This window comes from Pedobacter chitinilyticus (genome assembly GCF_003313385.1).
Taxonomy (GTDB): Bacteria; Bacteroidota; Bacteroidia; order Sphingobacteriales; family Sphingobacteriaceae; genus Pedobacter; species Pedobacter chitinilyticus.
Genome location: NZ_QMHN01000001.1, coordinates 1,215,111 through 1,272,781 on the forward strand (window position 1 = coordinate 1,215,111; position 57,671 = coordinate 1,272,781).

Genomic DNA, 57,671 nt, shown 5'->3' on the forward strand with positions numbered 1-57,671 from the left:
TTAATACCAAGAGCCGTAACCACTACTGTATTCAATTCATTAGTAGAAGATTTCATACTAATAGAAACACCTGTTTGCGCATTAGCAAAAGTTCTGCTCACAGCGGCATAACCAATCATGGTAAAATTAACGGTAGTACCCTTAGCAATGGTAATACTGAAATCACCTCTGCTATCCGTTAATCCAAGCACCTTCTTTGTGTTATCGGTAATGCTAACGCCTGGTATACCAGTATTGTCGCCAGCATCAACTATAGTACCTTTTACCGTAATGTTTTGTGAAGAAGTTTGTGCCACTACATTTTGTAACAGTAAAAATTGAAAAAGCAAAACAAGTAGAAATGTAACGCTACTTACATTTCGATACTGCTTCTTCAAAATACCGATTACAGAAAGCTGTGACTGCGGTTTGCTTTCGCATTCCGCGGCATGTAGGCACATGCGAGCCTTTTGAGTAATTGTTTTGTTCATAATTAATTTATATCGGGTTATTTACTAGTTTCAATTATAATTTCCCGATTGCCGCAAAACTAGGCTGCTTTTGTTAATTATATATTAACTAAGCATTAACCTATTTGAAACAATTCGCAATTACAATTTGTATTATTTGATTCAAATATAGAATAATAAACAATAAATAAAAACAAATTGAAACTAAAGAAAAATAATGATTTCTCAAAACAATTTGAAAATTACTCGGATTACACTACTAAAACAGCAACAAATGAATGAACAAAGGCTTAGTCAAAACCAAAAACACAAAATGAAAGAAAAACAAGAAACAATTCGAAAACAAAATAAAAAAGCGCAATATTTCTATTGCGCTCTTATTTTATGGAGATTTAGATAGCTAAACCATGGTAACTGTAATACCTAAGCCTTCTAAATGATTGATCATCTGTTGAGAAATACCCCTATCGGTAATAATATGATCCACATCTTCAAAACCACATATTTTACCAAACCCTCTTTTACCAAACTTAGTTGAATCGGCCAACACGACTACTTTTTGAGAAACCTTGATCATTTGCCTATTCAGATGTGCTTCCATAGCATTGGTGGTTGTAAAACCATGCTCCAAATCAATACCATCTACACCCAAAAACAAAGTACTAAAGTAGAAATCTTGCAAAACCTGTTCTGCATAAGCTCCCATTACAGAAGAAGAGCTCTTTCTTAGCAAGCCGCCCAACTGGATCACTTCCACTTCTGGATTTCGTAAAAATTCAATAGATATATTTAAGGAGGAAGTTACTACTGTTATATTAAGGCCTGCAGGAATATTTTTAGCGAAATACAATAAGGTAGTACCCGAAGCAACCACAATAGAATCATTCTCTTTCAATAACTTAGTCGCAGCAATACCTATTTTGTTTTTCTCGTTCGACTGCATCTTCTCCTTCTCGTTCACTGGACGATCAACCGCATAAGGATTATTCAAGGTTGCGCCACCATGTGTTCTGAAAAGAAGATTTTTATCTTCCAATAATTTTAAATCTTTACGAATAGTAACTGAAGATACTTTTAGCTCTTTACAGAGTTCTACAACATTTATATATTGATCTTGCTGAATACGATTAAGTATAAATTGGTGCCTTTCGGCCAGCGTCATGCTCATAGCGTTTACATTTAATCGCAAGTTAATAATTAATATAAATACCCTTACCATATTTATTGTAGAAAAATATTTTCATCAAAGTTTCTATTATTTCGATTTTGATTACTTATAATTGCTTATTGTTTCGTTTTATTACAATTTAGACATGCAAAGAATACACAAACATAACTTGGTCGATAAATCTGAATGGGATGTAATTATTATAGGCGGAGGCGCAACGGGGCTTGGAACCGCATTAGATGCCGCGAGTAGAGGATTAAAAACCCTATTGGTTGAACAAGCGGACTTTGCAAAAGGAACATCAAGCAGAAGCACCAAGTTAGTTCATGGCGGAGTGAGGTATCTTGCCCAAGGGGATATCGCACTGGTAAAACATGCTTTGAAAGAACGGGGTCTGATGCAAAAAAACGCTGCTCATTTAGTACATAAAGAGGAATTTCTTATACCGTGTTACGATTGGTTCTCCGTAGCCAAGTACCTTATAGGTTTGAAACTATATGATTGGTTAGCGGGACGTTTCAGTTTCGGAACTTCTAAGTTTTTCTCAAAAAGCGAAACCTTACATTTGATGCCAGGCATTAAAGAGCAAGGCTTAAAGGGTTCTATCCGTTATTTTGACGGGCGTTTTGATGATGCAAGACTAGCCATTAACATTGCACAAACTGCAAAAGAGAATGGCGCCACTTTAGTGAACTACATGAAGGTGACTGGCCTACTTAAAAATGGTGGGCAAATTACTGGCATCACAGCTACTGACGCTATTACAAACGAAATCTTCCATTTACATGGCAAAGTGGTGATCAATGCCACAGGAGTATTTGTAGATGAGATTTTACAGATGAGCAATGCCAAAGCCAAGAAAACCGTAAGACCAAGTCAAGGCGTACACATTGTATTGAAGAAAGAATTTCTAAACAGCGATTCGGCTTTGATGATTCCTAAAACTTCTGATGGCAGAGTACTTTTTGCCGTACAATGGCACAACCATTTATTGGTGGGCACTACCGACACACCCTTGGATGAGCACAGTTTGGAACCCAGAGCATTAAAAGAAGAAACAGATTTCATTTTAAATACAGCGGCCAGCTATTTCAAGACCAAACCTATAGAAAACGATATTCTGAGCGTTTTCTCTGGATTACGTCCACTAGCCGCCCCTACTGATAGCAATTCCAACAGCACCAAAGAAATTAGCAGGGATCACAAGCTGATGGTTTCGGCAAAAGGCTTAATCACCATTACAGGTGGCAAATGGACCACCTATCGCCGTATGGCAGAAGAAACGGTCAACTTAGCCATCAAGGAAGCAGGGCTACCTCAAAAAGCTTGTCAAACTACTCAATTGGCGATTCACGGCTGCAATGAAAGTACGGACCACAATTATCTGAATATTTACGGTACCGACAGATCAAATATAGAAGCACTAATCAAAAAAAGACCAGAGCTCGCTCAAAAACTACATCCTGATTTCCCGTATACTTTTGCAGAAATAGTATGGAGTACTAAAAATGAAATGGCCGAAACAGTAGAAGACATTTTAAGTAGACGCTTAAGGGTATTGATTATTGATGCCAAAGCAGCGATAGAAATGAGCGCAACCGTAGCTGCTATCATGGCTAATGAGATCGGTGCCGATAAACAATGGGAAGATGAACAAGTAAAATCTTTTGTTAAATTAGCAGAAGGATATACTTACCAAATAAAAAACAAAAAGGAAAATCCCGTTTTAGCGGAATAGTTTTCCTAAACCAAAATATAAGCTATGAGCAATTACATTTTATCTCTAGACCAAGGGACAACAAGTTCACGTGCCATTGTTTTCGACCACAGTGGCGAAATCATTGCCATAGCCCAAAAGGAATTTACGCAGATATATCCCGAAGCTGGATGGGTAGAGCACAACCCTGGTGAAATTTGGTCTACCCAACTATCCGTAGCTACCGAGGTCATTGCCAAAGCTAATTTAACCGCTGCCGATATCAAGGCCATTGGAATTACCAACCAGCGAGAAACTACTGTGGTTTGGGATAAAACCAATGGAAAACCAGTGTATAATGCCATTGTTTGGCAAGACAGACGAACCTCGGAATACTGTAATTCGATTAAAAAGCAAGGTTTATCTCAAAAGATACAAGAGAAAACGGGATTGATCATCGACTCCTATTTTTCGGCAACCAAGGTAAAATGGGTTTTAGAGCATTTAGAGGGTGCAAGAGAAAAGGCGGAAAAAGGAGAATTAGCTTTCGGCACTGTTGACAGCTGGTTAATTTGGAACTTAACTGCAGGAAAAGTTCACGTAACGGACGTAAGCAATGCTTCACGCACCATGCTTTACAACATTCACTCCTTAACATGGGATAAAGATCTGCTTGAATTATTCGGTATTCCAGGCTCCATGCTACCCGAAGTAAAATCATCGAGCGAAGTGTATGGCACTACCGCAGGGAACATTTTGGCCGCACAAATTCCAATTGCGGGCATTGCAGGTGACCAGCAATCGGCTTTATTTGGACAAATGTGTACGCAACCAGGAATGGTAAAAAACACTTATGGCACAGGCTGTTTCATGCTAATGAACATCGGCAAAACTCCAAAAACTTCTACCAATAACCTATTGACCACCATAGCTTGGCAAATTAACGGCGAAGTGAATTATGCACTTGAAGGTAGCATTTTCATTGCTGGTGCAATTGTACAGTGGTTGAGGGACGAATTAGGCTTGATTGAAAAATCGGCAGATGTAGAGCAGCTTGCTCAAAAAGTTGAAGATACACAAGGGGTTTATATTGTTCCTGCATTTGCTGGACTAGGTGCGCCCTACTGGAACCAAGATGCCAGAGGCACCATCACAGGCATTACTCGTGGCACCAACAAATCGCACATGGCTAGGGCTGCTTTAGAAAGTATCGCGTATCAAACCATGGATGTTTTAAATGCCATGCAGGCAGATGCTGGTACTCCTATCGCGGAATTGAGAGTTGATGGGGGTGCTACCGCCAATAATCTACTAATGCAATTTCAAGCAGATTTACTGAACTGCAAAGTAGTAAGACCAGAAGTAACTGAAGTAACTGCCATTGGCGCTGCTTACCTGGCGGGTTTGGCTACCGGATTTTGGCAAAATATCGAAGAAATCAAATCTCAATGGCAAGTAAACAAAACCTTTGTTGCCAACGCCAATATTGATAATAGCAAACGCATCAGTGGCTGGAAAAAAGCCGTAAGAGCTGCCATTGCAAATACGGAATAATTTTCAGTTGCCATATTTAACTATTAACCAAATAACCAGTTCGCACCATTAATCAATCCTTATGAACATTTACGTTGCAGAATTTATAGGTACAGCCATTATGATTTTATTAGGAAATGGTGTGGTAGCCAACGTGGTACTCAAAGAAACCAAAGGTAACGGCAGTGGCTGGATGGTAATTACCACCGCTTGGGCACTGGCTGTATTTGTAGCAGTAGTTGTTGCTGGCCCTCATAGTGGAGCACACCTTAACCCAGCGGTAACACTAGCCTTGGCCATTACAAATACTTTTGAATGGACTAAAGTACCTTATTATGTACTTGCTCAATTAGGTGGCGCCATTACAGGCTCATTATTGGTATGGCTTTTTTATAAAGACCATTTTGATGTGACCGAAGATAAGGGCTTAAAAGCAGCACCCTTCGCCACAGGCCCAGCCATCGCTAATAAAACTTCTAACCTGTTCTCTGAAATTGTAGGCACTTTTGTTCTTATTTTTGTGATTTTCTACATCACGGGAGGGGAAATGGGCAGCGAAAAAACACCTATTGGGCTTGGCTCTGTTGGCGCATTACCTGTAGCCTTTTTAGTCTGGGTAATTGGTTTAAGCTTAGGCGGAACTACGGGTTACGCCATCAATCCCGCAAGAGATTTAGGACCACGAATTGTACATAGCATTATTCCTATGAAAGGAAAAGGCAATAGCAATTGGGGCTACGCATGGATTCCCATCGTAGGTCCAGTAATAGGCGCTAGCTTAGCGGCATTATTGCACCTGTTCCTAAAAATCAATTAACGTGCTTACGTAATTCTTCAAATAAATCATCTGGATGGAAAGGCTTAGACAAATAACCATTCATCCCCACCGCCAAAACATCATCCAGCACTTGACTATTTACAGTGGCAGTAAGTGCAATGATAGGAACATTCGCTTTGCGATCATCAACTAAACTTCTAATCACTTTAGTGGTTTCGTATCCATCCAATTCAGGCATGTACAAGTCCATTAAAATAAGGTCGTATTCATTAGCAGCAATCATTTCAAGGGCCATTTTTCCATTTTCGGCCACATCTGGATTAATTTCCATCCTATTGAGTGTTTTACGAATGACCAAGATGTTTACCGCATTATCTTCCACCACCAAAACCTTCAATTTTGATAAATTAGCAGACTTGCTTTCCTTAACGGCACTATTTTTCACGTCATCAGCAATATCCTTTCGGTAAGGGAAAACAATATCAAAACTGAACCTTGCCCCATTCCCAATACTACTGTCAATCTGTACCGTCGATTGGTACAGTTCCAGTACTCTCTTCACAATAGGGAGGCCCAATCCAGTACCACCATAATTCCTTGTGGTACTTACAGAAGCCTGCACAAATTCATCAAAAATACCTCGCTGCCTGCTTTCCTCTATCCCAATGCCCGTATCCTCTACTACAAACCTTATCTCAACGCTCTCATCCCTGATTGCCAATTCGCTGCAACTTAATTTCACATACCCCTTCTCGGTAAATTTAACCGCATTATTCAACAGATTTAACAATACTTGTGTAATACGAGTGGGGTCACCAATTAAAGTGAGTGAACGCAATGGATCTGAAACTTCGAAAGAAAAATCAAGCTGCTTTTCTGAGGCCTTCAGCTTTGTTGCTGCGCAGATATTTTCTATTAAATCATACAGGTTAAAAGGCGTACTTTCTAGCTCTACCACATCCGAATCGAGCTTATTGAAATCTAAAATATCGTTGACCAAAGCAAGCAAGTTCTCTGCTGAAAATTTAAGTACCGAAAGGGTTTCTTCTTGATCTTTACGAGGTTCCTGATGCAATAACACGTTAGTCAATCCTATCACCCCATTTAATGGTGTTCTAAGCTCGTGCGACATGGTCGATAAAAATCTCATCCTCACATTAGAAAGCTCCTTAATTTCTTCAATGGTTTTATTTAGCTTCTCATTAGTGTTGTTAAGTTGGTTTTTTGTTTCTGTTAAAGTCGTGATATTCTTGTTAAATACCTTGAAAAAAAAGTAATGCAAAAATGCAATGGCAAAAAAATCGTAGATCAGCACATAAATATAGATAGGTCTAGCAACCACCTGTGGACCAGCGCCTAAAAAGAAATAATCCTTACTAAAAAATGTCGCATCAATTAATACTGGTGCAATATTAATTACCGCATATACCCAACCTACCTTTGAACCATGCATATAAAAACCAAAGGCACAAGCTAACCAAATATACTGTAAAGTAGCTGCGTTAATACCTTGTACATAAATCAAGATATTTGCCCAAACCCCCATCACCGTAATCAAAACCAACACAATATGCGACAATATTCGCCACACATTAAAGGTGTAATGCACATATAAGGCGATGATGGCCAAAATAGAAATGACAATTGCTCTAATCAGTTGGGGAATTTGTCCCGTGTAAGCATAAGCAACGGTTAGTGATAAACCGAAAAAGAAATAGGCCATCACCAGATAAAATAACATTTGCGTACGGGCCTGATTGATTGGATCGCTTTCCCTAGCAGTTATTCTTTCGATGAAATCTCGTATAAGAGGCATAGAGGTAAATTTAGTGTGTTAACCAATTATACGAAGCTTAAATGTAAAATCCATCAAATTATACACTTATTGACAAAAAAATAAATAATCTAGCGGCGCCGCTCTACTATTCGTCCTCGTGAAGATGATGCTTTACTTGTGGGTCGTATATTTCTATCTCACCAAAGCCTTTACGATAAATAAGCCAAGCTATCCATACCATTAAAAGAGCGGTACAGAAAATTGAACCTTCGATACCGAAGGCACCGCCAGAAAGATAAGTTGAACCTATGGGCGTAGCTTTTAATGCGCCAGGCATTTCATTACCACTTACATTGTAACCCAAAAGCACACCCTGCGTAAAATTCCATCCAAAATGGATGCCTATAGCCCATGAAATGTTTTTCCTTTGCAAAGTGTAAATACAAAAAAGCACGCCCGCTAAAAGAATATTAAACAAACCCAAAGCTGTGAAATTTGGATTTCCAAAATGTGCCAAAGCAAACAATATCCCATTAAAAAAAATAGTGAACCATACAGGATATCGCTCTGCAAAAGCAAATAAAGGATAAGCCCTAAACAACATCTCTTCAAAAACAGCAATTAGCAAAAAGTAAACTAAGTACAACAATACTGCTGAAACGGCTATATTTTTCAAACTAAAGCTCACATTACCGTTAAGATAGAGCAACAATGCACAAAGCCCCATAAACACTAAACCAATTACCGAACCTTTTAAGAAACCACTAAGGGCTTTCTCCTTTCTTACAAATATGGCATAGAAATCCAGATAAGGCAAAATTCTGAATATCATCAGAGAAGCGCTAATCACTACGACAACTAAGCTGGCCTGTGCCGAAATATCCGCAAGTAATTGATTTGGCGCTGGAGGCAGCAAATTAAGCTGAACAACTAAACCAAACGGAAGAACACAAACAAAACACAGAAAAATAAATAGCGTAACCCTAAACACCGGGGCTAGGTGATAAAAAATATTATTTCTCATACACAAGTGCTTTCAACAATTCCACAACAGTTTTATCGGTTCTAAAAGTAACATCATCCTGCGTAAGCTCGTTAATTTTCTTCCACCTAAAAGACTGGCTCAGTCCCTCATCAAAATCAAAAACTTTGATTTTAAAATTCAGTTGCAACGGATGAACGGCTTTAACCAAATAATAAACACTAATCACCTGGCTTTCGTTAAAGGAAGACTTTTCGTAAAAATCAGTGGTATAAAAATGATTAATCACCTCTACTTCCGCCTCACATTCTTCCATAAACTCTCGTTTTAACCCATCAATTAGTCCTTCCCCCAATTCCAATCCGCCACCAGGAAATTTGGTAAAATACCGCCCTACTTCAAATTCATCACTCAACAAAACTTCTTGATGTTGGTTAATCAGCAACCCGTAAACTCTAATATTGAAATAGCTCATTTATTGAAAGTGCTTTTGATTCTTAGTAACGTTCTCCATATTCCATTTAATTTCGGCCCTAAAAGCTTCTGCTCTTACTGTGCAGTTTTCCATTTTGCAATAATGACAGCAAGCAGGCAAACACGGATCGGCATGGATAAACAGCTCTGTTTGATGGTTCACAGATTGATTAATAAGCTTATCTATAGCTGATATTTCCTGATGAACGGTGTTCAAATCAAAATAGTATGGCAAGGTTACGTGGCAATCGATATGCAAATCGGCTCCATATTGCTGCGCCCTTAAATTATGTACATCAATCCAACTTGGCTGCCTATTTTCTTGCAACACCTTCACCACCTCTTCCACCAGTTCTATATTGCTTTCATCCATTAATCCGCCTACCGATTTTCGGGTAAGTTTATAGCCACTAAAAACAATATAAATCCCTAAAAGAATGGAAATCACACTATCCAACCATAAAATTTGAGTAAGCTGGATAATGATAATTCCAATCACTAAACCAGCGCTACTTAACGCATCGGTGAGTAAGTGTTTACCATCAGCCTCCAAGGTTAACGACCTGTTCGCCTTTCCAGTGCTCATCAGAAAAAGCCCTACCACAAGATTAATCAAACCAGTAGCCCCAATAATAAGCGCACCGTTATACAAATCACTTACCTCATTTCCATAAAACAAGCTATAAATTGATTTAATCACAATCACTACACCCGCAATGCAAATGAGTACTCCCTCTACAAAAGCTGAAAAAAACTCTACTTTTCCATGTCCATACGGATGATTTTCGTCTTTAGGCAACGTGGCCAAGTAAATGCTATAAAAGGCAAAACCGCTAGCCAAAACATTCACGATACTTTCAGCAGCATCGGTTAAAATAGCGTTGGAATTGGTAATGAAATAAGCTACAAACTTGGCTAGCATCAATAAAATACTGGCACACAGCGATATCAATATGGCTCTTTTATTCGTGGTCAAAGCTAGCTTGTTTTATCTGCCAAAATTACGCTTAAAAAGTCTTAAGTTTACATACAAAAGCATTGTTTCTTTCCTCAATAAGAAAGCAAAAGCATATTCGTAATTAGACAAGCCAAACGCTAAAATCTTTGGGCAGAAATCCTATTGTCAAATTATCAACAAAACCACAAAAACATTAAACAAATGCCATTAAAATACATCTTTTATTAGGGTGTTACAAATAAGGTTTCTATATTTGTTATCTCACAAAAGCATCATGAGTATTTTATCAGACAGAATAAATAATCTTTCAGAATCCGCTACGCTAAAAATGACCAAACTAGGTCGCGAGTTAGCTGCAAAAGGCGTAAACGTAATTAGTTTAAGTGTAGGCGAACCAGATTTTAACACGCCAGACCACGTTAAAGAAGCTGCAAAAAAAGCATTGGACGAAAATTATACTCGTTACTCACCAGTACCGGGCTATCCAGATTTGCGCCAAGCTATTGTAAATAAACTAAAAACTGAGAACAACCTCGATTACGACATTTCTCAAATTGTAGTTTCTACAGGAGCTAAGCAATCTTTATCGAACGTTATTTTAACCTTAATTAACCCTGGCGACGAAGTAATTATCCCTACACCGTACTGGGTTTCTTACTCTGAAATGGTAACCCTTGCCGAAGGAAAATCTGTTTTCATTAACACTTCCATTGAAAGTGATTTCAAAATCACCCCCGAGCAATTAGAAGCGGCCATTACTCCAAAAAGTAAGTTGTTCATGTTCTCTTCGCCAAACAACCCAACAGGTACCGTTTACAGCAAAGATGAACTCGCAGCGCTAGCTAAAGTATTCGAAAAATACCCTAACATCTACATCCTTTCAGATGAGATTTACGAACATATCAACTTTGTAGACAAACACGAATCGATTGCTCAATTTCCAAGCATTAAAGACCGTGTAATTATCGTAAATGGCTTCTCTAAAGCATTTGCAATGACAGGATGGCGTTTAGGCTACATTGCTGCAAACAAAGAAATTGCTGCTGCAAATGATAAACTACAAGGCCAAACTACTTCGGGCACCTGCTCTATTGCACAACGTGCCGGTATCGTAGCTTACGAGCAAGGTTTAGATACCGTTAACGAGATGAAGAAAGCTTTCGAACGTCGTCGCCAGTTGGTGTACGATTTGTTGAAAGAAATTCCGGGAGTAAAAACCAACCTACCAGAAGGTGCATTCTATTTCTTCCCAGAAATCAGCTCGTTTTTTGGCAAAAAAGATGCAGAAGGCAACGTAATCAAAAACTCTAGCGACTTGGCGCTTTACCTATTAAACGTTGGCCATGTGGCTACCGTAGGTGGTGATAGTTTCGGAAACGACAACTACATCCGCTTGTCTTACGCCGCTTCAGACGAAAGTTTGGTAGAAGCTTTAAGAAGAATCAAAGAAGCACTAGGTAAATTAAGCTAGTCGAATTTCTCATAAAATAACAGAAGAGTCTTGGTGAACGCCAAGGCTCTTTTTTGTTAGAAAAGCAATAGCACCACTCCTAGCTCCCCAAAGTCGGGCTATTCGCTTCAAGTCCTCATTACGCTACGCTACATTCCGGGCTTTACACTGCTATCCCGTTTAATTAACAACCGTCTGGGCAACAAACAAAATGTTCAGCAACATAGTCCTATAATTTTTATTTAACTTTATAAAAGCCAAAACCATACCCAGCATGAAGCAACTCACTGTTTTGTTTTTAATCTTGTTTGCTTTCACAAGCTGCAATTATTCTCAATCAAAAGAAAATAATAAAAGCACTGAGCAAAAAGCTTTTAAAAACATCACAAAGTTTGACACGACCACCAAAACGATCCATATTTACGTGGCCTTGTGCGACAATAAATACCAAGGGATAGTACCTGTCCCTGCAAAAATTGGCAACGGACAAGACCTAAATAGCAACTTATACTGGGGCTGTAGCTTCGGAATACGTACTTACTTTAAGAAAAGCAAAGAATGGGATTTGATCAAATCTCAAAAGCTAGATTCGGTTAGACTAGAGAGGTTAGTGTTCAAACACAAACAAAAAAACTACTATCTCGTTGCTGACGCCTACGACGGACGTTATATTAAACAATGCACAAAAGATTTCCTAAAAAGCAGTGCAGGACAAACAAGAGACACTATAAATATTAATAAAACTACCATTGGAATATCAGGAAATGCCAAACTAATCTCCTATATTGGACATGACGGCCTCATGGATTTCCAATTACCCGATAGTTACCAAAATACCGACAATATTAAAAGAGACGTAATTATTTTAGCTTGTTATAGCAAGAAATATTTCGCTCCTCATTTAAGATCAGCCAATGTTAACCCACTAGTTTGGACCACAGGATTAATGTGCCCAGAAGCCTATACCATACATGATGCCATTACAGGCTATCTAAAAAAGGAAAACAATTCACAAATTAGAACAAGAGCAGCTTTAGCCTATTCCAAATATCAAAAATGTAGTGAAGGCGCCGCTAAAAATCTATTAGTAACAAACTGGTAAATACTAACTCCTTATTGCCTCTACAGGATCTAATCTCGATGCTGCGTACGCTGGCCAAAAACCAGAGATGATCCCAATAATCACAGAAACCCCAATGCCCAGAACAATATTGCTCATATAAAGAATCACTTCCAAATCGGCCAAATGCGTGATGACGACTGTGAGCAAATAGACGAGTGCTAAACCGCATAAACCACCCATCAAACAAAGCACCACCGATTCGAAAATAAACTGTAAAAGGATAAAGTAGTTTTTAGCACCCAACGACTTTTGAATGCCGATAATATTGGTACGCTCCTTTACAGAAACGAACATAATATTGGCAATACCAAAACCCCCTACCAAAATGGAGAAGCCTCCAATCACCCAACCACCAATATTAATAGCAGAGAACATGATGTCTAACTGGTTGGAAAGCATGGTGGTTTTGTTTAAAGAAAAATCATCTTCTTGCCCAGGACTAATTCTTCTCACCGCTCGCATCTGTCCCTTTAACTCACTCTCCACCTCTTCAAAACTGATGCTTTCTTTACCTCTAACGGTAATTTGCGGATTATACCTTTCGTTGTTAATATCAAAAATACCTTTGGCAAAATTCATGGGAATCAATACGTTTTTATCTTGCGACATCCCCATCATGTCCTCCCCTTCTTTCTTGAAAACGCCCACCACGGTAACACGTCTGCCCATTAGCTTAATCTGTTTTCCTATAGGGTCGTCGCTTCCAAAAAGCCCTTCGGCTATTTCAGCCCCCATAATACAAACTGGGCTTCCGGATCTGCCCTCATTTTCGGTAAAGTACCTACCTGCCTGAAACTCCAAGTTCCAAGTTCTGTCATACTCCTGTGTAGCAGCATTTAACGTTGCCCCTTCTACCGAATTACTTCTATACTTAATGGTTCTACTACTCGCTGATATTTCGAAGCAAACCCCTTGAGCACTTTCCATTCTTTCTTTTAGCGACAAATAATCTCTATAAGAAGGCTCTGGGCGGTTTACATATTTCCACCAAGGATAATTGTCTCCGAAAATCCAAGGCCATTTCTGCACAAATAATGTGTTCGAACCAAGCTTGTCTACACTTGCCTGTATTTTATTGCGCATAGTATCTACCCCCGTAAAAACGGCGATAATGATAAAAATACCAATGGTTATTCCCAAAAGGGAAAGCGAAGTCCGCAATTTGTTCTGTCTAAGAGCGTCCCAGGCAAACCTAAAACTCTCGCCAATAAGTCTAAAAACTAGCACCATAATCGTTAGACCAAATGTAATCAAAAAGGTTACACCTATTACGACTTAAAAGTAAAAAGGCGAATACAAAACTGTGGTAAACTATTTACTTCGCTTGTTTGTTAAAACATCTGACAATAGGCTGGCTTATCTACTGACATTTAATTGTAAATACAGAATATATTTTAGTAAATTTGCGCCCTAATTTACTGTATCCAAAGTATGAAATCACCTAAAATGCGCTTCCTTTTTATAAAGAGCAAAGCTTTATAGGCAAATTCCATCTGACAGATAAAAAACAATATAAATTACACATGAAATTATCTCAATTCAAGTTCAATCTACCCGACTCACTTCTGGCTTCTGATCCTGCCGAAGAAAGAGATGAAGCACGTTTAATGGTACTACATAAAGATACTGGTAAGATTGAGCATAAAATCTTCAAAGATGTTTTAAATTATTTTGACGATAAAGATGTAATGATTCTTAACAACACCAAGGTTTTCCCTGCCCGTTTATACGGCAACAAGGAGAAAACTGGTGCTACCATAGAAGTATTCCTATTACGTGAACTAAACAAAGAATTACGTTTATGGGATGTTTTGGTTGATCCAGCACGTAAAATCCGTGTAGGAAACAAACTATATTTCGGGGATGATGATTTATTAGTTGCTGAAGTAGTGGATAATACCACTTCACGCGGTCGTACCATTCGTTTCCTATTTGATGGTACTGATGAAGAATTCAGAAGAAACGTTGAAATCTTAGGCGAAACACCACTTCCTAAATATATCAAGCGTAAAGCTACCGAAATGGACAAAGAGCGTTACCAAACGATTTTTGCTAAACACGAAGGTGCTGTTGCCGCTCCTACTGCTGGTTTACACTTTAGTAGAGAGTTAATGAAACGCCTTGAACTTAAAGGCATTGAGTTTGCTGAAGTAACCTTGCATGTTGGTTTAGGGACTTTCCGTCAAGTGGAGGTGGAGGATTTAACCAAGCACAAAATGGATTCTGAGCAATTCATCATCGAGCAAAAAGATGCTGATATTGTAAACAAAGGAATTGAGGATAAAAGAAGAATTTGTGCAGTTGGTACCACTTCTATGCGTGCTATCGAGTCTGCAGTTTCTGCTAATAAAACGTTGAAAGCTGCTAATGACTGGACTAGCAAGTTCATTTTCCCTCCTTATGATTTCAGCATTGCAAACTCAATGATTACCAATTTCCACACTTCTGAATCTACCTTGTTAATGATGGTAAGTGCTTTTGGTGGATATGAAAATGTAATGAATGCATACGAAGTAGCTGTAAAAGAAAAATATCGTTTCTACAGCTATGGCGATGCGATGTTGATTATATAGGGCTTAGTAGTTAGTTTTTAGTAGGTAGCTAGCTTATTACATACTAAAAGCCAACAAAAACTAGTTAGTATAATAATTGTTCTAACTACTAAATACTAATACCTAAATACTAACAAAAATGAAATTCTACGCAATAATAGTAGCTGGTGGTTCAGGCAAGAGAATGCAATCTGCGATAGCCAAACAGTTTTTATTGCTTAATCATAAGCCTGTAATGATGCATACATTACAGGCTTTTCATCTTTCAGAGATCCAGCCTGAAATTATTTTGGTCCTCAACAAGGACGACCATCAATACTGGAAAGATTTGTGTTTAAAATACCATTTTGATATTCCTCACACTTTGGTAGAAGGCGGAAAAGAACGTTTCCATTCTGTAAGAAACGGCCTAATGTCTATTAAAGAAGATGGTGTGGTAGCGATACACGATGCCGTAAGACCCGTAGTTAGCCATGGCTTGATTACTCAAACGTTTAAAGAAGCACTAGAGATTGGAAATGCTATTCCTTGTGTTAAGCCAAGTGACTCGGTAAGGAAACTGCAAGACAACGCCAGTAAAATCATCAATAGGGATAAACTGGTATTAATCCAAACGCCACAAACTTTTGATTTAGGACAGTTAAGAACTGCCTACCAACAACGTTTTTCTAAAAAATTCACTGATGATGCTTCGGTAGTTGAAGCTGCTGGCTTTCCAATTAACTTAGTAGAAGGAAATAGAAACAACATAAAAATTACCTTTCCAGAGGATTTGGAGTTGGCAAGTTTTTTATTGAAGAATAATATTTCTGGATAGTTCAACTAATTTCCCCATTCCGATTTATCACATGGGTACATATCTCGTATGTAAAAAATCCCGTCAAAAACCTCTGTCCAAACAGCTTCGCTGCTTCCATGCCATTTTCCCTTCATATGAAAATACGCTTTCGCCGAAGGATGTAACTTTCTGAACATTTCAAAATCTACAAACGCGTAACTAACATCGGCCGGCATCCAATTTTCGAAGCAATCTATTGCTGGAGGATTAGCATTATATTTTTTAGGATTTGTAATCCTCCCAACCATTCCATTTTTCGAACTAAATCCCAACAGATAAGTTTCTTTTGAAGCCAAGCTGTCTTTCGTGAAAAAATGTCCCATATTGTTCCAGCCTTCACTAGCTACTGTATTTTCTATTAGATGTGGATTTTTCAATATATGTGCACTATGTGCCCAAACAATAATCTTTTTATTTGGATACTTTTGATAAGCAAGCCATTTCAAATTTTCCGCCATTTGCTTATCCCTTATTTCTATAGAGTTCTTCTCTTTTTTTAGAAATGCCGCACCACCTCTAAAATCTTCACGAATGTTCCTTAAAAGCAGGTACCTATAGCTATCCCTAAACTCCTCAGGAGCGTTCTCAATTACTGTATTTATCTGATTAATAAATACATTATACTTCAATGTGTCTTTACTTATTTTTGAAGAATCTAAAAAACTAAGAAACGTATTATATTTCTTCGACTTAATAAGCCGCACTTGCCACTTGTTCAATATTGAATCAACAAATTTCTTCAAATTTTGGTTACTATAATCGCCGTGCAACTGACTATCAAATCCTGCTATATCAATGGGAGATCTCGTTTTGTAAGTTTTTGAAATATAGTTGTAGAATAAATCGTCACACTGAGCACAGTTCGTCCAAACTGAGAAAATGTTTTTCTTCAAAAAATCTTCTATCTTATCTTTTTTCTTTTCTACTGCATCCCAACCTGCTGTCAGTGCATAAAAATCGCTTTCGAAAGCTAAAACATCAAAACCTTTTTTCTCGTGCAGGTATTTGATTAACCGTGTTTTCGCTAAAAATGTAGGCGCATCTCCATGATCTTGCTCGCCCAACATTACAATTCTAGCGTTGCCAATTGCATTACCAATCACTTCTAAATCTGAGAAATCTAATGAATCTGGACTAATTGCTTTTACAGCTTTCAGGTTATTCTGAACGTATTTTTTAATATTATTTTGAGCAAACAATTGGACGCCAAACAACACAAAAGTTAAGAGTATTAATTTTTTCATAGCATTTATTTATAATATTAAAGCTAAAAAACTAAATACTTACCCGTTAAAACTTTAACAGAATTTAACTACAAATATCGATTTAAGCTTTTATCGCATTACGATTGCCAATCGAGTTGGCAATGACGGGTTTGTCTACAAAAAAAGGCCCAAACGAAATTCGTCTGGACCTTGGTTGTAAAAGTATAAAAGCAAATTCTTATGCGTAAGCTACCGCATCTTTTGATGGCAGTTTACTAAAGCCCATTAGGTATTCATCTACTTTGCGAGCGGTTTCACGCCCTTCTGAAATTGCCCAAACCACTAATGATTGACCTCTGCGCATATCGCCAGCAGCAAAAATCTTAGGAATATTGGTTTGATAGTTTCCTTCCAGCGCCTTAACGTTGCCTCTTTCATCCAATTCAACGCCCAATTTTTCAATCAAGCCTTCTTTTTGAGGATGCAAGAAACCCATCGCCAATAGTACCAGCTCACAAGGATATTCTTTTTCGGTACCAGGAACTTCTTTAAACCCAAGAGGTCTTCCAGTGTTTAAATCGATATCCCATTCCACATCAACCACTTTTAGGGCTTTTAAATTTCCTTGTTCATCTTTAATGAACTCTTTAGTATTTACCGACCAAGCTCTTTGCGCACCTTCTTCATGTGAAGTAGTGATTTTTAAAAGCATTGGATAGCTTGGCCAAGGCATATGTTCCGAGCGCAATTGTGGCGGCATCGGCATGATCTCAAATTGAGTTACTGACTTTGCTCCGTGACGATTAGAAGTTCCGATACAATCTGAACCAGTATCACCACCGCCAATTACAATGACGTCTTTACCAGTTGCCAAAATCTCTTCAGCTTCAACCTTACGACCACCTACACGCTTATTTTGTTGTTTTAAGAAATCCATGGCGAAATGAACTCCTTTAGCCTCTCTTCCTGGTAATTTCAAATCACGTGGAATAGTTGAACCGCCTGCCAAAACAATGGCCTGATATTCGCGTAACAAGGTACTTATTTCTACATTTTCACCAACGTTAGCATTATATTGAAACGTAATGCCTTCTTCTTCCATTAGCTTAATCCTTCGTTCCACTACATCCTTTTGCAGTTTAAAATCAGGAATACCATAACGCAATAAACCTCCAGCAACATCGTCACGCTCAAAAACTACTACTTCGTGACCAGCTTTGTTCAATTGCGCTGCAGCAGCTAGTCCAGCGGGACCAGAACCCACTACGGCCACTCTTTTACCTGTTCTAATTAAAGGTTCGTTTGCTTTGATATAGCCTTTTTCAAAAGCAATTTCAATGATATGCTTTTCAATTTCCTCAATAGATACTGGCGACTTGTTGATACCTAACACGCAAGCACTTTCACAAGGTGCAGGACAAATTCTACCCGTAAACTCTGGGAAGTTATTGGTACTTAACAAAATTTCAGCGGCTTGTAACCATTTACCCTGATAAACGGCATCGTTAAACTCTGGAATTACATTTCCCAACGGACAACCCGATTGGCAAAATGGTACGCCACAATCCATACAACGTCCCGATTGTTTGTTCAACTCGTCAGATGGCAATAGCGACACAAACTCATTATAATGCTTTAAACGCTCTTGCGGTGCTTGTTTTGAAGGCGAAACTCTTTCGTATTCAAAAAATCCTGTCACTTTTCCCATCTTACTTAATTTTTACTTGTGTACGTTGTAATAAAACTGCTTTGTATTCTTTAGGGAAAACTTTCACAAAATGTTGCGATTGATTTTCCCAGTCGCTCAAGATAAACTCTGCTACTTTACTATTGGTTAACCTTACATGATTCTTCAGTAGCGTAAGTATCCTTGTCTCATCCTCTGGTTGTAGCGGATCAAGGTCAACCATCTCTGGATTGCACTTGTTGGCAAAAGTTTTGCTGGTATCGTAAATCCAAGCCATACCGCCACTCATTCCAGCGGCAAAATTGCTTCCAGTATCACCCAAAACAAGCACTTCACCTCCTGTCATGTATTCACACCCGTGATCACCTATTCCTTCTACTACCGCGGTAGCTCCCGAGTTACGTACTGCGAAACGCTCACCAGCTTTACCGCGAACATATAGCTCACCAGAAGTGGCGCCATAAAGTGCTACGTTTCCGATAATGATATTTTGTTCGGGCACATAGTTGATGTTGGCAAATGGATAAACCACCAATTTAGCACCTGATAAACCTTTACCTACATAGTCATTACCTTCACCTTCTAAAGTAAGGGTTAACCCTTTGGTAGAGAAAGCTCCGAAGCTTTGTCCAGCAGAACCGAAGCATTTGAAGTTAACCGTGTCTGGCGCCAAACCTGCGCTCTTGTGCACTTTTGAAATCTCGTTAGATAACATTGTTCCAATAGAGCGATCGGTATTTTTCACATCAAAGCTGGCAAATACAGGCTCATTGTTTAAAATGGCTGGCTGTGCCGCTGCAATTAACTGATGGTCTAACACTTTATCTAAGCCATGGTCTTGGCTCTCGGTATTATATAAAGGTTGACCGTTTGCAGGTTCTTTATATAAAATTGGAGAAAGGTCTACATATTTCAGTTTCCAATCTGCATCAGCTACTTCTCTAGGCTTTAACAAATCAGATTGACCAACCATTTCATTTACGGTTCTGAAACCAAGCTCTGCCATCAACTCACGTACTTCCTGTGCTAGGAAATAGAATAAATTCACTACGTGATCGGCCTCACCTGTAAATAGCTTTCTTAAATTAGGATCTTGCGTAGCCACACCCACTGGACAAGTGTTCAAATGGCATTTACGCATCATGATACAGCCCGAGGTTACCAAAGCAGCAGTAGCAACGCCCCACTCCTCTGCACCCAATAAAGTGGCAATTACAATATCCCTGCCTGTTTTCAACTGGCCGTCCGTTTGTAGCACTACCCTGCTTCTTAAGCGGTTTTTCACCAAAGTTTGATGTGCTTCGGCCAAACCAAGTTCCCAAGGTAAACCTGCATGCTGTATAGAAGTTAGCGGTGAAGCTCCAGTACCACCATCATAACCAGAAACCAAAATCACGTCAGCATGCGCTTTGGCAACTCCTGCTGCAATGGTTCCTACCCCTGCTTTAGACACTAACTTCACGTTAATTCTGGCTGCTCTGTTTGCATTTTTCAAATCGTAAATCAACTGCGCCAAATCTTCAATCGAATAGATATCATGGTGCGGAGGCGGCGAAATTAACCCAACTCCTGGTGTAGAGTGACGAACTTTTGCAATCCAATCATCCACTTTGTGACCAGGTAATTGACCACCTTCTCCAGGTTTTGCCCCTTGAGCCATCTTAATTTGCAACTCATCGGCGTTGGTTAAGTAATAACTGGTTACACCAAAACGAGCCGAAGCAATTTGTTTAATGGCTGAGCGCATCGAATCGCCGTTGGCCATGGTTTGGTAACGGATTTCATCTTCACCACCCTCGCCCGTGTTACTTTTTCCGCCAATTCTATTCATTGCGATAGCCAAAGTAGAGTGCGCTTCGTGGGAAATAGACCCGAAAGACATTGCCCCAGTGGCAAATCTCTTAAAGATATTCTCAATCGGTTCTACTTCATCAATGCTAATAGATGGACGAGTGTAATTAAAATCAAACAAACCCCTAATGGTGTAAGCCTGTGTAGTTTGTTCATTAACTAGTTTCGAATATTTCTTAAAAGTGGTAAAATCATTCCTACGGGTTGCATTTTGCAATAAATGGATGGTTTCTGGATTAAACAAGTGCTTTTCGCCTCGTCTTCTCCATTTATAAGTACCACCAGCGGTTAGGATATTTTCTACCTGTGTATGTTTTCCGAAAATACGGTTGTGTTTGATCAATGCTTCTTGTGCAATTTCATCTAAACCTAAACCACCAATACGAGAAACAGCTCCAGTAAAGTGCGTATTTACCACTTGTTGGTTGATCCCCAAAATTTCGAAAATCTGTGCACCGTGATAAGATTGCAAGGTCGAAATTCCCATTTTAGAGAAAATCTTCAACAAGCCGTCTTTTACGGATTTGATATAGTTATAATTTAACTGATCTTGTGTTAAACCACTTTCTTTTTGGAAAGTATTGATCGTTTCTAAAGCTAAATAAGGGTTTACCGCTGTAGCACCAAAACCAATCAAAGTAGCAAAATGATGCACTTCCCAAACATCTCCAGCCTCCACTACAATACCTACGGCACCTCTGTACCCTTTTCTAATCAGGTGGTGGTGAACTGCAGAAACTGCTAATAAAGAAGGAATTGCTGCGTGGGTTGAGTCCAATGCTCTATCGCTCAAAATAATCACTTGGAAACCATCTTCTACAGCATCCACTGCATAACGGCACAAACGATCTAAAGCTTTTTGCAACGATCCAGCTTTACCATCTGCCCTAAAATACATTTGTAGGGTTTTAGATTGGAACAAACCGGTGTCAATACTTCTTAATTTTTCTAGCTCTTGGTTAGTTAATATTGGATGTTTAATTCCTACACAGTGGCACTGCATTTGATTTTCTTCCAGCAAATTACCGTTATTGCCCATAAATCCCGCCAAGCTCATCACTACCCGCTCACGGATAGGGTCAATTGGCGGGTTGGTTACCTGTGCAAACAACTGCTTGAAATAGGAAGACAAGTGTTGAGGTTGCTTAGAAAGAACAGCCAAAGGGGTATCTGTACCCATTGAACCAATCGCTTCCTTACCATCTATCGCCATTGGTTTCAGCAATAAATCAATGTCTTCTCTTGTATATCCAAATACCTGTTGGTAATTAAAAATCGATTCTTCTGATAAATTGGTAAACATTACCCTTGGTTCTGGCAGTTCTTCCAACTTAATTTGATATTGGTTAATCCAGTCGGCATAAGGGCGACGGCCACAAACTTGTTGTTTGATTTCATCGTCGCTAATGATACGTCCCTGCTCCATGTCCACTACAAACATTTTGCCTGGGGTAAGCCTACCTTTTTCAATCACCGTGCTCTGGTCAATCTCAACCGCTCCCGATTCAGATGCCATGATCACACGATCATCACTGGTCAATACGTAACGAGACGGACGTAACCCGTTTCTATCCAAAGTAGCACCAATTAAGCTACCATCCGTAAACGCAATAGCTGCTGGGCCATCCCAAGGCTCCATTAACGAAGCGTGGAATTGATAGAAAGCGCTTTTGATCGGATCCATATCCTTGTTTCCGTCCCAAGCCTCTGGAATCAACATCATCAACACATGCGGTAACGAACGACCTGCATGCAACAATAGTTCTACTACATTATCTAAACATCCCGAATCTGACTGTGTTTCGTCAATCACTGGCAAAATCATGTTCAACTCCTCCGGAGTAAAATATGGTGATGCAAATGATTTCACACTTGACCTAAACCAGTTCAAATTACCTTGTAACGTATTGATTTCACCATTGTGGGCAATATGCCTAAATGGTTGGGCCAAACGCCAAGACGGGAAAGTATTGGTTGCAAAACGAGAATGCACCAAACCAAACGCAGATACCATGCGCTTATCGCTAAGCTCGGCAAAGTACGTACGCACTTGTAAAGAGGTAAGCTGTCCTTTGTACACAATGGTTCGCGATGAAAAAGACGCTATGTAAAAATCCTGCTTACTATCCTTTACAGAATTGTAAATGGTTTTGGTGATGTAAGTTTTAAGCACAAATAACTTACGTTCAAAATCAGCACCAGCAGGCACGTTATATGGGCGAGATACGTAAACCTGTTCAATTTCAGGTTCTACCGAAAGGGCCATTTGGCCAATATCCGTCGTATCTACCTGTACTTTTCTAAATCCAAGTACTTCGAAGCCCAACTTCTCTGCGGTACGGTAAATAATTTCTCGACACTCTTCTCTGGCCCTAATTTCCTTGGGCATAAAGAGCATACCTACACCGTAGTCGCCATATTGCGGCAAACTAAATCCGGTACGTAAGCATTCGTCAAATAGGAATTCGTGGGGAACCTGTATCATGATACCAGCACCATCTCCGGTATTAGGTTCAGCACCACATGCGCCTCGGTGATCCAAATTCTCCAAAATGGTAAGCGCATCTGAAATGTTCTGATGTGATTTTCTCCCTTTCACATGGGCAACAAAACCTATACCGCAAGCGTCATGCTCAAAACTGTCACGGTACAAACCCTGTTGTTCATTTAAATTTTCCATTTATTAGTTGGTTGTAGTTAGTGTGTAGTGAACACTAAGATAAGAAAAATTTCAAACAAATTATGTATTTGATAAAAAAATTATCAAAAAACAATATTATAGACAAAAATACGCTTACATATTATCAATATATCAAAAGATAACGATACCAATTGAAATTTTATCAAAGCAAATCAAAACATAACACTGCATTTAAATGATCTAAAGCAACATTCTACAAAAACTAGCCAAAATCGTACAATACACAACTTCCTGGCAATTAACAACTTAAAAAACATTAAAAATTAAATGATTTTTAATTTTGTAAAATGTACGCTTTTACTACCTTTGTGCCGGGCAAGTCTTTTACGATCAGCTCCCTTTGAACTCCCCCAGGTTGGGAACAAAGCAAGGGTAGAAGGTTGTAGCGGTGCGATAAAAGTTGCTTGCCCATTTTTTTACTCCCCTAACGCCCTCCGATAAAATGGAGTAGATTCTGAAGGGGGAAATAAATTCTTCAGGTTTCCATTGTTGAACCGTTAACCAATTATAGAATTAAACATCATGAAATTTTTTATCGACACCGCCAATCTAGATCAAATTAGAGAAGCACAAGATTTGGGCGTTTTAGATGGCGTGACCACCAACCCTAGTTTAATGGCCAAAGAAGGCATTACAGGTGATGAAAACGTTATCAACCATTATAAAGCTATTTGCGATATTGTTGACGACAACGTAAGCGCTGAAGTAATTGCTACCGATTACGAAGGCATCATTAAGGAAGGTGAAGCTCTAGCGGCTTTAAATCCTAAAATTGTGGTGAAGGTTCCAATGATCAAAGAAGGCTTAAAAGCCATCAAATATTTCAGCGGAAAAGGCATTAGAACTAACTGTACTTTAATCTTCTCTCCCGCTCAAGCATTATTAGCCGCTAAAGCTGGTGCTACTTACGTGTCTCCATTTTTAGGCAGATTGGATGATATTTCTACTGATGGCTTAACTTTAATTGAAGACATCCGCTTGATTTTTGACAACTATGCTTACGAAACTCAAATTTTAGCAGCTTCTATCCGTGGCCCATTACACATCGTGAGCTGTGCTAAAATTGGTGCTGATGTAATCACTGCTCCTCTTTCGGCAATTACTGGCTTATTAAAACACCCGTTAACTGATAGCGGCTTAGCTACTTTCTTGGCAGATCATGCTAAGGCAGCAGGGAAATAAGCGATACATACCTTATATATAAAGGCCTTCAGATCACTGGAGGCCTTTTTTTATTATTTATCGTTTTACTTATGTCAAATAGCAACATGCTAGATCTCTCCTAAGGTTGAGATGACGACGGATAGCGTTTGGCTACTATTGATCTACCTAACTATTCTCTAAAACTTTTTTGTTTTTACTAGGTTATGCTAACTTTACCATAATGAAAGCTAAAAACGTACTTCTCTCCCTATCTGTAATTGCTGCCACCCTGCTAACCAGCAATACTTTTGCACAGCATCAGTTATCAACTCCATTATGGGAAGCAAAAGAAAATTTGCCTGTACCCGAATCGGTGCTTTACAAAGCAAACACTAAGGAACTTTTTGTAAGCTTGATTGATGGCCCTGGAAATGTGAAAGATGGCAAAGGTGGTGTAGCCATATTGAATTTAGATGGCTCCATGAAAAATGCAAATTGGGTTACGGGCTTAAATGCACCAAAAGGATTAGCCTTATACCAAAACACGCTATACATTGCTGACCTCACTGCGGTAGTGAGCGTAGACATTCGTAGTGGAAAAGTTAAAGAAACGCTGGAAATTGAAGGGGCTGTATTTTTAAATGACCTCACCGTTGATGATCAGGGAGCGGTATATGTTTCTGATACCAGAACACATAAAATCTATAAAATTGACAATGGAAAGTACTCCTTATATATGGAGAATGCCAAAGGCGCCAACGGACTAAAGTGGCTAAACAACATGCTTTATGTTTTGGCGAGTACCGAACTTTGGCAAGTTGATGCTCAAAAGCAGGTAAAAGTAATTGCCAAAGGGTTTGAAAAAGGTGGTGATGGCCTAGAACCTGTAGGCAATGGCGATTTTATCGTTACTTGCTGGGCAGGCATTATTTATTACGTAAAAGCTAACGGCGATATTGAAAAACTATTGGATGTGCAGGGAAAAATGAATACTGCTGATATTGGATACAATGCCAAAGAAAGGATTATTTACGTACCCACTTTTAACCAAAACAGCGTGGTTGCTTACCAGCTTAAATAACGCATAAACATTTATGGACAACAATAAAAAATGTTGTCTAGTAGTAAAAAAACGCTTTGATCAATTATTCTGCTTGGAATGCCGAAGCTAACTCTTGCAATTGTTGCGAAGAGATTTGACTTGGGTCTTTGTACTGTTTCTCCAGCAGGTCTTGCGCAATGCTAATTTTACCGCTCGTTGTTCTAATCAAACACTCGCCATTTTCAATGGTGCTAGAAATGTATCTACCAATTTGGCGATTGACATACGAAAAACGGAGCACTAATTCATGGAAAATAAATACCGGATAATTCATAGATTAAAGGTAAATGCCCAATGTTAATTTAACGTTAACAAAAAGTCACTAAAATATTAAATAGGTTAAGCGGATGTTAATTGTGTCATGGCAGAAAAACAAGTCCTTTTATTTCGACTTTAACCTGCTCAAGGTTTCTTGAGAGATATTAAGATAAGAAGCTACCATTTTATTGGAAAGCCTTTGAACAATGATCGGATTTTCTTCCAATAGCTGATGATATTTTGCAAGTGCATCTTGAGTGAGAAATGACATAAGGCGCTTAGTGTTACTCACGTAAGCATTTTCAAGATACATTCTGTAAAACTTTTCCCATTGCGGAATAACCTCTAGCAAATGATAAAAGCTTTTGTGCGTGATGTAATAGATTTCCGTAGTTTCTACCGCTTGTACATACTCATCGGAAGGCGCTGCATTAATAAAGCTCATCAAAGCGGTGGCAAACTGATTTTCGAATGCTAAATATCGGGTAGATTCATGTCCAGCTTCGTCAATAAAGAAAATCCTTAAACAACCCTTTACCACAAAAAAGGTCCGTTGGCTCAACTCGCCTTGAGAAAGCAGTATTTGGTTTTTCCTTAGTTTGAGCGGTACAAAATAAGAGAGAATGGTATTCAGTTCTTCTTCTGTTACCGATATTCTATTTTTAATATACGCTCCTAATGCTTCCGTCATTTGTATAAATCAGCTTGGCAAATTTATATATAAATAACGAAGGCCAATGGTGTTTATTCCTGTTTTATTGGTACAAATAATGGGTATTAAGCAGGCTTACTTTAAAGTCTGCCTAATTTAAAACTCATTTTTTATTGAACATTAGGATGATGATGGAAAGCACTACGCTAAGTCCTCCAAATAAATACACGGCCTGATAGCTAAACCAGCCTGCAATTAATCCAGCCAATGGTCCAGATAGGCCTAATGAAAGGTCAACAAAAGCCACGTAAGCACCCAATGCTGTTCCTCTCATTTGTGGCTTTACTTTTTGGATGGCCAACACGCCCAAGGATGGAAAAACCAAGGAGAAGCCAATCCCCGTTAATCCACAGCCAATGATGGCCATGCCTTTTGAAGCAGCAGTCCAAATCATGACCTGCCCTATCACTTCAATAATAAGCGAGAAGAAAGCCACTCGGTAACCGCCAAATTTATCTGGAAAGGAAGCAAAGAATAGTCTGGTGAGTACATAGCAAGTGCCAAAAGTGATGAAAGCCAAGGAGGCGTCGCCCCAATGCTTTTCGGCAAAAAACAAGGCAATAAATGAGGCGATACAGCCAAATGCCATGGATGAAAAGGCCAAACTTAACCCTTGACCTGACACTGTTCCAATCACTTTGTAAAAAGGGGTTCTTACATGGTCCTTATCAATATGCGTTGCAGGAAGCTTTGCCGTAGCCAACCAACTTACTAAAGGCAATAACACAATAATGGCAAAGGCAGGAAAATAACCGTAAGCACCGCTAATCCATATGCTTAAGGGTGCTCCAATAGCGATTCCTGCATACATAGCAATGCCGTTCCAAGTCATTACCTTCCCCGATTTTGAGGGTCCAACTAAAGTGATTCCCCAAGTGAGCGCTGCTGTCACCAAAAGGCTTTCGGCAATGCCGTGGATGATGCGAGCCAATAACAACAATCCCAAAGCAAATACTGGAGTACCTTGAGAAACCACCGAAAGTACATAGGCAATACCCGCAACAATGGCAAAGGTAATGCCTAGCATTTTACTGCTTTTAGCTCCTTTGGTGTCTGTTGTTTTACCCGAATAAGCTCTGGTTAACAAGGTAGATAAAAATTGTAGACCGATGACCAGCCCCACAATGAGGGTATTAAAGCCCAATTGTTGCTGCACAAATTTGGGAAGTATGCCCAAGGCAATACCAATGGTAAGGTAAACCGCAAAAACAGAAATGATAATTGGAATGACGGCTTTATAGAAATCGATGGTTTGATCTTTTTGTAAGGTGATACTCATAATTTTTACTTGATAAAATTTTCATTGCAAAAATGCGAGTACCGAAATTGCTAACCTTTGACTTAGGTCAAAAAAACGAGCTTAGCTAATTTTGTTAAGGAACCCTGTCATCCAGAGCATTACCTGTCCCGACACTTCGGGAGCGAAGGATCTTTTTCAGTACTATTATTGGAGATTCCTCGTGATACTCGGAATGACAAGCAGGTGAGGCCAGGGCGCACCTGGAACAACAAGTAGTTGAAGCAAGAATGCACATATACCAACTATTCGACAACGATGGATTACTTTCAGAGTTACTATGTGTCTATGTGGTTCATATAAAAGAAAGTATAACCACATAGACACATAGGGACTTATTTTTAAAGATAATTTTCTCGAATTCCATTCCACTTTGTTCGGTCAATTTGATAGACGAAATTCAGTTTGGGCTGTTCACCAAAATAAGTTACTTCCTGTTCTGCTACCTTTTCTGCACCAATGCGACCCACGGCAATTTGCGAACGTACGTTAGTAGTCCCTACATGCAAATTTACTTTTGACACGAACTGGAAGATGTAATCCAACATCATTTTCTTTACCGAATGATTAATGCCTTTGCCCCAATAAGCGGTACCATAAAAGGTATAACCTATTAAAATACTATCTTCAGCAGCATCGTAATCATAAAACCTGGTGCTGCCAATTACTTGTCCATTTGTTTGATCTACGATTTTAAAAGCACCCTTGCTTTGCATGGCGCCATCAAAAAAGATTTGAAACACGTCTCTTTTCCAACGATCTTTATTCGGGTGTTGCTCCCACACTTTTGGATCAGAGGCCACTTCATACAAAGCTTCAAAATCGGTTTCTTGCAAGGGAACAAGGGTTACCCTGTCATTTTCTAAAGTAGGCTGTATGCTAAAAGTCATGGTTTAAAAATTTTCGGCTTCAGTAATCAATTGTTGTATCATCTCGGTGGTAGATTTTGAGGAGTAATCGTGTATCGATTGTCCAGCCCAAATATTTACGAAATCGGCATTGCGATATTGTCTGGCTACTTTTCTTAATTCGCCAGTCAGTTTATTTTGATATGGATAAGGCAGCACCATGCCGCTGTTTTCCATGGATTGGATAAAAGCATTTCTCAATCCCCTGGCATAGCGACCAGAAAAGCTTTTGGTGAGCATTACATCACTTTCATTGGCTTGGCGCAGCCGTTGCTTTTCAAATTCCTGCAGGGAACTTTCTTTGGTGCCTAGCAGCAAACTTCCTATTTGGAAACCTTGCGCTCCTAATACTTTTGCAGCATGTAAGGTTTTGGCATTATAAATTCCACCTGCATAAATCAAGGGCGTTTTCACCTGCTCACAAACCTGTGCCAATAAGGATAAACCTCCAATTTGAGGAATGTCATGGTCTTCAAAACTTCCCCTGTGCCCTCCTGCTTCAATACCCTGTACACAGATGAGGTCTATCCCAGCTTGTTCCAATTGAATAGCTTCGTTTACCGAGGTGCAAGTGCCTATTAACACTGTGCCGTGAGCCTTCAGCTTTTGGATACTTTGAGCATCCAAGTTACCAAAAATGAAACTCACGATTTTACACCCTTCGGCAATAATGGCATCCACTTGATCGTGGTAATCGGTCAGCTTAATCTGATCGATGTTGGGCAGCTCCACTTCCAAACCATGGTGCTCTGCCAATTGCGCTACATATTGTTTGGTTTGGGCATATTGCGTCCTCAGCTCGGCTGAAAGTGGCGGAATAGCATTTACAAAAATATTAACCGCAAAGGTCTTCGGAGTTAACGCTTTGGTTGCACGAATAGTGGCTATACACTGATCGGCAGGTAAATCGGCCAATGGTAAAGAACCTAAGGCATCGGCTTGAGCTGCCGCGGCCACCATTTGCGGCGTGGTCACGCCAAACATAGGCGCCTGAACAATTGGATAACGTACTCCTAGTATTTTGCTGATGCTATTTTCCCATTTCATAGGACCTTATTTGCTACTCAAAAATCACATAATTCACTTTATCCACCCCCGTGTTGCCCGTTTGTTTATCATAGGCATACAAAATTAGCTCATAATTGCCAGGCTGGTCTATCAAATCGCTCCCTTCAAACAAATTGGTAGAAACCCATGACATTTTAACTTCTTTAAATGGCTTTCCGTCTTTTTTAAGAATGCCTTTTACTTCCATATCCTCTGAATTCCATACGCCACCTTTATCAATCACACAGCCACACATCATCACCACATTGGCCTGAAATTGAAAAGGCTTGTCTTTAATCTCTTTCAGCGAAATGTATTGATGAGTTCTGGGTTTTAAGATATCAATGATAAAGCCTGGGATTTCCAACACAATACCATCTCCCAAAATATGTTTCCCTGGAATAAGCCATAATTCGGTGCTTACTTTGGCTTGGGCCTGTTTTAAGTTGTAGGGCGAAACCACTTCTATACTCACAAACGTCGGTTCATCTATCTCTATTTTTGCCATAAAACCAGCAGTCTTCTCATCAGCAATGGAAGTTGCACGGGTTTTAGGATTTTTCATGATCAAATCGGTATTCCCAGTGCTTCCTGTTGTTTTTCCTTCGGCCAAAATCTGCTGGTTGGCTTTGTTCCTCACCACAACATAAGCTCCACCAAGCGAACTGCCAATAAACTTGGCGTCTCTGGCCTTGGCCCTAATCATTATTTTAGTTTCAATGGCCGAAACGGTCAAACTACAAAGCAGTATTGTGGCAAATAAAAATGTTCTCATGATTCTTTTGAGGTTAAGTAAGCTTGTTTAAATCGTTGATGAAATGAGGTGTTTTTTAAAGCAGTGTCAATATCATCTAAATATTGAAGGATGGTCAAATCCTTAGCCAGCAGCTCCAAAATGGCCTGCTCGCAACTGTGCCAAATCTGCTCTAAAGTTGGCAGTAGTTTAATGGCTTTGGGTGAAAGCGAAATCATTTGCTTCCGTTTATCTACTTCGTCTTTTTTGATCTTTACGTAATCCTTTTCGGCCATTTTTTTCACTAAGGCCACTATTGATGGATGCGCATAACCCAAGGCCTCGGCAATGGTGACCATGGAGATGGTTCCCCTTTTTTGGAGCAGCATAAATACGAGATACCAATTGGGTTCTACATCAATGCCCAACTCTTTGTAAAGTTTACGTACATCATGCGCCATGCGATCACTAATGCGCTTAAACCTGCTGTCTAGTGCTTTGTAGCCTAAATCTTTAATAAAATCAACGCTCATTTTAGAAATTATTTGACGACAAATATATACAAATAAAGCAAACTATATAGTTCACTTTATTTGTTTTAAAATACTAAGATATGTCCAGCATAGTGAAGCGTCGATTTAGCATTACCAAGTAGCATGCCGCTAGATTTCTCACCTGCGTTCGAAATGACGAGCATGCGCCTAACCCATCATTTCGACGACGGAAGGAGGAAATTTAACCCCTGTTATAATATTTTTGCTTTAACCAAGCGCTGACATTGACCAGCAAAATGAGTACTGGCACTTCAACCAGGGGGCCTATTACCCCTACAAATGCCTGCGGTGAGTGTATGCCAAATACGGCAATGGCTACCGCAATAGCCAATTCGAAATTATTTCCAGTGGCTGTAAATGATACAGCAGCATTTTTATCGTAAGGAACTTTTAAGGATTTATTGATGAAAAAACTTAATAGGAACATGAGCACAAAATACACCACCAACGGGATGGCCACTTTTATGACATCCATGGGCAGCTCCAGTATTTTATCTCCCTTTAAACTGAACATTAATACGATAGTGAACAATAGTGCATATAAGGTTAATGGAGATATGGCTGGCACAAATTTTCGATTGTACCATGCCATACCTTTTAATTTCACCAGTAAATACCTACTTATAAAGCCTGCTAAAAACGGAATACCTAAATAAATCAACACGCTTTCGGTAACGTCTTTTACCGATACTTCCACTTTAAAATTGGCCAAGCCCAATTTGCTTGGCAATACATTGATAAATAACCAGACTAAAAAACTGTATGTAAATACTTGGAAAATGCTATTTAAGGCAACCAATAATGCCGCATATTCTCTGTTGCCCTTTGCCAAATCGTTCCAAACCATTACCATAGCAATACACCTGGCTAATCCAATAAGGATCAGTCCAACCATATAATCGGGTTCATCCTTTAAAAAAAGAATTGCTAAAACAAACATCAATATTGGCCCAATTATCCAATTGAGCAGCAACGAGATGCTTATCACCTTTTTATCTTTGAAAGCCATTGGCAGAAGCGAATAATCTACTTTTGCCAATGGTGGATACATCATTAAAATGAGGCCCAGGGCCAACGGTATGTTGGTTGTCCCTATAGATAAAGCGTTGGTTAAATTAGAAACTTGGGGAAAGAAATATCCTAGACCAATTCCCAAGGCCATGGCCATAAATATCCATAACGTGAGATAACGATCTAAAAATTTTAGTTTAACCTGCATTACGTTATTGCTTAATTTGTGAAAAAACATAGCACATTTCTGTAGCTATTTCTAAACTTCTTTCCATGTACACTTGTGCCTGTTGTGGTGTATGGTCAGAAATCTTCGGATCTTGGTAAGTGATGGGGATCCGTTGATCAGCCCCTGCAATAAATGGGCAGCCACCATCTGCTTGCGAACAAGTCAATACCGCTACAAACGCCGTAGCTGGATTAAACGGATGGTCGTAATTTTTGGAAAAACCGATGATGGGCACAGCATTAGGACTATGTTTGACGGCGTATACGGGATTATTCCCGTCTGCAATTTTAAAAATGTTAAACCCTTGTACGGCCAATGTTTCTACCACCATGGGAAACAAAGCAGTTTCCTCTGTTCCGCCAGAGTAGCAATGTACATAAGGCACCTTAAAATAAGTAGCTGCTACCTGTGCCCAAATTTGCGCCAAATGACTCCTTCTGGAATTGTGCGTACAAATAAAATTGATATTGATGGATTTACCCTCATTTATCTTAAGTTGGATATGCTCTATCAGTGGCTGTAAAGCCAATTTACGATCTGCATTAATGGACTTATCTACCTCCAATTGTTGAATGGTATTTACTAAAGCTGGGTACATCGTATTCATTATTAACAACCTCCAGCATTTGGTGCACAACAAGCCGACTGGGTAACTTTTAAAGTTGGCAAGGGTATGCCGCAACCATCCTGCGCTAAGCAAGCAGTGGTTTTGTTCTTTAACACAAAGGTTTTGCCATTAAAATCCAAATCGTATTTGCCAATGGTGCTGCTTTGGTATTCTACTTCTATTTCTACGTCTTCTATGCCCAGTTTTTCTTCGGATAGTTGGATGATGTGCAACAACTTGCCTGGCTTTAAACGATGTTCGTAGTCATCGGCATTCCACAACTGGAAGTTTACCGTTTTTTCGTGACGGATCACCCCGCCACAATCAATAAAGTTTTTGCTGATTTGCCCTACTTCGGTCACGTGAAAATGCTCGGGAACAAACGTTCCATCTGCTAATTGAAATTCAACATTACTAAGTGTTGGAAGAATGGCTTTAATTTGTGATAGTTTCATATGCTTATATTTTAAGTATTACTGTTTAAACAACATCGTAATATTACGATGTTAAAAGTCAAAAAAAGGGCCTTTAACAGCATTGTTTTACTTTTACATCTTGGTTAAATAGTTCGTTAAACTTCATTTGAATTTGTTTCCAAACTTTTTCATCAATGCAATAGCAAACAGATTTACCCTCAACCGAACCTTGAATAATCCCAACATTTTTCAGTTCTTTTAGGTGTTGCGAAATGGTGGCCTGCGCCAATCCCAACTCCCCTACCAAATCATTACAAATGCATGCCTTTTGTTTAATGATATGTTGCAGGATGGCAATGCGAGCGGGATGCGCCAATACTTTAAACAGTAAGGCCAGTTCATTTTGCTCGTCGGTAAATATTTCTGCTTTGGTAAGTCCCATTTTCTTTACATCGCAATATTACGATAATAAATTCTAAAAAACCAAAAAGTTTTTTTGCCATTGGTCGAAAACCCTGTTACAACAATTTAAAAGCTAAACGATTTCATGTAACATCCAAATGGAGCAAGAGTAGTGGCCAGTATTCCCCAATGGCCCTTGCAGCTTTTTAAAACCTAATTTCTCGTACGCAACCACGGCGGCGCTCAGTTCGGGCATGGTTTCTAAATAAATTTTCTGATAGCCTTCTGATTTTGCCAACTCCATACATTTGAGCATGAGCTTTTTGCCGATCCCCTTGCCACGGCTTGCGGCCGACATGTACATTTTCACCAGCTCAACGGTATCGCTTGGCAAACCCTCGCTTGGATAAATGCCCGCACCGCCTAAAATCTCGCCAGCCTCTTCGGCCACAAAGTACCCCGCTTTTTCTATTTGAAAGCTCTCAAACAATCGGTCGGTACTTTCGTCAAAATAAGCGGTTCCTGGAATGTTTAATCCAAATTCTTCTAAACTCGATCGAAGGATCTTGGCCATGGCCACGTTGTCTGCTGCAGTAATGGGTCTGATATTCATAACTTATGTGGTACAAATATCGCAATAAACATAAGAAAAGGCGCATCGTTAAATGCACCTTTCCATCATCTATTTACTTAATTTATCACTATGGCTAAAGACCAAAAAATTCATATTGTAAAATGACACACGTGTCATCAGGTAACGACACACGTGTCATCGGGCAACGGCACGCGTGTCATTTGGTGTTCACACGCGTGCCATTTTTTAAAGCCAATCTGCCTTTTTAAAAGTTGCCGCTTTTAGGGCGTCAATAATCCTTTTTCCTGGGCGATAATTCACATAGGCTTCTTTAATAAAACTGCTGTTAAACTCGTCCTTCGTTGCGGCTCCATTACTACTCAGTCCTGGGTAAAAGCTACCCAATTTATCCATTCGAATTATTCTACCATTATTCAAATTTTCTTGGATCACATTTTCCAAGGCAATGATCACGCCTCGAATGTCGGCTTCAGAGAGCGCCGAAAATTTTTCAATTTGTTTCGCTAAATCGTCTACACTGAGCTCTCCGTCGGGTGCAACGTTAGCATACCACTTTTTGGTGCCCCCGCCTACTACGCCAGGTTGACCTTTTTCAATTAAGTTATACTTAATAGCCATTTTTAATAGGATTAATGTTTTTTGTCTTTCTAGAGGATGGAAGATGTTATAAAGCTCATCTTGCTTGCAATAGACGTATCGGCAGATAGTAGGGCAAACATGCAAAATTTTTCGATACATCGTATCTCTTCTTAGAAGATTTTTTTACTTTTTTTAGTGAAGATAAGGCTTTAAACATTTAAGTTTTAAGCACTTTAGGCTTTGGCTATTATCACCAATTACACTTTAAGGCAAGGAAAATATTTTACTATATTTATTTTATATCTAAATAAAATTATACCTAAAAAATTCTTCTATAACATTCAACCCATGAAAAAAATAATCTACAACAGGATCAAATCCGTATTAGCCGAAAATGGCAAAAGCATTAATGAATTAGCTATCTTTCTGAAGTTGAAAGATACAACCATTTCTAATTGGTGTGAAAATAAAAGTCAGCCTTCCCTTCAAAATCTTGATAAAATTGCCTTTTTTCTTCAGATTGATATCAGGGAATTATTAGTACAAACAAAGTGGGACTGATTGACCCTTTCTCGTGGTTGGTGTTATTGCTACACCACAATTTACCTATTAATAATGATTAGTGACAATACCAACCAGAGGTTAAAATTATTCTTCTGCCCTTTAAACCATAATTATTACACATTACAGTCACTTATCTTAAAGAAAACTGGAAATCAATAAATTATATTTATGTTTGTAGCCTAATAAAAAAATACAATGCAACAAGGAACAGTAAAATTTTTCAATGAGTCAAAAGGTTTTGGCTTCATTGTACCTTCTAATGGCGATGCCGAAATTTTTGTACACATCTCAGGTCTAGTTGATCAAATTCGTGAAAACGACACGGTTAACTATGAAGTTGAGCAAGGAAAAAAAGGTTTAAATGCCGTTAACGTAACTATCGCTTAAGACAATTCTTCTTATAGTTAGGAACATCCGCTTTTTTGCGGATGTTTTTTTTTGCCTTAGGTTTTTACTTTAGGTTTGTGTTGTCACCATACCACCATTGACCTATCAGCAATAATTACAACAATATAGAGAAGATAAGATTGGTAATAATCCCAAGCAAGTAATGACACCTAGGACATCGCTATTTGGCCATGAGGATAATTTCGCGTGTTTGCAACCTTTCAGAAAGCCATTTTCTTAACTTGGTAGTATCGGTTTTTGCTCCACTACCGTAAAGAAAAAGAAAACTTAGTTTTGCACTGTCGGTAGCTGGATACTTTTCTACCTTTCCCAAAGTAATGTCCCTTAATTCTGGAAACAAGATATTCATCTCCCTTACCAAACTAGGATCGTTAACCTTATACCGATCAAGTTCCTGTCTGAGGCTATTAATGGTCAGGTCTTTTTCAGAGATGGAAGTATTTCGCTTATTGACCTCATTGAGTATCTCCGACTTCAGGTCGGTATCATCCTGTCTAATTTGCAGCGAAGCATTTACGCCACGTTCATTAAGCAACTTGTTATAGTCTTTAATCTCTTTGCCGCTGAGCTTCCTGTTCAAGAAAGCTAATTCAATCGCTTTTGGACGGGCATGGTAGTTGATTTTTTTATAAATGACTGTGTAGCCGCGGCTGGTAAATTCGGTACCAATAAATTCTTCAACCGTTTTAATAAATTTCTTTTCGTTCCAAAGGGTATAAGCCAAATAACAGCTGGGAATAATCATCACCATAATGAGGCTAGTAATGCCATAACGTATACGCTTGCGGTATTTGTCATCTACTAACGCCGACGGATATTTTAGGTACTTTACCAGCAGAAAAGTAGCGATACAGATAAAGAAACAGTTGATGGTGTACAAGTAAAACGCACCAAAAAAATAGGTAAAATTAAAGGTGGCCAAACCATATCCTGCGGTACATAATGGTGGCATTAGTGCGGTGGCAATGGCCACTCCTGGAATGGGATTTCCTTTTTCTACCCGCGTGATGGCAATAACCCCTACCAGTCCGCCAAAAAAGGCGATCAGTACGTCGTAAATATTGGGAGAAGTTCTAGCCAAAAGTTCAGACTGTACATCTTTAAAGGGGCTGATGTAGAAATAAATACAGGAAACCACCAGACTAACCACCGTGGCAATCAATAGGTTTTTTATCGACTTTTTCAATAAACCAAAATCATAAGTACCTAGGGCGAAACCCGCACCCACAATGGGTCCCATTAACGGGGAAATTAACATTGCACCAATGATTACAGCGGTTGAGTTAACATTCAATCCTACCGAGGCAATTAGGATGGCACAGGCCAATATCCACAGATTGGAACCTCTAAAGGAAGTATTTGAAGTCACATTGTCTAATACCTTATTCTTGTCTTCTTCTCCACTGTGGAGGTCGATAAAATTAAATATCGGATTGCCCATAGTATTTATCTTTTTTTGGTAGATGGTCTTTTAAGTATGGCATAACCTGCTATGCCGCCAATGAGCGAAGCCGCAAAAATACCGATTTTGGCTTGGGTAATATGTTCCTGATGGCTAAAGGCCAACGAAGTAATAAACAGGGACATGGTAAAGCCAATGGCAGCCAACATGCCAAGTCCAATCAGGTTACGAATGTTCATACCTCTTGGAAATGGAGCTACGCCCAGTTTTACAAAAAGCAGGGTAAAACCTACCACGCCAATTACCTTGCCCAGCAGCAGCCCCATGGCCACGCCAATGGCTACATTGGAGCTGAACAGGCTATCGAGATCAATGGAAAGCGATACGCCAGCATTGGCCAATGCAAAAATTGGAATGATAAAAAAGCTAATCATGGGATGCATGGCATGCTCTAAACGTTGCAGTGGTGGAGTGGCCGCAATTGTAGTAGTGTTGATTTGCTCCAGTACATGAAGCTGCTCATTGGTGAGTGTAGGTGTATTTTCCGTTGGATCCAAATTGCGGAAACGATCGAGGTAACGCTGGATTTTTTCAATAAACGATTTTTCATTGATCCTAACATCTGCTGGAATGGTAAAGGCTGCCAGTACCGCCGCAATGGTTGCATGTACACCCGATAACAAAAAGGTAGTCCAAACACCACCGATGCCCAATACAGCATAAAAGAAGATACTCCTCACCCCCAACTTGTTGCCAATATACATGAGCACGAGTACCATTCCGCCAATGAACAAGTGTACTGTAGATATATCTGAGGTGTAAAAGAAAGCAATTACCAGTACCGCACCAAGGTCGTCTACAATGGCCAAGGCAGTAAGGAACACTTTTAGTGATAGCGGTATCCGATCACCTAAAAGGTACAGCACCCCCAAAGCAAAAGCAATATCGGTAGCCATAGGGATGCCCCATCCACTGTGGGCCTCTCCGCTAGGATTGAAAAGTAAGTAAATGGCTGCAGGTACAGCCATCCCGCCTAAGGCAGCAGCAATAGGCAGCATAGCCTTTCTTGGATTAGCAAGCTCTCCGCCAACAATTTCCCGTTTCAGTTCCAATCCCACCACAAAAAAGAAAATGGCCATCAGTCCGTCGTTAATCCAATGGTGCAAATTGAAATCAAAATACGATTTCCCATTCCATTGGAAACCAAAACTGTTCTCCAGAAAATGATGATAGCTATCTGCCCAGGCCGAATTGGCAAGGATGAGGGCCAAGACCACGCTGATACCCAATACGATGCCACCAGATTTCTCTTGGGCGATAAAACTTTGTATAGGTTTCGAAATTCTTTCGATGGGGCTTTGTTTGATGGTCTGCATGAATATTTAGTATGTTATAAAGTAAGACATTAAAAATAGGGAATATCAAAAGTAGCAAATTTAGACGTATTGTGGATTAGTTTATGCCAGCTTTAGGTCTTATAAAGCTTTATATTTAGCGTAAGTATTTGTGCAACTGTACTTGTACCTTTGCAGGAGTTAGAAGCGCTTATTCGGAGAGAATAGGTTCCCAAAAGTTTAACTTTCGGTCACTTTTTTACTCATCCTCGGTATTATCATCATATCAAGACTAACCTATCAGCAATGGTTGATGATAACATCAAACAAAAGTTAAATGTTTAAAGATATAAAAGCAGTTAAATTTTATCTTTAATTTAGCATACTATCCCTTTGTAAAACCATCATTTCAGCAGGTAGCTGAGATAAAAAACCTACAAATCACTCCACTAAACAAGAAAGCTCAGCACATGAAGTATCTCTTTTTTTTATTTTTTCTCTTCTCTATCCACGCCAAAGCACAAGATGTTGAAGTTTTACTGATCGGTGTTTCCCATGATTATAGTAAATATCCCACACAGGATTTTTCTAGCATCCATCAAAAAATCAAAAAGTTTAAGCCCGATGCCTTTTTTGGTGAGTTTTTGAGTAAGGAAGACGAGCGACTGGTAATGGATTATTGGTGTAAACAGCCCAATAATCATCGGCTAAAAATACTGAGAGGCAACAGAGCCATCAAAGAGGAATTACTACCGCATACGATTGACAGCTTAAAACAGCTATCCCTGCGGAAACCCAATGATTATTGGATAAAAGCAGCGCTGGCCCATGGCTATTACCTTGATCAGGATGTAGCCAATGGCCATTATCAATTTTGGCAAGTTTACCATTCCCTACAGCAACAACCCAATGCAGAGCTTGAAAGTTACGTGGACAAATTGCTTAGCCCTCGGTTAGATACCACTGGACGAAGCATGAGAAGGCTGAAAACTTCGGAATATGCCTATATCGCCTTCCCGATGATGAGGGAGTTAGGCATGAAGGAATTACTTCCTATGGATAACCAAGAATACGACTTGAATTGGCAAGCCTCGTGGACAGCATTCGACGCTGCTTTCACTTTGTTCAGAAAAGACCTCAACGATTCGCTTAAACAGCAGTTAAAATCAGCTTTAACCTCGATTAACAATGGCTACAAGCGATATGATCAAATCGAAATGTCTTCCAATAAAGTCACGGAATGGTTAAACACTGATGAAGCCTCTGGCATTTCGGCCTCGGGAGATTTCTACTTACCTGTGATGTATGACATGAAAGGCTTTCCTAAAGAAGAAATGCTGTCGAAAATACATTGGTGGATCATGAGAAATGAGGGCATGTGCCGTAATGTGGTAAACAGAGCGAAAAAGGCAGGCGCTAAAAGAGTAGTGGTTTTGGCGGGCGCCAATCACAGAAAATACATGCAAGACATTTTCAAGACCATGCCCCATGTCAAAGTGAAAAACATTAATGAGGTTAACTAAATGGCAACTACGCTGAAGGGATAAAAAGGTTAACATCAAAAGTGTAATGCGCTGTAAGCTGAACCACCAAATCCCTCCTTCTGGCGCAAGCATTGTCGGAGCAGTGCTTGTGCTTTAACTATTTCATCTAAATGCTTCTCGATCTAAGGATTTAACTGAGGATACACTATCTCTTAGCTTAACCCATATTTCTCAATGATGGGCTGGCTCTTTTCTGGATAGTAGGTCAATCCAAATCTTTTATCTAATTCGGCCACACGTTTTGCAATTCCAGGTTCTTCAAAAGATATTTTCCGTTCAATAACTTCAGGAATGATTTGATGATATATTTCCTCTAAATAATCTTCAAAATTTTGATTGAAATACATATCAATCAATCGTAAATTCTTATCGCCAGCATTCCATACCACATGAACAATTCCTCTAGGCCTTAAATGCCAGCTTCCAGCAGAAACCTCCACCACTTCATCGCCCATTAAAACCGAAGCAGTTCCTTCTAATACGTACATCAGTTCATCCAAGTGATCGTGCTTATGAGGAGCCCCAGCAATCTTTTTAGGTGCCAATACGGCCTCTACACAAGAAAACTGGGTATTGGTTTGAGCACTGCGAATTAATGTACGCATGTTGCTGCCCAAAGGCCCAACTTCAAGTACCGTTTTTGGAGGGATTAAAAAAGGCATTGGAGCTTTATTTGTTACAGTCTCAACCTCTTGTTTCTTTTCGGTATCACTGCAAGAAGTTAGAGGAAGAACACACAAGGCGGCTGCGAATAAACCTATTTTTTGCAAGGCCTCACGTCGGGATGTTTCATTTACCTGCATCATTTGCATTTTAGCGTTTGTTAATGAAATTATTCAGTATGATGTTTTTTTGTAGGCGAACGTTGTAAGAAATATATAGTATTAAAGATAAGGAATACCCAATAGCTTATGAAACAAAAAAGCCTCAACTTTCGTTGAGGCTTTGTCTGTGATCCCGCTGGGATAATAACTTAATAATCCAAACGGTACTAAATGAGCAAGTTATAAATAATAGTTAGTTGTCATTTCAAATTGGGCACTAAATTGGGCACCAGTTATTTCGAAACGATTTGACTAACTTTAAAGAACAATTTGTAACTCAAATATAAAAAAACACAGTCAAAATTGCAAGAAATACGAATTAGCGTATCTTCTCGAAAACATAGTTTTTGGAGATATGCTCAGATATTCCTTCAAATATTTCAGTTTATTTTTCAAGGATACTGTTAAGATATTTATCAAAGAGTTCCTGTTGCTCTGAGGCAGATTTTCCCTCGAAATTTTTAGCAATTTTTTCTTGCAAAGATGGATTTTTTGTTAAGGTCTTGAGCTTATCTTGTATTTTAGCTTTTGGTTTCAGTCCAGTAAGAATTGCAATTTCATCTTTTTGAGAAATAAATGGCTCATATAATTTGTTAAAACCTCTCCCTACAGCACCTTGAAACATAATTAATTCTGGATTGAGTTCTTCATCCGTACCATTTTTCAATGTGTGGGTAGTTGCAATTCCTGGATAAGGGTCTATATAGAAAATTTCCTTTATACCTAATTGGTAAGCCTTCTTTGAACATAATTCACAAGGGCTAGCTGTTGTAAACAATTTTCCTCCTTTTATGCCAACACCTCCAAATTTGGTAATTTGCATCATTGCATTTTCTTCAGCATGTAAAGAACGAGTATGCACCTGATTTTTCTCGCCCTCAAAAGCATTATGAAAGTCTCGGAAACAAAAATTGCATATTCTGCCGTCCAAATGAATAACATTGGCGTTTTGATACTCCTTTTCTGCTTTAAGTTTGAAACTTACGCCATCATCATAATTACTGCCTGATTTTTCAAATTTCGAAAACATAAATGAGTTCTCGCCATTGATTAGATGACCTAAATCTCTTAAGCCACAAGGGACTTGATTCTCTGGAACATCATTCCATCCTATGGCTTTTATGGAATATTGTTCATCAGTAACTACAGCACCGACTTGGCGAGATATGCAACCAGAATTTGATTTTGAATTGTAAGCAACCTGCATAAAGTGTTCGTTTATTGAAGGTGTAACTAGACCTGGCTTTTTGATTAGTGCGACTAGTTTAATTAATTGATCTTCAAATGAAACATATTTCTTCTCCGTTTCTTTTATCTCTCCCTCTATAAATATATGATAATCACACTTTTGTATGCAATGCTCGATATCTGGACTATAAAACTTGCCTGCCTTAAAATCATTTGTTTTAAATTCTTCATCATCTAAAAAGGTTAATGCAATATTATCTTCTGGATCATTATGACCATATTTACGATTGGCATCCTTTATGCTTTGTAAACGATCAGCCTCGGTTTTATTACTTGCTACCATGTAGAATGCCGAAAACTTCTCTTTGAAATACATTATTTCCAAAGAATTTTTCAACGAATCAATAACAAATCTAGTTGGTTTTTTAGTTTCTTTACGCCACGCTTTAACAATTCTGTTTATTGTATTTGCAATGGTATTGATGTGTTTCAGCTCAAGATTTAGTTCCTTTTTTTTAACAGTTCCATTTGCTCTCAAGTATAAAGCTATATCATGAGTAAATCTTGTGCGTTTAATCATGTTATAGCTATTTAATACTTGATAAAAATCATCACAAAACTTAATAAAAACGCCCTCAAAGTAAAGCTGATAAACCATTGACTTATTTTGGAGATTTTCTGACAAAGATTTTTCAAAATTAAATTTCGCCCTAAAGCCCATCAGATAATCTTGATTTGATCTCAAAAAAGATGTAAACTCATTATCAATAAAATTACTATCCTCTTTTTTGTCAAAGCGGTTTTTAGTTTGGGGATTTATACTTTTTCCATTCTGTGTCAGAGTATCGGTTATATCAAAAATCCAATCCTCTATTCTTTCCCCCTTAATACATTCAAATAAAAGATGTAGTAGTAAGATATTTTTGTAATTTATAACCTGAAATGGAACCCAATTTCCGTCGTAGGCTAAAAAATCAAATGATATTTTATGTTTTAGATCTTCAAGCGAACTCTTACTGTCTATTATTTTAGGTGTTTGTGATTTAATGAATTTCTCATCTTTTAGACTTCCTGCAATCTGACTGCATCCAGATCCTAACCTGCCGGTTAATCCAATGATTGTGAAATCATTTCTTAGTGAATAAAATTCTGTAAGTTTCATATTAAGTACGTTAAGTTTTCCCAATGCTACAAAATTTTATTGAAAAAAGGTCATTGCATAATTGTATGATGATTCACTAATTATTTTGAATTTTATCTTTAGTTTTTTAGAAATTATCTATTTTTTTTGACAAGGTTACTAGTGAGTTGTCCATAGTTAAGGCTTTCACTTGGCAGATTTGTCTGATAACTTAAAAGGATAATTATGGCAACTATAGAATTTATAACCAAAGAAGATTTAGATAAGTTCAAACAGGAGCTTTTCTCCGAACTGAGAAGACCTGGACAAAAACTGCACAAAAACAGTGAGCAAAAAGAATGGCTAAAAAGTTATGAAGTACGTAAGCTATTAAGCATCTCGCCAGGAACTTTACAAAGTCTTCGTGATTCGGGCACACTTAAATTTAGCAAAGTTGGCGGATTGATGTTTTACAAATATGATGATGTGGCAGCGCTCATTGACGGAAAAAAGAATAAATGAGGTTTGAACGTGTCTACAGATTGTTTTGTTCTATAGAACTGTAAGGAAACAACTATATATAGGCAATTGGCTAATTCCATTAAAGAATTTCTGTAGATTAGCGTGATGACTAATCAGGTACTTTTCGATATAAAAATACGGACTGAGACACGCCCAGCGTTTGGGAATGAAAATTCATTCGATTATTTTAACAATACTGCCCGAAATGATGTAGACCCGATAAGAGAAGTCATGGAAGGCTGGTATAGCATTTATCCAGATTCTGAAAAATTCGAAATTAGACAACGACTTAAATCTGATTTTCAGCCTGCGTTTTACGAATTGGGAATGCACGCTTATTTTAAAAATCTCGGCTTTGATTTAACTATTCATCCAAAGTTACTGACTACGACAAAGCACCCTGATTTTTTGGTCGTAAAAGACAGTGAGGACTTTTATGTGGAAATTAAAGAGATGAGGATGTTTTCAGATGCAGAACGTTTGCTTGCTAAGCAAAAAAATACTTTGCTTGACTCCCTTAACCGTATCGACAGCACTAATTTTTTGCTATCTATTCAAAAAATCATATTTAAGAATGGAAGTCAGCCTAGTGGTAAAAAAATTATTAGTCATTTTGATAAGATTATAAGCACTATCGAACCAGATCCTTTTAGGATACTCATGGAAAATGGAGGCTATGGTGGTATGCCACATCTTAATTATGAGGACGAAAGTGTCTATATCGATCTCAAACTAATACCTAAGGCAACACATCTTCGTGGAAATACAGGCAGAGCAATTGGTAGTTATGGAGCATATTCAAAGATTGGAGGAGATGAAGCAGCTATAAGAGATGCTTTATTGCAAAAAGCAAAACGTTACGGTGAATTGGATAAGCCATTTTTGATCTGTCTTAATTACCCAAGTTCTTTTCTTGATGAAGATGATGTCAAAGTTGCGTTGTTTGGATTGAATAACCAGATTTATGAAAATGGTTTCGATGGTTTTTTCGGCACTGAAGAAAACCCAAAAAACACGCGTGTTTCCGCCGTTTTAATTACTGGTTTTACCGTGTCAGGGCTTTCAAATGGTAAAATCTACTATTATAAAAATCCATTTGCAAAAAGAGCAATTACTTTTTTGCCATCATTTGATCTTATCACGAGCTTAGGATTGAGTGATAGCTATGTCGAGAAATTTGGCATCTAAAGCTGATGTTATGTTATCGTCAACTTAGATATACGACCGTAAGCTATTTTCAACAAATCTTTGGTTTAGGGTGTCTTTGCAGTTTAAGGATTAATCTTTGGAACTTCAATTTCACTATCTTCTAAATAAATAGGCATAACCAAATATTTGGATAAATTCCAACTAATCCTCTTTTGTAGGTCTTCAAAGTGCTCGGCTTTAATGCTGTTAACTCTATTTTCCTTCAATAAGCGAAAAGGATTGCTTTTATCTTCTGCACTTTCGTGAAAGACAAACAGACAATATTCGCCAGAGAGAGGAAGGTAAATCTCAGCTTCAATCGGTATGAGTGCTTCGAAATTATTCTTCCTGTCAATCACTACTGGATTATCGGTTGTCATCCATTGAATATCACCCGGCTTTTCGATTACCAAGAATTTAAAATACCCAAATACTTCGGCCAAATACGCAGTAATTGTTCCAAGGATGGTATTTAGTTGCAAATCTATAGGGACAATTTTTAGGGTTTCCTCCAAAATATCTTTGTTCTCATTAAACATACAGATTTCATCAACAAATCTTTTACAAGCTTCCTCATCCCTTAAAATCATTTGAATGAAATTAGTAAAAGGTATTGATCTAGTTAGCAAACTAGCCAAGAAATGACATAGTACGTCAACGTTTTTCCAAGTAAGCTGTTTTTGGTTTTGTAGGTTGGAGATTATGGTCAAATAAAAATTTTCTACCTTGCCGCATTGTGTTTCAAAATTACGTCTGAATTCAATATCGCCATATGGTGCATCAAAAATGTTAAAATCTGCGGTAAACTCGGATATTCGCAAATTTTCCGTCATTTTATTTCCAAGCCGATATACTGATACTTTCCATTCCCCATCAACGATATGTCCAAATTGTTTTAGATATACTTGGGAAACTCGATGCTGATTCTGATATTCTGGATGCATACTTATCGGTTCGAATGGGTTAAAAAACTGATTTCACTTTATGAGTTGCATAAATTCATTAGCATATTTTTCTGCCAAATCCCTGCTGTTTTCAACACTAACAGTTTCTTTATTCCACTTTGCTTTAACAGTCCAATTATATGATCCATGTACAACAGTCCTGAAATCTACAATACAAAATTTGTGATGCATTATATTTTCATATTGTCCAGTTTTTTGAACCCTTTTTGTCTCGAAAAATTTTTCGTATGGAAAGCCGTACTTGCTATTTATATCGTCGTCAAGAATAACTAGCCTTACATTTACACCTTCTCTAGCCTTTGAAACCAGTTCCTTCATCAATTCCCTGTCGGTAAACCAAGCCACTGCTATCCATATCGTAAATTTAGCTGATCGAATTTGTTCGATGATTTGGGTCTGTATATCCTCAAAGTGTACTTCTACCTCTATGGCGTCTGGAAAGTCGGCCCCGATGACCTTATATCTTCCATCGGTATCTTCTAAACGGTAGCCATCCTGGAGTATTAATGGATTAAAATTCTCAACTGCTTGTTTTAAATCTTTTTTTCCATCCATGGCAAAATGTCTAGGGTCGAACACTAGTTCGGCTAATAAGACCATTTGCTTAGTACCGTTTATTTCATAGAGTTTTTCTCTTACATATGCATTTCTGCTAAGGCTGTTAGGCATACCGCCATCGCCCCATTTATATACATCTTTGTATCCGATATGATTGAACAGTTTTAGAATATTTGTTCCGCTCAAGTATGGTGTGTAGCCATTGTCTCCTGAAACGAATTCAATGATGCTTTCGATAGTTAAATCTGAGAGTTTCACTTGCTTAATTTATTGGTGGTTATACAAAGTTAACCAATCTGTTGATCAGTAAGGAATATCGTGCATTATTTGGTGAGGTTACAGACACCTTGTCAAACACTTCCAAAAACACAGCTCATTTTTGCTTCCGATAACTATGTAAAAATCCAAGTTCAGCACGACTGTTCTATGGGCCAAGTGCAAACACCCGAGTGTTTGGCAAGATGTATTTTTGTCCACAGGACAAAAACATCTTGCCGCCCTTACGGTCGGAGCAGGCACTCGGAACTCGTGCCTGCCTGAACTTCTTCAGATGTACCTATATGAGCATAAAAGCAGCCAATAAGGATAGCAACAAACTGATCCATCCCATTAGGACAAGGGTAAATAAAGAGACCTACCAAAAATTGGAAAGCCTACTTGAAAACAGCACCTGCCAAAGCATCGGTGAACTTGCCCGAAAGCTCATCACAAGGGAAAAGATCAACTGCACGTACAAGGACATAACGATGAACGCCCCAATGGAATCGCTATCTGCGAGAAGAGAAGAACTCTGGCGCATCGGTCTCAACATCAACCAGGTGACACGCCTGGTTAGTCTCGCTTATATTGAAATATCGCTTTTTAACGATTTGGAGGCTGTTTAAATAAATATGGCCTTCGTTGAAAGGCTATCTGTGATCCCACGGGGATTGGTTCAGTCCCGCATTTCCCAAACTCGACCTTGAGCCTTTTCCAAATCGAACCCAGCCAACCCTTCTGTTCGAATCCCGCTTAAACGACAAAAGCCTCAACTTTCGTTGAGGCTTTGTCTGTGATCCCGCTGGGATTCGAACCCAGGACCACTACATTAAAAGTGTAATGCTCTACCAGCTGAGCTACGGAATCTTCCTTCGTTCTAAGGAGGTGCAAATATAGAAATATTAATTAATGCTTCAAATAAAATATTAAAAAAGTATTAAATATTTTTTGGGGCCAAGAAACAGTCGAAAAACCAAATGGGATATTGGGTTTAAACGAGGCATTTTTCCATAGAAAAAAGACAAAAAAATGAGGTCAAAAAAAAAAGGGCCAAGAAACTAGTTCCTGACCCTACATCTACCTATGAAAAACATACCCCCGAAAGGGTAAGCCCAAATGTAAAAACATTTTTTTGAATTCTATAATATTTCTCAAAAAAAATTAAATAATATTTCAATTGACACATGTTTGTTACAATAACCGTGTTTATAGCCTGTTTAATCCTAAAACAGGTACTTTGTGCTGAGGAAATTAGAGCTATGCCCGTCGATAATTTCGTTCAAAAGTTGTTTATTATTATCATTTAATTTGGTAGCCACTAGCGAACGGATAGAGAAAGCTCTCAGTGCATCCACCACCGAAAGTGTTCCTTCGGCACTGTCTTTTCTCCCCGTAAACGGAAACACATCTGGTCCTCGCTGACATTGGCAATTGATGTTTACCCTACTCACTTGGTTTACGATTGGATCAATTAAAGCGGCTACCTCTTCATTGGCATTACTGAAAATACTCACCTGCTGTCCGTGGGTAGATTCAATCAGGTAATTAATCGGCTCTTCAATGTCATCAAAAGTCACTACTGGAATGACAGGACCAAATTGTTCCTCGGTGTAAAGCTTCATTTCTTTGGTGACTGGATAAACCACCGCAGGATATACGAAGGACTCTTTCGTTTGTCCCCCATTTTCATTAATCACCTGGGCTCCCTTAGTTACCGCATCATCAATCAACTCCTGCAAATAAGCTGGCTTTTGCGGTTCGGGCAGTGGCGTTAGCGACACGCCATCTTGCCAAGGCATACCGAATTTAAGTTTGGCAATCTCGGCCGACAGCTCTTTCACAAACTGATCGACATGCTTTTTATGTACAAAAATGATTTTTAAAGCGGTACAGCGCTGACCATTAAAGGACAAAGCACCCAATACCGTTTCTTTTACTGCCAGGTTTAAATCGGCATTGGCTGTAATGATGGCCGCATTTTTGGCATCTAAACCTAAAATAGCACGTAAGCGGTTTACTTTAGGGTGCATCTTTTTAAGTTCGTTGGCCACTTTGCTGGAGCCAATAAGCGTCAGCACATTAATTTTACCCGACTCCATTAAACCAGGAATGATTTTATTGCCCCTACCATAAATGGTGTTCACCACACCTTTAGGAAAATTGTCCCTAAACGCTTTTAACAAAGGGTAAAACAACAAGGTACCGTGTTTAGGTGGTTTAAATAAAATGGTATTCCCCATAATTAAAGCAGGGATTAATGTAGTGAAGGTTTCATTTAAAGGATAATTAAATGGTCCCATGCAAAGCACTACGCCCAAAGGTGAACGACGGATTTGCGCCACAATGCCTTGTTCAATGGTAAACCCTGCCGATTTACGGTCAATGTCTTTTAAAGCATCAATGGTCGCGTTGATATATTCGATGGTTCTGTCGAATTCTTTTACCGAGTCGCCATAAGTCTTCCCTATTTCCCACATGATCAGTTTCACCACTTCCTGCTTCTTCTCCATAATATCACGGGTGAACTTCTCTACGCATTCAATGCGTTGTGCTACGCTCATGGTAGGCCACTCGCCTCTTCCGTTATTATAGGCATGAACGGCTGCATCTAAAGCGATTTGCGCCTCTTTCTCGCCACAAAGTGGATAAGTACCGATCAGCTTTCGTTCCAAGCCTTTTGCGGTTTTGATACAAATTGGAGACAGTACGGTGTGTACATCTCCCGACCAAGTCAACATATCTCCGTTAGAGAGATAGCTACGTTGGTCTAAAGGTCCTTCGAGTGCATACTCGGCAGGAACATCTGCTTCGGCGGGAAACAGATTTTCTAGGTTTAGGGACATGGTTGTTTTATTTTTACTTAGTTTATAGATTTACTAGATTTTATACTTAATAATATATCCCCTCGTGTTTAAGGAGAGGATATATTGATTTAAAGTTGAATGATTTTCATTTTAGGCACTAGGGATTTCATCACTACCCAAGCAATTAAATAAGCAACTGCACAAAAAGAGAAGATGATAAAATAACCTGCTTCTATCCCTTGAAAACCCATGAATTTCATTTGCGTTTGTTCGGCATGATCAAATAGCCAGCCTGAAAATTTATTGATGAAGGTTGAACCTACACCGCCAGCCAAACCACCAATACCAGTTACGGTAGCAATGGCTTTTTTAGGGAAGCTGTCGCCAATGGTAGAGAAGATATTAGCCGACCATGACTGATGGGCAGCACCAGCAATTCCAATTAACACTACTGGAACCCAGTAAGAAATATATCCCAATGGTTGTGTTAACAGCGCCAAAAGTGGAAAGAAAGCAAAAATCAACATGGCTTTCATTCTACCTTCGTATGGGTTCATCTTTTTCTTGTCAACAAAATAGCTAGGCAACCAACCACCAAAGATCGATAACAAGGTGATGGCGTACAAAACGAAAATGGCCAACTGCCCTTCGGTATCTGATGATTTGATGTGATAAACTTCTGATAAGTACGCTGGCATCCAAAATAGATAAAACCACCATACACCATCGGTCATGAATTTACCAAACACAAATGCCCAAGTCTGTTTGTAGCTGAAACATTTAGCAAAAGATACTTTTTGATTGTCTGTAGGCAAAGCCTCAACTTGCACCTGTAATTCTTCATCCTGATTGATATAAGCAAGCTCCTGGGCATTAACTTTGGTATTGGTCTCAGGCTTCTTGTATAAAAATACCCAAAATCCCATCCACACAAAACCTAATGCGCCAATAATGATGAAAGACATTTCCCAACCATAATATTTGGCAATTACAGGAATGGTAAGGGGTGCGCAAAGGGCTCCAATGGTTGCGCCTGCATTAAAAATACTGGTGGCCAAAGCCCTATCTTTCTTCGGGAAATACTCTGCCGTAGCTTTAATGGCGGCTGGAAAGTTACCCGCCTCTCCTACTGCCAGTACAAAACGGGCGAAGATGAATAGGGTTACACTTACGTTGATGATTAAACCTACATCGTTAACGGTTTCGATGGCGTGCTTGGCACCTTCAAACCCTACAAACCAATTACCAGTAATGATTCCCGAAGTGGCAATACCGCAAAAAGCGTGTAAAACCGCTCCTATTGACCAGATACCAATGGCCCAAAGAAAACCTTTTTTGGTATCCATCCAATCGACAAACCTACCTGCCAACAACATACTTATGGCATAAAATATGGAAAACAAGGCGGTAATATTTCCGTAGTCGTTGTTAGTCCAATGGAATTCGGGACTAATAAAGTCCTTCCATGTTAATGATAATACCTGTCTATCGAGGTAATTGATGGTTGTTGCAAAAAACAACAGCGCACAAATGGTCCATCGGTAGCTACTTGGTTTAATTTGGTTCATTTTGGTTATTTGGTTAATTGTATAATTTGGTTAACTGTAAAGTGAAAACTGGTAACTGAAAACTTACGCTCTCACTTTATTAATGATTTCAAAGGTTTTGATGGTTAATGATTGTAAGGTTTCGTAATCGCGTTTTTCGATGATTGATTTGCTCACTAATTTACTGCCCATGCCCACGGCACACACGCCTGCTTTAAACCAGTTGGAGATGTTATTTTCTTCAATTTCTACTCCGCCTGTTGGTACAAATAGCTGGCCTTGGAAAAGTTCTCTGATGGACGAAAGGAAATCAGGGCCTAACACATTTGCGGGAAATAATTTGATGATCCCTGCTTGGTTTTGTTGTGCCAAATTGATCTCTGTTGGGGTCATACACCCTGGTATCCAAAGCAAACCTGCTTCGTGCGTAACTTTTGCCACTTCAGGGTTTACAATTGGACAAACGATAAAATCGGCACCTGCACTGATAAAATCTTGTGCCTGTGCTGCTGTCTTGATAGTACCAATGCCCAAAAACAAATCCTGCATCTCGGTTTTTAAAGCTTCCTTAATGAATTTGAAATTGCTTAAAGCGGCTTCTCCTCTGTTGGTATATTCAAAAACACGTACGCCACCTTTATAGAGAGCCCTAATAATCTCTAAACTGATTTGGGCATCTTCATAATAAAATAAGGGTAATAATCCTTGTTGTTGAATGGCTTGTATAGCGGTTTCTTTATTCTTAGTCATGTTGGGCAATGGTTTGGTGAACGTCTTGAACGGTTGCAGTGGTACAATCGCTAGGAATGTACAGTTTGTTGTAAGCGGCGGCGGTGGCAAATTCTAAAATCTGCTGTGGCTCATGTTGGTTGTAAAAACCATAAATTAAGCCACCCATGTAGCAGTCGCCACTACCCACACGGTCTAAAATTTGTTCCGAAAGATATTCTTTAGATACATACAATTGGCCGCTGGTAAACAACGTAGTGTAATACCTGATGCCTGCTTTATAATCAAACCTAAAAGTGTTGGCTACGTGCTTGCATTTTGGAAACTTAGCGATGATCTCCTTAGAAGTGATTTCCGCCTGTTTAAGATAGTTTTCTTTGGTATCAATGGCTACAATGTCAACTGGCAAAATAATGCCTAACATTCTTTCTGCCGCCCAAATGTTCCCCATAATTAAATCAGCATATTTTGCCAATTCTGGCACAATGTCAATAGGCTCTTTACCGTATTTCCAAAGTTTAGCTCGGTAATTTAAGTCGATAGAAATGGTGATTCCTCGTTCATCAGCCGCTTTAACTGCTTCTAAGCAAATATCTGCCGCATCTTGATTTAAGGCTGGACAAATGGTGCTAAAATGGAACCAAGACACGTCCTTAAAAATCTCGTCCCAGTTTAAAGTATTGGGTTGAATACTAGCGAAAGAGGAATGTGCCCTATCGTAAATGACACCTGCGTTTTTGAGGTCTTTCCCTTTTGGCAAGTAATACAGTCCTAAGCGTTCGCCACTCAATTGCATTCTCGACGAATCGATGTTGCACTTGTTCACGTAGTGGAGGATTTGCTCGGACATGAAATTATCTGGCAATGCCGAAAAATACGCCGATGGGACTTCCCAAAGCGCCAATGCGGTGGCCACGTTCAATTCTGCGCCACCAACATAAAAAGGTAGTTCATTATCCGCAAGCCATTGTCCATCCACATCAGGACAAATGCGCAGCAGTAATTCCCCAAAACTTAAAACTTTCATTTAGCTAGTAATTTGTTTTTAACGGTGTAAAATATCATGATCGCGGTGAGTTCTCGAACGAATTTGATCATGATTTCTTCAATTAAAAGCTAAAATAGGCTTTTGCATTGTGATAACAAATATTTTCCACTAATTGGCTAACCAATTTTATATCATTCGGAATTTCACCGTTTTCCATATCAGTACCGAACAGATCGCATAAGATACGACGGAAATATTCGTGACGTGGAAAAGATAGGAAACTTCGTGAATCGGTTAACATGCCCACAAATTGGCTCAACAGGCCCATATTTGATAAGGTATTGATTTGCTTGATCATGCCATCTTTCTGATCTAAAAACCACCAACCAGAGCCCCATTGCACTTTACCTGCTACGGTACCATCTTGATAATTACCAATCATGGTCGCCATTAGCTCGTTATCTGCTGGGTTTAAGTTATACAAAATGGTTTTGGCCAATTGGTTATTTGCATCTAACTTATTTAAAAATCTAGCCAATTGTCTACCTTGTGAAAAATCACCAATAGAATCGAAACCAGTATCAGGCCCTAAACTAGCCAATAAACGATCGTTGTTATTGCGGATAGCGCCGAGGTGATATTGTTGCACCCAACCTCTCTCATGATCCCAAATGGCAAAAGTAAATAGCATTGCCGATTTGAACTTTAAGTTTTCTTCTGCCGTGATGCTTTCGCCATTTCTTATTTTAAGGAAGATTTGGGCAACTTCTTCTTCGGTATAGTCTTCGGCATAAATTTGCTCTAAGCCATGGTCAGACACTGAAGCACCATTTTCGACAAAGAAATCATGACGAGATTTTAATGCCGCCAAATACTCCTGATAGTTCGCAATCGGCTTCTCAACAATGCTTGCTAATTTATCAATGTACTGGTTCAATGCCACCGTATCATCAGCATTCATAGCCTTATCAGGTCTGAAAGCTGGCAAAACCACTAAATCAACACCACTGGATTTAATTTGTTGGTGAAACTCCAAGTTATCCAAAGGATCATCAGTAGTACACAGGGTTTTCACGTTCATCTTTTTCAATAAACCTAAAACGCTATACTCCTTGGTTTGCAGCTTTGCATTACATTCGTCCCAAATTTTCTTGGCCGTTGCTGGCGAAAGCAAATCATAGACATCAAAATAACGCTGAAGCTCCAAATGTGTCCAATGGTATAATGGATTTCTTAAAGTATAAGGAACGGTTTCTGCCCACTTTTCGAATTTTTCCCAATCGGAAGCGCCTCCAGTGATGTAGTATTCATCGATGCCGAAAGTACGCATGGCTCGCCATTTATAGTGGTCGCCATATAACCAAACTTGGGTAATATTCTCGAACTGTTTATCTTCTGCTATTTGTTCAGGAATTAAGTGATTGTGGTAATCAATAATGGGCATTTGCTTTGCATATTGATGATACAAAGTTTTTGCGGTTTCCGTCTGCAATAAAAAATTCTCGTCTAAAAACTGTTTCACTTATACTTTTTTTATTTGTTTATTAGTTCATTAGTCATTGATTCATTAGTTTTGAGCTCGTAACTCAAAACTCATCACCTACTTATACTCCTCCAAAAACAGAGAAGCCGCCGTCTACACAAATCATGGCGCCTGTTACAAATTGAGAAGCGTCGCTTAGCAACCAAACCAATGCACCTTTTAATTCATCAGGGTTACCAAAACGTTTGAAAGGTGTTTGATTGATTACCGCACCACCTCTTGGGGTGTAGCCACCATCAGGCGTCGTTAATAAATTGCGGTTTTGTTCTGTTAAAAAGAAGCCTGGTGCCAAAGCATTCATTCTGATTTTATCGCCATAACGGTTAGCCAATTCAACGGCGAACCATTGGGTGTAGCAATCTACAGCAGCTTTGCCCATATTGTAGCCTAATACTTTGGTAATGGCTCTTTTTGAGTTCATCGAAGAAATATTCACGATACTTCCTTTTCCTGTTTCGGCAATGGCTTTACCAAAAACTTGCGTAGGAATTAAGGTTCCCCAGAGGTTTAAGTCTAGCACGGTTTTCATGCCGTCCATTTTCATTTCAAAAATGTTTTCGTCTGGTTGTAATACGCCATCAGGCATGTTACCCCCTGCAGCGTTTACCAAACCGTCAATTTTACCATAAGCAGCCAGCACTTTCTCGCGAGCAGCAATCAGCTGTTCTTCGTTCATGGCATCAGCGATTAAAGCGATGGCTTTACCACCATTTTTATTGATTTCGTCTGCACGTTCGTTGGCTACTTTTTCGTTTCTGCCTAAAATACCTACAGTGCCTCCTGCTTCAACAATGGCGTTGATGAAAGAAAGGCCTAATATTCCTGTACCGCCTGTTACAACGATTACTTTATCTTTTAATGAAAATGATTGTTCCATTTTATGTTTTTATTTATCAAGACTTACGAAGTTTTGAAAACTTCGTAAGTCTCTGCTATATTTCGTCTTAAGATTGCTTCGTTCCTCGCAATGACGAAATAGGTTAATATCTATCTCAATTCTCCTACTGCAAATGTGTCCATATCAGCATAGTCCAAATTCTCACCTGCCATGCCCCAAATGAAGCTGTAGTTTTTGGTACCTGCTCCAGAGTGAATGCTCCATGAAGGTGATAAAACTGCTTCGTGATTAGCCATTACAATGTGACGAGTTTGTTGAGGCTGTCCCATGAAATGGATCACCCTTTGATCTGGTTCTACATCAAAATAGAAGTAAACTTCCATTCTTCTGTCGTGGGTATGCGGCGGAATAGTGTTCCAAATAGAGCCCGTTGATAAGGAAGTTAAGCCCATCACCAATTGACAGCTTTGAATCCCATCTTTATGAATATAACGTGAAATTGTACGTTGATTAGCCGTCTCTACTGCACCTAAATCTGCAGAAAAAACATCCGCATGGCTAGCAAAAGTAGTTGGATAGCTGGTGTGCGCAGGTGCTGAAAGCGCATAAAAAACAGCAGGATTGCTGCTATCTTTACTGCTAAATTTCACTTCCTTAACACCTTTACCTAAATATAGGCAATCTTTTTTAGCTAAATCATAGCTTGTTCCATCGGCAACAATTGTTCCTTGGCCACCTACGTTAATTACGCCTAATTCTCTTCTTTCTAAAAAGTACTCCGCACGTAAAATATCATAGTTACCTAAATCTACCACACTGTTTACTGGTGTAATTAATCCAGTAATCATCCTGTCGTAGTGTGAGTAGACAAAATTCGCTTTGTCTGTCGCTTTCAAGTCGTCCAACAAAAATCTTTCTCTGATTTTTTCGGTGTCGTAACTCTTGAAATCTTCTGAGTGTACTGCTTGTATTTGTTTCATTGTTCTATATTTTGTTCCATCATTAGAGGTTTTGGTTTGGTCCTCATGTTTAATGACAGATGGTTTTGGCTATAAAGATACCCCTCTTTTCCAAGGGATGAAATCATCTTGGTTAAGTAATACTGCTTTGGGAATTACTTCGCCGCTGGCAGCTTTAATGCAATACTCCAAAATGTCTTCGCCCATTTCTTCAATGGTTCTCTCTCCTTCTATCACTGGTCCCGTATTGATGTCAATAATATCGCCCATACGTTGGGTTAAGGCATTATTGGTAGCTACTTTAATTACTGGACAAACGGGATTTCCTGTTGGTGTTCCCAATCCCGTTGTAAATAAAATCAGGGTAGCACCACTTGCGGCCTTTCCTGTAGTCGCTTCTACATCATTACCTGGTGTACAAACTAAGTTTAGACCTGGTTTGGTAGAAGGTTCTGTATAATCAAGTACATCCACAATAGGTGATGTTCCACCTTTTTTGGCTGCACCATTACTTTTAATGGCATCGGTAATTAAACCGTCTTTAATGTTTCCTGGCGATGGATTCATGTGAAAACCAGAACCTGCATTTTCAGCTGCTTCGCTGTAAGCCCCCATCAGTTTCATGAACTTTCTGGCCGAAGCTTCTTCCATGGTCCTGTCAATCATGTTCTGTTCAGCACCGCATAATTCTGGAAACTCGGCCAACAATACGGTTCCGCCCAAAGCTACCAGCAAATCGGCACAGTAGCCTACGGCTGGATTAGCAGAAATACCGCTGAAACCATCGCTACCACCACATTTCACACCTAAATTCATTTTGCTTAAAGGAGCTGGCTTTCTTTCTATTTTATTGGCTTCCACTAAACCTTCAAAAGTTTTTTTGATGGCTAGTGCAATCATGTTTTCTTCGCTTTGCGATTGCTGTTGCTCGAAAATGAAAAGTGGCTTATCAAAATTCGGATTGCGTTCTTTTAAATCGGCAGCAAAATCACTGAGTTGCAAGTTTTGACATCCCAAGCTCAACACGGTTACACCTGCCACATTGGGATGGTCAGCGTAAGCAGCCAAAAGCTTACTCAATACTGCTGCATCTTGTCTGATTCCGCCACAGCCACCTTGGTGGTTTAAAAATTTAATGCCGTCAATGTTTTTGAAAAGTCTGTTGTGTGTTGCTTCTCCAAAGGTAAGCGGCGCTTCTAATGATGAAATAGCCGTACCATTTTGATAGGCTTCTACTAAATGACGGGTGTAGTTTTTATATTTTGCGGTTACCGCATAACCCAATTCATTGTGCAAAGCTTCTTTAATGACATCCAAGTTTCTGTTTTCGCAAAAAACAGTTGGAATAAACAACCAGTAGTTAGCAGTGCCCACTTTACCATCTGAACGGTGGTAACCATTAAATGTTCTGCCTTCAAATTTTGAAACATCTGGTGCCTGCCACTCGTAGTGATATGGTCTGAACTCATAAGGTGCAGCAGCGTGTTTAAGGTTATCGGTGGTCATTCTGGTGCCCAGTTTTACCGGAAATTGAATTTTGCCTACCAAAGTACCATACATATACACTTCATCG

The 57,671-nt window shown here is 39.1% G+C and carries 53 protein-coding genes, 1 tRNA gene and 1 other RNA gene (2 of these 55 cut by a window edge); 17 read left to right on the forward strand and 38 right to left on the reverse strand.

Features of this window, described 5'->3' with window-relative positions; genetic code table 11:
- Positions 1-470 carry the 5' portion of a SusC/RagA family TonB-linked outer membrane protein gene (locus DUT70_RS05105; protein ID WP_240432027.1) on the reverse strand. The gene continues 2,842 nt to the left of window position 1, outside the view, so only the first 470 of its 3,312 coding nucleotides appear in the window; it begins with the start codon at positions 468-470; its stop codon lies beyond the left edge, outside the window.
- Between the two features lie 196 nt (positions 471-666).
- On the opposite strand from DUT70_RS05105, the gene DUT70_RS21305 reads away from it, so the two are divergent.
- Positions 667-849 carry a hypothetical protein gene (locus DUT70_RS21305; protein ID WP_113646187.1) on the forward strand — a complete coding sequence of 61 codons (183 nt, stop codon included), beginning with the start codon at positions 667-669 and terminating at the stop codon, positions 847-849.
- Here DUT70_RS21305 and DUT70_RS05115 read toward each other — a convergent pair whose 3' ends face one another.
- The gene (locus DUT70_RS05115; RefSeq protein WP_113646577.1) at positions 850-1,611 is read right to left on the reverse strand and encodes a DeoR/GlpR family DNA-binding transcription regulator; all 762 of its coding nucleotides are present in this window, start codon (positions 1,609-1,611) and stop codon (positions 850-852) included.
- Positions 1,612-1,762: 151 nt separating this feature from the next.
- Here DUT70_RS05115 and DUT70_RS05120 point away from each other — a divergent pair, with 151 nt between their 5' ends.
- The 3 genes from DUT70_RS05120 to DUT70_RS05130 all read left to right on the forward strand — a co-directional run bounded on the left by DUT70_RS05120 (position 1,763) and on the right by DUT70_RS05130 (position 5,663).
- Positions 1,763-3,355: a glycerol-3-phosphate dehydrogenase/oxidase gene (locus tag DUT70_RS05120; protein WP_113646188.1), complete on the forward strand. Its 1,593-nt coding sequence runs from the start codon at positions 1,763-1,765 to the stop codon at positions 3,353-3,355.
- 24 nt (positions 3,356-3,379) lie between these two features.
- Positions 3,380-4,867 carry a glycerol kinase GlpK gene (glpK, locus tag DUT70_RS05125; RefSeq protein ID WP_113646189.1) on the forward strand — a complete coding sequence of 496 codons (1,488 nt, stop codon included), beginning with the start codon at positions 3,380-3,382 and terminating at the stop codon, positions 4,865-4,867.
- Positions 4,868-4,928: 61 nt separating this feature from the next.
- Entirely contained in the window at positions 4,929-5,663 is a 735-nt protein-coding gene (locus DUT70_RS05130) for an MIP/aquaporin family protein (protein ID WP_113646190.1), read from the forward strand.
- On the opposite strand, the gene DUT70_RS05135 is transcribed toward DUT70_RS05130, so the two are convergent.
- The 4 genes from DUT70_RS05135 to DUT70_RS05150 all read right to left on the reverse strand — a co-directional run bounded on the left by DUT70_RS05135 (position 5,656) and on the right by DUT70_RS05150 (position 9,833).
- Entirely contained in the window at positions 5,656-7,440 is a 1,785-nt protein-coding gene (locus tag DUT70_RS05135) for a response regulator (RefSeq protein WP_113646191.1), read from the reverse strand. The two genes, DUT70_RS05130 and DUT70_RS05135, sit on opposite strands and share 8 nt — an antisense overlap.
- A gap of 106 nt (positions 7,441-7,546) precedes the next feature.
- Complete coding sequence (locus tag DUT70_RS05140) at positions 7,547-8,425, reverse strand: CPBP family intramembrane glutamic endopeptidase (RefSeq protein WP_113646192.1); 879 nt, start codon at positions 8,423-8,425, stop codon at positions 7,547-7,549.
- Complete coding sequence (locus tag DUT70_RS05145) at positions 8,415-8,858, reverse strand: NUDIX domain-containing protein (protein ID WP_113646193.1); 444 nt, start codon at positions 8,856-8,858, stop codon at positions 8,415-8,417. Before DUT70_RS05145 ends, DUT70_RS05140 begins: the two co-directional genes overlap by 11 nt.
- The gene (locus DUT70_RS05150) at positions 8,859-9,833 is read right to left on the reverse strand and encodes a cation diffusion facilitator family transporter (RefSeq protein WP_113646194.1); all 975 of its coding nucleotides are present in this window, start codon (positions 9,831-9,833) and stop codon (positions 8,859-8,861) included.
- 256 nt (positions 9,834-10,089) lie between these two features.
- On the opposite strand from DUT70_RS05150, the gene DUT70_RS05155 reads away from it, so the two are divergent.
- Together DUT70_RS05155 and DUT70_RS05160 are read left to right on the forward strand one after the other, a co-directional pair.
- Entirely contained in the window at positions 10,090-11,286 is a 1,197-nt protein-coding gene (locus DUT70_RS05155) for a pyridoxal phosphate-dependent aminotransferase (RefSeq protein WP_205529730.1), read from the forward strand.
- A 253-nt stretch (positions 11,287-11,539) separates the two neighbouring features.
- Positions 11,540-12,367: a hypothetical protein gene (locus DUT70_RS05160; RefSeq protein WP_205529731.1), complete on the forward strand. Its 828-nt coding sequence runs from the start codon at positions 11,540-11,542 to the stop codon at positions 12,365-12,367.
- 3 nt (positions 12,368-12,370) lie between these two features.
- On the opposite strand, the gene DUT70_RS05165 is transcribed toward DUT70_RS05160, so the two are convergent.
- On the reverse strand, positions 12,371-13,615 hold the full coding sequence (locus DUT70_RS05165; protein WP_205529752.1) for an ABC transporter permease: 1,245 nt from the start codon (positions 13,613-13,615) through the stop codon (positions 12,371-12,373).
- Between the two features lie 296 nt (positions 13,616-13,911).
- Here DUT70_RS05165 and queA point away from each other — a divergent pair, with 296 nt between their 5' ends.
- Positions 13,912-14,961, forward strand: a complete 1,050-nt coding sequence (gene queA, locus DUT70_RS05170) for a tRNA preQ1(34) S-adenosylmethionine ribosyltransferase-isomerase QueA (RefSeq protein WP_113646196.1) — start codon at positions 13,912-13,914, stop codon at positions 14,959-14,961.
- A 118-nt stretch (positions 14,962-15,079) separates the two neighbouring features.
- The gene (locus DUT70_RS05175) at positions 15,080-15,757 is read left to right on the forward strand and encodes a 2-C-methyl-D-erythritol 4-phosphate cytidylyltransferase (protein WP_113646197.1); all 678 of its coding nucleotides are present in this window, start codon (positions 15,080-15,082) and stop codon (positions 15,755-15,757) included.
- A gap of 5 nt (positions 15,758-15,762) precedes the next feature.
- On the opposite strand, the gene DUT70_RS05180 is transcribed toward DUT70_RS05175, so the two are convergent.
- From DUT70_RS05180 to gltB, 3 genes are all read right to left on the reverse strand, one after another.
- Positions 15,763-17,022, reverse strand: a complete 1,260-nt coding sequence (locus tag DUT70_RS05180) for an erythromycin esterase family protein (RefSeq protein WP_113646198.1) — start codon at positions 17,020-17,022, stop codon at positions 15,763-15,765.
- 199 nt (positions 17,023-17,221) lie between these two features.
- Positions 17,222-18,691, reverse strand: coding sequence for a glutamate synthase subunit beta (locus DUT70_RS05185; protein ID WP_113646199.1), 1,470 nt, complete (start codon positions 18,689-18,691; stop codon positions 17,222-17,224).
- A 1-nt stretch (position 18,692) separates the two neighbouring features.
- On the reverse strand, positions 18,693-23,201 hold the full coding sequence (gene gltB, locus DUT70_RS05190) for a glutamate synthase large subunit (protein WP_113646200.1): 4,509 nt from the start codon (positions 23,199-23,201) through the stop codon (positions 18,693-18,695).
- A gap of 334 nt (positions 23,202-23,535) precedes the next feature.
- Between gltB and ffs the strand changes: the two genes are divergently transcribed.
- The 3 genes from ffs (at position 23,536) to DUT70_RS05205 (ending at position 25,446) form a co-directional block, all read left to right on the forward strand.
- Positions 23,536-23,635: signal recognition particle sRNA small type (ffs, locus tag DUT70_RS05195), an RNA gene on the forward strand.
- Positions 23,636-23,744: 109 nt separating this feature from the next.
- Entirely contained in the window at positions 23,745-24,404 is a 660-nt protein-coding gene (gene fsa, locus DUT70_RS05200) for a fructose-6-phosphate aldolase (RefSeq protein ID WP_113646201.1), read from the forward strand.
- A 202-nt stretch (positions 24,405-24,606) separates the two neighbouring features.
- Positions 24,607-25,446, forward strand: coding sequence for an SMP-30/gluconolactonase/LRE family protein (locus DUT70_RS05205; RefSeq protein WP_113646202.1), 840 nt, complete (start codon positions 24,607-24,609; stop codon positions 25,444-25,446).
- A gap of 64 nt (positions 25,447-25,510) precedes the next feature.
- On the opposite strand, the gene DUT70_RS05210 is transcribed toward DUT70_RS05205, so the two are convergent.
- The 13 genes from DUT70_RS05210 to DUT70_RS05270 form a co-directional block, all read right to left on the reverse strand.
- A complete protein-coding gene (locus DUT70_RS05210) occupies positions 25,511-25,741 on the reverse strand; it encodes a hypothetical protein (RefSeq protein ID WP_113646203.1) in 231 nt (76 codons plus the stop codon).
- 108 nt (positions 25,742-25,849) lie between these two features.
- On the reverse strand, positions 25,850-26,416 hold the full coding sequence (locus DUT70_RS05215) for a Crp/Fnr family transcriptional regulator (protein ID WP_113646204.1): 567 nt from the start codon (positions 26,414-26,416) through the stop codon (positions 25,850-25,852).
- A 124-nt stretch (positions 26,417-26,540) separates the two neighbouring features.
- Positions 26,541-27,716 carry an MFS transporter gene (locus DUT70_RS05220; RefSeq protein WP_113646205.1) on the reverse strand — a complete coding sequence of 392 codons (1,176 nt, stop codon included), beginning with the start codon at positions 27,714-27,716 and terminating at the stop codon, positions 26,541-26,543.
- A 359-nt stretch (positions 27,717-28,075) separates the two neighbouring features.
- The gene (locus DUT70_RS05225) at positions 28,076-28,624 is read right to left on the reverse strand and encodes a GNAT family N-acetyltransferase (protein WP_113646206.1); all 549 of its coding nucleotides are present in this window, start codon (positions 28,622-28,624) and stop codon (positions 28,076-28,078) included.
- A gap of 3 nt (positions 28,625-28,627) precedes the next feature.
- Positions 28,628-29,689 carry an NAD(P)H-dependent flavin oxidoreductase gene (locus DUT70_RS05230; protein WP_113646207.1) on the reverse strand — a complete coding sequence of 354 codons (1,062 nt, stop codon included), beginning with the start codon at positions 29,687-29,689 and terminating at the stop codon, positions 28,628-28,630.
- Between the two features lie 13 nt (positions 29,690-29,702).
- Positions 29,703-30,464: a hypothetical protein gene (locus tag DUT70_RS05235; protein WP_113646208.1), complete on the reverse strand. Its 762-nt coding sequence runs from the start codon at positions 30,462-30,464 to the stop codon at positions 29,703-29,705.
- Positions 30,461-30,955: a MarR family winged helix-turn-helix transcriptional regulator gene (locus DUT70_RS05240; protein ID WP_113646209.1), complete on the reverse strand. Its 495-nt coding sequence runs from the start codon at positions 30,953-30,955 to the stop codon at positions 30,461-30,463. The genes DUT70_RS05235 and DUT70_RS05240 overlap by 4 nt, the downstream gene beginning before the upstream one ends.
- Before the next feature lie 202 nt (positions 30,956-31,157).
- Entirely contained in the window at positions 31,158-32,195 is a 1,038-nt protein-coding gene (arsB, locus tag DUT70_RS05245; protein WP_113646580.1) for an ACR3 family arsenite efflux transporter, read from the reverse strand.
- Positions 32,196-32,199: 4 nt separating this feature from the next.
- Positions 32,200-32,814: a low molecular weight phosphatase family protein gene (locus DUT70_RS05250; RefSeq protein ID WP_113646581.1), complete on the reverse strand. Its 615-nt coding sequence runs from the start codon at positions 32,812-32,814 to the stop codon at positions 32,200-32,202.
- 11 nt (positions 32,815-32,825) lie between these two features.
- Positions 32,826-33,278, reverse strand: coding sequence for a DUF6428 family protein (locus DUT70_RS05255; RefSeq protein WP_113646210.1), 453 nt, complete (start codon positions 33,276-33,278; stop codon positions 32,826-32,828).
- 73 nt (positions 33,279-33,351) lie between these two features.
- Positions 33,352-33,681 carry an ArsR/SmtB family transcription factor gene (locus DUT70_RS05260; RefSeq protein ID WP_113646211.1) on the reverse strand — a complete coding sequence of 110 codons (330 nt, stop codon included), beginning with the start codon at positions 33,679-33,681 and terminating at the stop codon, positions 33,352-33,354.
- Between the two features lie 93 nt (positions 33,682-33,774).
- Positions 33,775-34,254 (reverse strand): GNAT family N-acetyltransferase, encoded by a 480-nt coding sequence (locus DUT70_RS05265; protein WP_113646212.1) that lies wholly within the window; start codon positions 34,252-34,254, stop codon positions 33,775-33,777.
- A 207-nt stretch (positions 34,255-34,461) separates the two neighbouring features.
- Positions 34,462-34,854, reverse strand: coding sequence for an HU family DNA-binding protein (locus DUT70_RS05270; protein ID WP_113646213.1), 393 nt, complete (start codon positions 34,852-34,854; stop codon positions 34,462-34,464).
- Positions 34,855-35,163: 309 nt separating this feature from the next.
- Between DUT70_RS05270 and DUT70_RS05275 the strand changes: the two genes are divergently transcribed.
- Both DUT70_RS05275 and DUT70_RS05280 read left to right on the forward strand, forming a co-directional pair.
- Positions 35,164-35,376: a helix-turn-helix transcriptional regulator gene (locus DUT70_RS05275; RefSeq protein ID WP_113646582.1), complete on the forward strand. Its 213-nt coding sequence runs from the start codon at positions 35,164-35,166 to the stop codon at positions 35,374-35,376.
- A gap of 198 nt (positions 35,377-35,574) precedes the next feature.
- Positions 35,575-35,766, forward strand: coding sequence for a cold-shock protein (locus DUT70_RS05280; protein WP_113646214.1), 192 nt, complete (start codon positions 35,575-35,577; stop codon positions 35,764-35,766).
- A gap of 181 nt (positions 35,767-35,947) precedes the next feature.
- Here the strand turns inward: DUT70_RS05280 and DUT70_RS05285 are convergent, their stop codons facing one another.
- Together DUT70_RS05285 and nhaA are read right to left on the reverse strand one after the other, a co-directional pair.
- Positions 35,948-37,228, reverse strand: a complete 1,281-nt coding sequence (locus DUT70_RS05285) for a DUF389 domain-containing protein (protein WP_113646215.1) — start codon at positions 37,226-37,228, stop codon at positions 35,948-35,950.
- A 5-nt stretch (positions 37,229-37,233) separates the two neighbouring features.
- On the reverse strand, positions 37,234-38,565 hold the full coding sequence (nhaA, locus tag DUT70_RS05290; protein WP_113646216.1) for a Na+/H+ antiporter NhaA: 1,332 nt from the start codon (positions 38,563-38,565) through the stop codon (positions 37,234-37,236).
- 428 nt (positions 38,566-38,993) lie between these two features.
- Here nhaA and DUT70_RS05295 point away from each other — a divergent pair, with 428 nt between their 5' ends.
- Positions 38,994-40,046: a DUF5694 domain-containing protein gene (locus DUT70_RS05295; protein ID WP_113646217.1), complete on the forward strand. Its 1,053-nt coding sequence runs from the start codon at positions 38,994-38,996 to the stop codon at positions 40,044-40,046.
- A gap of 173 nt (positions 40,047-40,219) precedes the next feature.
- Here DUT70_RS05295 and DUT70_RS05300 read toward each other — a convergent pair whose 3' ends face one another.
- Both DUT70_RS05300 and DUT70_RS05305 read right to left on the reverse strand, forming a co-directional pair.
- Positions 40,220-40,729, reverse strand: coding sequence for a cupin domain-containing protein (locus DUT70_RS05300; protein WP_240432028.1), 510 nt, complete (start codon positions 40,727-40,729; stop codon positions 40,220-40,222).
- A 547-nt stretch (positions 40,730-41,276) separates the two neighbouring features.
- Positions 41,277-43,241 carry a cytidine/deoxycytidylate deaminase family protein gene (locus DUT70_RS05305; RefSeq protein ID WP_113646218.1) on the reverse strand — a complete coding sequence of 655 codons (1,965 nt, stop codon included), beginning with the start codon at positions 43,239-43,241 and terminating at the stop codon, positions 41,277-41,279.
- A gap of 204 nt (positions 43,242-43,445) precedes the next feature.
- Here DUT70_RS05305 and DUT70_RS05310 point away from each other — a divergent pair, with 204 nt between their 5' ends.
- Complete coding sequence (locus DUT70_RS05310; protein ID WP_113646219.1) at positions 43,446-43,721, forward strand: helix-turn-helix domain-containing protein; 276 nt, start codon at positions 43,446-43,448, stop codon at positions 43,719-43,721.
- A gap of 105 nt (positions 43,722-43,826) precedes the next feature.
- On the forward strand, positions 43,827-44,909 hold the full coding sequence (locus tag DUT70_RS05315) for a hypothetical protein (RefSeq protein ID WP_113646220.1): 1,083 nt from the start codon (positions 43,827-43,829) through the stop codon (positions 44,907-44,909).
- Positions 44,910-44,992: 83 nt separating this feature from the next.
- Here the strand turns inward: DUT70_RS05315 and DUT70_RS05320 are convergent, their stop codons facing one another.
- Positions 44,993-45,853 (reverse strand): DUF4238 domain-containing protein, encoded by an 861-nt coding sequence (locus tag DUT70_RS05320; protein ID WP_113646221.1) that lies wholly within the window; start codon positions 45,851-45,853, stop codon positions 44,993-44,995.
- Positions 45,854-45,886: 33 nt separating this feature from the next.
- Complete coding sequence (locus DUT70_RS05325) at positions 45,887-46,690, reverse strand: phospholipase D-like domain-containing protein (RefSeq protein WP_113646222.1); 804 nt, start codon at positions 46,688-46,690, stop codon at positions 45,887-45,889.
- Between the two features lie 302 nt (positions 46,691-46,992).
- On the opposite strand from DUT70_RS05325, the gene DUT70_RS05330 reads away from it, so the two are divergent.
- Positions 46,993-47,316, forward strand: coding sequence for a hypothetical protein (locus DUT70_RS05330; protein ID WP_128353300.1), 324 nt, complete (start codon positions 46,993-46,995; stop codon positions 47,314-47,316).
- Positions 47,317-47,484: 168 nt separating this feature from the next.
- Here DUT70_RS05330 and DUT70_RS05335 read toward each other — a convergent pair.
- The 9 genes from DUT70_RS05335 to DUT70_RS05375 all read right to left on the reverse strand — a co-directional run.
- Positions 47,485-47,557, reverse strand: a tRNA-Lys gene (locus tag DUT70_RS05335).
- Between the two features lie 356 nt (positions 47,558-47,913).
- Positions 47,914-49,533 (reverse strand): NADP-dependent glyceraldehyde-3-phosphate dehydrogenase, encoded by a 1,620-nt coding sequence (locus DUT70_RS05340; RefSeq protein WP_113646224.1) that lies wholly within the window; start codon positions 49,531-49,533, stop codon positions 47,914-47,916.
- 89 nt (positions 49,534-49,622) lie between these two features.
- A complete protein-coding gene (locus tag DUT70_RS05345; protein WP_113646225.1) occupies positions 49,623-51,062 on the reverse strand; it encodes an MFS transporter in 1,440 nt (479 codons plus the stop codon).
- 63 nt (positions 51,063-51,125) lie between these two features.
- Positions 51,126-51,791 carry a beta/alpha barrel domain-containing protein gene (locus DUT70_RS05350; protein WP_113646226.1) on the reverse strand — a complete coding sequence of 222 codons (666 nt, stop codon included), beginning with the start codon at positions 51,789-51,791 and terminating at the stop codon, positions 51,126-51,128.
- Entirely contained in the window at positions 51,784-52,797 is a 1,014-nt protein-coding gene (locus DUT70_RS05355) for a sugar kinase (protein WP_113646227.1), read from the reverse strand. The genes DUT70_RS05350 and DUT70_RS05355 overlap by 8 nt, the downstream gene beginning before the upstream one ends.
- An 82-nt stretch (positions 52,798-52,879) precedes the next feature.
- Positions 52,880-54,280 (reverse strand): glucuronate isomerase, encoded by a 1,401-nt coding sequence (gene uxaC, locus DUT70_RS05360; RefSeq protein ID WP_113646228.1) that lies wholly within the window; start codon positions 54,278-54,280, stop codon positions 52,880-52,882.
- An 82-nt stretch (positions 54,281-54,362) separates the two neighbouring features.
- Positions 54,363-55,178, reverse strand: a complete 816-nt coding sequence (locus DUT70_RS05365; RefSeq protein ID WP_113646229.1) for an SDR family oxidoreductase — start codon at positions 55,176-55,178, stop codon at positions 54,363-54,365.
- A 110-nt stretch (positions 55,179-55,288) separates the two neighbouring features.
- Entirely contained in the window at positions 55,289-56,119 is an 831-nt protein-coding gene (gene kduI / locus DUT70_RS05370) for a 5-dehydro-4-deoxy-D-glucuronate isomerase (protein WP_113646230.1), read from the reverse strand.
- Between the two features lie 69 nt (positions 56,120-56,188).
- A protein-coding gene (locus DUT70_RS05375) for a UxaA family hydrolase (protein WP_113646231.1) crosses the window boundary here: on the reverse strand, positions 56,189-57,671 show its 3' portion. Its footprint extends 161 nt past the window's final position; only the last 1,483 of its 1,644 coding nucleotides appear in the window; its start codon lies beyond the right edge, outside the window — the gene reads right to left on this strand; its stop codon occupies positions 56,189-56,191.

Excerpts from the sequence above, each read along its gene's own strand:
- DUT70_RS21305 (WP_113646187.1), top strand. The coding sequence starts at position 667 with ATGATTTCTCAAAACAATTTGAAAATTACTCGGATTACACTACTAAAA.
- DUT70_RS05115 (WP_113646577.1), bottom strand. The coding sequence starts at position 1,611 with ATGACGCTGGCCGAAAGGCACCAATTTATACTTAATCGTATTCAGCAA.
- DUT70_RS05120 (WP_113646188.1), top strand. The coding sequence starts at position 1,763 with ATGCAAAGAATACACAAACATAACTTGGTCGATAAATCTGAATGGGAT.
- glpK (WP_113646189.1), top strand. The coding sequence starts at position 3,380 with ATGAGCAATTACATTTTATCTCTAGACCAAGGGACAACAAGTTCACGT.
- DUT70_RS05130 (WP_113646190.1), top strand. The coding sequence starts at position 4,929 with ATGAACATTTACGTTGCAGAATTTATAGGTACAGCCATTATGATTTTA.
- DUT70_RS05135 (WP_113646191.1), bottom strand. The coding sequence starts at position 7,440 with ATGCCTCTTATACGAGATTTCATCGAAAGAATAACTGCTAGGGAAAGC.
- DUT70_RS05140 (WP_113646192.1), bottom strand. The coding sequence starts at position 8,425 with ATGAGAAATAATATTTTTTATCACCTAGCCCCGGTGTTTAGGGTTACG.
- DUT70_RS05145 (WP_113646193.1), bottom strand. The coding sequence starts at position 8,858 with ATGAGCTATTTCAATATTAGAGTTTACGGGTTGCTGATTAACCAACAT.
- DUT70_RS05155 (WP_205529730.1), top strand. The coding sequence starts at position 10,090 with ATGAGTATTTTATCAGACAGAATAAATAATCTTTCAGAATCCGCTACG.
- DUT70_RS05160 (WP_205529731.1), top strand. The coding sequence starts at position 11,540 with ATGAAGCAACTCACTGTTTTGTTTTTAATCTTGTTTGCTTTCACAAGC.
- queA (WP_113646196.1), top strand. The coding sequence starts at position 13,912 with ATGAAATTATCTCAATTCAAGTTCAATCTACCCGACTCACTTCTGGCT.
- DUT70_RS05175 (WP_113646197.1), top strand. The coding sequence starts at position 15,080 with ATGAAATTCTACGCAATAATAGTAGCTGGTGGTTCAGGCAAGAGAATG.
- DUT70_RS05180 (WP_113646198.1), bottom strand. The coding sequence starts at position 17,022 with ATGAAAAAATTAATACTCTTAACTTTTGTGTTGTTTGGCGTCCAATTG.
- DUT70_RS05185 (WP_113646199.1), bottom strand. The coding sequence starts at position 18,691 with ATGGGAAAAGTGACAGGATTTTTTGAATACGAAAGAGTTTCGCCTTCA.
- gltB (WP_113646200.1), bottom strand. The coding sequence starts at position 23,201 with ATGGAAAATTTAAATGAACAACAGGGTTTGTACCGTGACAGTTTTGAG.
- fsa (WP_113646201.1), top strand. The coding sequence starts at position 23,745 with ATGAAATTTTTTATCGACACCGCCAATCTAGATCAAATTAGAGAAGCA.
- DUT70_RS05205 (WP_113646202.1), top strand. The coding sequence starts at position 24,607 with ATGAAAGCTAAAAACGTACTTCTCTCCCTATCTGTAATTGCTGCCACC.
- DUT70_RS05210 (WP_113646203.1), bottom strand. The coding sequence starts at position 25,741 with ATGAATTATCCGGTATTTATTTTCCATGAATTAGTGCTCCGTTTTTCG.
- DUT70_RS05215 (WP_113646204.1), bottom strand. The coding sequence starts at position 26,416 with ATGACGGAAGCATTAGGAGCGTATATTAAAAATAGAATATCGGTAACA.
- DUT70_RS05220 (WP_113646205.1), bottom strand. The coding sequence starts at position 27,716 with ATGAGTATCACCTTACAAAAAGATCAAACCATCGATTTCTATAAAGCC.
- DUT70_RS05225 (WP_113646206.1), bottom strand. The coding sequence starts at position 28,624 with ATGACTTTTAGCATACAGCCTACTTTAGAAAATGACAGGGTAACCCTT.
- DUT70_RS05230 (WP_113646207.1), bottom strand. The coding sequence starts at position 29,689 with ATGAAATGGGAAAATAGCATCAGCAAAATACTAGGAGTACGTTATCCA.
- DUT70_RS05235 (WP_113646208.1), bottom strand. The coding sequence starts at position 30,464 with ATGAGAACATTTTTATTTGCCACAATACTGCTTTGTAGTTTGACCGTT.
- DUT70_RS05240 (WP_113646209.1), bottom strand. The coding sequence starts at position 30,955 with ATGAGCGTTGATTTTATTAAAGATTTAGGCTACAAAGCACTAGACAGC.
- arsB (WP_113646580.1), bottom strand. The coding sequence starts at position 32,195 with ATGCAGGTTAAACTAAAATTTTTAGATCGTTATCTCACGTTATGGATA.
- DUT70_RS05250 (WP_113646581.1), bottom strand. The coding sequence starts at position 32,814 with ATGTACCCAGCTTTAGTAAATACCATTCAACAATTGGAGGTAGATAAG.
- DUT70_RS05255 (WP_113646210.1), bottom strand. The coding sequence starts at position 33,278 with ATGAAACTATCACAAATTAAAGCCATTCTTCCAACACTTAGTAATGTT.
- DUT70_RS05260 (WP_113646211.1), bottom strand. The coding sequence starts at position 33,681 with ATGGGACTTACCAAAGCAGAAATATTTACCGACGAGCAAAATGAACTG.
- DUT70_RS05265 (WP_113646212.1), bottom strand. The coding sequence starts at position 34,254 with ATGAATATCAGACCCATTACTGCAGCAGACAACGTGGCCATGGCCAAG.
- DUT70_RS05270 (WP_113646213.1), bottom strand. The coding sequence starts at position 34,854 with ATGGCTATTAAGTATAACTTAATTGAAAAAGGTCAACCTGGCGTAGTA.
- DUT70_RS05275 (WP_113646582.1), top strand. The coding sequence starts at position 35,164 with ATGAAAAAAATAATCTACAACAGGATCAAATCCGTATTAGCCGAAAAT.
- DUT70_RS05280 (WP_113646214.1), top strand. The coding sequence starts at position 35,575 with ATGCAACAAGGAACAGTAAAATTTTTCAATGAGTCAAAAGGTTTTGGC.
- DUT70_RS05285 (WP_113646215.1), bottom strand. The coding sequence starts at position 37,228 with ATGGGCAATCCGATATTTAATTTTATCGACCTCCACAGTGGAGAAGAA.
- nhaA (WP_113646216.1), bottom strand. The coding sequence starts at position 38,565 with ATGCAGACCATCAAACAAAGCCCCATCGAAAGAATTTCGAAACCTATA.
- DUT70_RS05295 (WP_113646217.1), top strand. The coding sequence starts at position 38,994 with ATGAAGTATCTCTTTTTTTTATTTTTTCTCTTCTCTATCCACGCCAAA.
- DUT70_RS05300 (WP_240432028.1), bottom strand. The coding sequence starts at position 40,729 with ATGCCTTTTTTAATCCCTCCAAAAACGGTACTTGAAGTTGGGCCTTTG.
- DUT70_RS05305 (WP_113646218.1), bottom strand. The coding sequence starts at position 43,241 with ATGAAACTTACAGAATTTTATTCACTAAGAAATGATTTCACAATCATT.
- DUT70_RS05310 (WP_113646219.1), top strand. The coding sequence starts at position 43,446 with ATGGCAACTATAGAATTTATAACCAAAGAAGATTTAGATAAGTTCAAA.
- DUT70_RS05315 (WP_113646220.1), top strand. The coding sequence starts at position 43,827 with ATGACTAATCAGGTACTTTTCGATATAAAAATACGGACTGAGACACGC.
- DUT70_RS05320 (WP_113646221.1), bottom strand. The coding sequence starts at position 45,853 with ATGCATCCAGAATATCAGAATCAGCATCGAGTTTCCCAAGTATATCTA.
- DUT70_RS05330 (WP_128353300.1), top strand. The coding sequence starts at position 46,993 with ATGAGCATAAAAGCAGCCAATAAGGATAGCAACAAACTGATCCATCCC.
- DUT70_RS05340 (WP_113646224.1), bottom strand. The coding sequence starts at position 49,533 with ATGTCCCTAAACCTAGAAAATCTGTTTCCCGCCGAAGCAGATGTTCCT.
- DUT70_RS05345 (WP_113646225.1), bottom strand. The coding sequence starts at position 51,062 with ATGAACCAAATTAAACCAAGTAGCTACCGATGGACCATTTGTGCGCTG.
- DUT70_RS05350 (WP_113646226.1), bottom strand. The coding sequence starts at position 51,791 with ATGACTAAGAATAAAGAAACCGCTATACAAGCCATTCAACAACAAGGA.
- DUT70_RS05355 (WP_113646227.1), bottom strand. The coding sequence starts at position 52,797 with ATGAAAGTTTTAAGTTTTGGGGAATTACTGCTGCGCATTTGTCCTGAT.
- DUT70_RS05365 (WP_113646229.1), bottom strand. The coding sequence starts at position 55,178 with ATGGAACAATCATTTTCATTAAAAGATAAAGTAATCGTTGTAACAGGC.
- kduI (WP_113646230.1), bottom strand. The coding sequence starts at position 56,119 with ATGAAACAAATACAAGCAGTACACTCAGAAGATTTCAAGAGTTACGAC.